This window comes from Flavobacterium sp. IMCC34518, assembly GCF_027111095.2.
In the GTDB taxonomy this organism is placed as follows: domain Bacteria; phylum Bacteroidota; class Bacteroidia; order Flavobacteriales; family Flavobacteriaceae; genus Flavobacterium; species Flavobacterium praedii.
The window spans coordinates 2958447-3016117 of the sequence record NZ_CP114284.2 but is presented as its reverse complement, the minus strand read 5'-3'; the positions used below and the strand labels follow the sequence as shown (position 1 = coordinate 3016117).

The 57671-nt window shown below is 31.8% G+C and carries 47 protein-coding genes (2 of these 47 cut by a window edge); 22 read left to right on the top strand and 25 right to left on the bottom strand.

What is annotated here, in order from left to right; translation table 11 throughout:
- From OZP06_RS12950 to rlmF, 3 genes are all read left to right on the top strand, one after another.
- Positions 1-269, top strand: partial view of a M3 family metallopeptidase gene (locus OZP06_RS12950; RefSeq protein WP_269222225.1) — the final stretch only. It extends 1762 nt beyond the left edge of the window; 269 of the gene's 2031 nt are visible here — the last part of the coding sequence; the start codon falls outside the window, past its left edge; it ends in the stop codon at positions 267-269.
- A gap of 257 nt (positions 270-526) precedes the next feature.
- A complete protein-coding gene (locus OZP06_RS12945; protein WP_269222224.1) occupies positions 527-1189 on the top strand; it encodes a thiamine diphosphokinase in 663 nt (220 codons plus the stop codon).
- Between the two features lie 244 nt (positions 1190-1433).
- Entirely contained in the window at positions 1434-2381 is a 948-nt protein-coding gene (gene rlmF / locus OZP06_RS12940; RefSeq protein WP_269222223.1) for a 23S rRNA (adenine(1618)-N(6))-methyltransferase RlmF, read from the top strand.
- A 341-nt stretch (positions 2382-2722) separates the two neighbouring features.
- Here rlmF and OZP06_RS12935 read toward each other — a convergent pair whose 3' ends face one another.
- Positions 2723-3154, bottom strand: a complete 432-nt coding sequence (locus tag OZP06_RS12935; RefSeq protein WP_269222222.1) for a hypothetical protein — start codon at positions 3152-3154, stop codon at positions 2723-2725.
- 181 nt (positions 3155-3335) lie between these two features.
- On the opposite strand from OZP06_RS12935, the gene uvrB reads away from it, so the two are divergent.
- Positions 3336-5327 (top strand): excinuclease ABC subunit UvrB, encoded by a 1992-nt coding sequence (gene uvrB / locus OZP06_RS12930; RefSeq protein ID WP_269222221.1) that lies wholly within the window; start codon positions 3336-3338, stop codon positions 5325-5327.
- Here the strand turns inward: uvrB and OZP06_RS12925 are convergent.
- The gene (locus tag OZP06_RS12925) at positions 5324-5725 is read right to left on the bottom strand and encodes a TerB family tellurite resistance protein (protein WP_269222220.1); all 402 of its coding nucleotides are present in this window, start codon (positions 5723-5725) and stop codon (positions 5324-5326) included. The genes uvrB and OZP06_RS12925 overlap by 4 nt on opposite strands.
- A gap of 59 nt (positions 5726-5784) precedes the next feature.
- Here OZP06_RS12925 and OZP06_RS12920 point away from each other — a divergent pair, with 59 nt between their 5' ends.
- Positions 5785-6591, top strand: a complete 807-nt coding sequence (locus OZP06_RS12920; RefSeq protein WP_269222219.1) for an alpha/beta hydrolase-fold protein — start codon at positions 5785-5787, stop codon at positions 6589-6591.
- Between the two features lie 496 nt (positions 6592-7087).
- Here the strand turns inward: OZP06_RS12920 and OZP06_RS12915 are convergent, their stop codons facing one another.
- A complete protein-coding gene (locus OZP06_RS12915) occupies positions 7088-8602 on the bottom strand; it encodes a thioredoxin-like domain-containing protein (RefSeq protein ID WP_281323806.1) in 1515 nt (504 codons plus the stop codon).
- Positions 8603-8783: 181 nt separating this feature from the next.
- Here OZP06_RS12915 and OZP06_RS12910 point away from each other — a divergent pair, with 181 nt between their 5' ends.
- The 3 genes from OZP06_RS12910 (at position 8784) to OZP06_RS12900 (ending at position 12786) form a co-directional block, all read left to right on the top strand.
- Positions 8784-9248, top strand: coding sequence for a DUF1456 family protein (locus OZP06_RS12910; RefSeq protein ID WP_269222215.1), 465 nt, complete (start codon positions 8784-8786; stop codon positions 9246-9248).
- A gap of 6 nt (positions 9249-9254) precedes the next feature.
- Positions 9255-9911, top strand: coding sequence for an NAD(P)H-binding protein (locus OZP06_RS12905; RefSeq protein WP_269222214.1), 657 nt, complete (start codon positions 9255-9257; stop codon positions 9909-9911).
- Positions 9912-10296: 385 nt separating this feature from the next.
- A complete protein-coding gene (locus OZP06_RS12900) occupies positions 10297-12786 on the top strand; it encodes a mechanosensitive ion channel domain-containing protein (protein WP_281323805.1) in 2490 nt (829 codons plus the stop codon).
- Between the two features lie 265 nt (positions 12787-13051).
- On the opposite strand, the gene OZP06_RS12895 is transcribed toward OZP06_RS12900, so the two are convergent.
- The 3 genes from OZP06_RS12895 to OZP06_RS12885 form a co-directional block, all read right to left on the bottom strand.
- A complete protein-coding gene (locus OZP06_RS12895; RefSeq protein WP_269222210.1) occupies positions 13052-13624 on the bottom strand; it encodes a hypothetical protein in 573 nt (190 codons plus the stop codon).
- Positions 13625-13975: 351 nt separating this feature from the next.
- Positions 13976-14875: a polysaccharide pyruvyl transferase family protein gene (locus OZP06_RS12890; RefSeq protein ID WP_281240265.1), complete on the bottom strand. Its 900-nt coding sequence runs from the start codon at positions 14873-14875 to the stop codon at positions 13976-13978.
- A gap of 384 nt (positions 14876-15259) precedes the next feature.
- The gene (locus OZP06_RS12885) at positions 15260-15586 is read right to left on the bottom strand and encodes a hypothetical protein (protein WP_269222207.1); all 327 of its coding nucleotides are present in this window, start codon (positions 15584-15586) and stop codon (positions 15260-15262) included.
- 447 nt (positions 15587-16033) lie between these two features.
- Between OZP06_RS12885 and OZP06_RS12880 the strand changes: the two genes are divergently transcribed.
- The 4 genes from OZP06_RS12880 to OZP06_RS12865 all read left to right on the top strand — a co-directional run bounded on the left by OZP06_RS12880 (position 16034) and on the right by OZP06_RS12865 (position 19623).
- Positions 16034-17680, top strand: a complete 1647-nt coding sequence (locus OZP06_RS12880; protein ID WP_281323804.1) for an FAD-dependent oxidoreductase — start codon at positions 16034-16036, stop codon at positions 17678-17680.
- A 154-nt stretch (positions 17681-17834) separates the two neighbouring features.
- The gene (locus OZP06_RS12875; RefSeq protein WP_269222204.1) at positions 17835-18452 is read left to right on the top strand and encodes a hypothetical protein; all 618 of its coding nucleotides are present in this window, start codon (positions 17835-17837) and stop codon (positions 18450-18452) included.
- Positions 18453-18468: 16 nt separating this feature from the next.
- A complete protein-coding gene (locus tag OZP06_RS12870) occupies positions 18469-18969 on the top strand; it encodes a hypothetical protein (RefSeq protein ID WP_269222203.1) in 501 nt (166 codons plus the stop codon).
- Positions 18970-18981: 12 nt separating this feature from the next.
- Entirely contained in the window at positions 18982-19623 is a 642-nt protein-coding gene (locus OZP06_RS12865) for a hypothetical protein (protein WP_281323803.1), read from the top strand.
- 62 nt (positions 19624-19685) lie between these two features.
- Here the strand turns inward: OZP06_RS12865 and OZP06_RS12860 are convergent, their stop codons facing one another.
- Positions 19686-21251 carry a protein adenylyltransferase SelO gene (locus tag OZP06_RS12860; RefSeq protein WP_269222201.1) on the bottom strand — a complete coding sequence of 522 codons (1566 nt, stop codon included), beginning with the start codon at positions 21249-21251 and terminating at the stop codon, positions 19686-19688.
- 179 nt (positions 21252-21430) lie between these two features.
- Positions 21431-22624 (bottom strand): ADP-forming succinate--CoA ligase subunit beta, encoded by a 1194-nt coding sequence (sucC, locus tag OZP06_RS12855; protein WP_269222200.1) that lies wholly within the window; start codon positions 22622-22624, stop codon positions 21431-21433.
- Between the two features lie 406 nt (positions 22625-23030).
- On the opposite strand from sucC, the gene gltB reads away from it, so the two are divergent.
- From gltB to OZP06_RS12835, 4 genes are all read left to right on the top strand, one after another.
- Positions 23031-27548, top strand: a complete 4518-nt coding sequence (gene gltB, locus OZP06_RS12850; RefSeq protein ID WP_281323802.1) for a glutamate synthase large subunit — start codon at positions 23031-23033, stop codon at positions 27546-27548.
- A gap of 2 nt (positions 27549-27550) precedes the next feature.
- Complete coding sequence (locus OZP06_RS12845; protein ID WP_269222199.1) at positions 27551-29005, top strand: glutamate synthase subunit beta; 1455 nt, start codon at positions 27551-27553, stop codon at positions 29003-29005.
- Between the two features lie 324 nt (positions 29006-29329).
- Positions 29330-30553 carry a diaminopimelate decarboxylase gene (lysA, locus tag OZP06_RS12840; protein WP_269224613.1) on the top strand — a complete coding sequence of 408 codons (1224 nt, stop codon included), beginning with the start codon at positions 29330-29332 and terminating at the stop codon, positions 30551-30553.
- A gap of 326 nt (positions 30554-30879) precedes the next feature.
- Positions 30880-31596 carry a hypothetical protein gene (locus tag OZP06_RS12835; protein WP_269222198.1) on the top strand — a complete coding sequence of 239 codons (717 nt, stop codon included), beginning with the start codon at positions 30880-30882 and terminating at the stop codon, positions 31594-31596.
- Between the two features lie 117 nt (positions 31597-31713).
- Here the strand turns inward: OZP06_RS12835 and pafA are convergent, their stop codons facing one another.
- A complete protein-coding gene (pafA, locus tag OZP06_RS12830) occupies positions 31714-33330 on the bottom strand; it encodes an alkaline phosphatase PafA (protein ID WP_281323801.1) in 1617 nt (538 codons plus the stop codon).
- 406 nt (positions 33331-33736) lie between these two features.
- On the opposite strand from pafA, the gene OZP06_RS12825 reads away from it, so the two are divergent.
- Positions 33737-34513 (top strand): class I SAM-dependent methyltransferase, encoded by a 777-nt coding sequence (locus OZP06_RS12825; protein WP_281323800.1) that lies wholly within the window; start codon positions 33737-33739, stop codon positions 34511-34513.
- Positions 34514-34521: 8 nt separating this feature from the next.
- On the opposite strand, the gene OZP06_RS12820 is transcribed toward OZP06_RS12825, so the two are convergent.
- From OZP06_RS12820 to OZP06_RS12800, 5 genes are all read right to left on the bottom strand, one after another.
- On the bottom strand, positions 34522-34935 hold the full coding sequence (locus OZP06_RS12820; protein WP_269222195.1) for a hypothetical protein: 414 nt from the start codon (positions 34933-34935) through the stop codon (positions 34522-34524).
- 36 nt (positions 34936-34971) lie between these two features.
- Positions 34972-35916: a nitronate monooxygenase gene (locus OZP06_RS12815; protein ID WP_269222194.1), complete on the bottom strand. Its 945-nt coding sequence runs from the start codon at positions 35914-35916 to the stop codon at positions 34972-34974.
- A gap of 102 nt (positions 35917-36018) precedes the next feature.
- Positions 36019-37632, bottom strand: a complete 1614-nt coding sequence (locus tag OZP06_RS12810) for a S8 family serine peptidase (RefSeq protein ID WP_281323799.1) — start codon at positions 37630-37632, stop codon at positions 36019-36021.
- A 26-nt stretch (positions 37633-37658) separates the two neighbouring features.
- Entirely contained in the window at positions 37659-38846 is a 1188-nt protein-coding gene (gene mnmA, locus OZP06_RS12805; protein ID WP_269222192.1) for a tRNA 2-thiouridine(34) synthase MnmA, read from the bottom strand.
- 159 nt (positions 38847-39005) lie between these two features.
- On the bottom strand, positions 39006-39722 hold the full coding sequence (locus OZP06_RS12800) for a hypothetical protein (protein WP_269222191.1): 717 nt from the start codon (positions 39720-39722) through the stop codon (positions 39006-39008).
- A 700-nt stretch (positions 39723-40422) separates the two neighbouring features.
- Between OZP06_RS12800 and OZP06_RS12795 the strand changes: the two genes are divergently transcribed.
- A complete protein-coding gene (locus OZP06_RS12795; protein WP_269222190.1) occupies positions 40423-41391 on the top strand; it encodes a fasciclin domain-containing protein in 969 nt (322 codons plus the stop codon).
- A 91-nt stretch (positions 41392-41482) separates the two neighbouring features.
- Here OZP06_RS12795 and yidC read toward each other — a convergent pair whose 3' ends face one another.
- The 11 genes from yidC to OZP06_RS12740 form a co-directional block, all read right to left on the bottom strand.
- The gene (gene yidC / locus OZP06_RS12790; protein ID WP_281323798.1) at positions 41483-43375 is read right to left on the bottom strand and encodes a membrane protein insertase YidC; all 1893 of its coding nucleotides are present in this window, start codon (positions 43373-43375) and stop codon (positions 41483-41485) included.
- 114 nt (positions 43376-43489) lie between these two features.
- A complete protein-coding gene (locus OZP06_RS12785) occupies positions 43490-45109 on the bottom strand; it encodes a CTP synthase (protein WP_281323797.1) in 1620 nt (539 codons plus the stop codon).
- 304 nt (positions 45110-45413) lie between these two features.
- A complete protein-coding gene (locus OZP06_RS12780; RefSeq protein WP_269224611.1) occupies positions 45414-45560 on the bottom strand; it encodes a DUF3820 family protein in 147 nt (48 codons plus the stop codon).
- On the bottom strand, positions 45561-46070 hold the full coding sequence (locus OZP06_RS12775) for a hypothetical protein (RefSeq protein WP_281323796.1): 510 nt from the start codon (positions 46068-46070) through the stop codon (positions 45561-45563).
- A gap of 88 nt (positions 46071-46158) precedes the next feature.
- Complete coding sequence (locus tag OZP06_RS12770; protein WP_269222187.1) at positions 46159-46731, bottom strand: hypothetical protein; 573 nt, start codon at positions 46729-46731, stop codon at positions 46159-46161.
- Positions 46732-47137: 406 nt separating this feature from the next.
- Entirely contained in the window at positions 47138-47368 is a 231-nt protein-coding gene (locus OZP06_RS12765; RefSeq protein ID WP_116795759.1) for a DUF3820 family protein, read from the bottom strand.
- An 83-nt stretch (positions 47369-47451) separates the two neighbouring features.
- The gene (locus OZP06_RS12760; RefSeq protein WP_269222186.1) at positions 47452-47853 is read right to left on the bottom strand and encodes an OsmC family protein; all 402 of its coding nucleotides are present in this window, start codon (positions 47851-47853) and stop codon (positions 47452-47454) included.
- A 63-nt stretch (positions 47854-47916) separates the two neighbouring features.
- Positions 47917-49875, bottom strand: coding sequence for a LysM peptidoglycan-binding domain-containing protein (locus tag OZP06_RS12755; RefSeq protein ID WP_281323795.1), 1959 nt, complete (start codon positions 49873-49875; stop codon positions 47917-47919).
- Positions 49876-50100: 225 nt separating this feature from the next.
- Complete coding sequence (locus OZP06_RS12750) at positions 50101-51999, bottom strand: LysM peptidoglycan-binding domain-containing protein (RefSeq protein ID WP_269222182.1); 1899 nt, start codon at positions 51997-51999, stop codon at positions 50101-50103.
- Between the two features lie 62 nt (positions 52000-52061).
- A complete protein-coding gene (gene guaA, locus OZP06_RS12745; protein ID WP_269222181.1) occupies positions 52062-53591 on the bottom strand; it encodes a glutamine-hydrolyzing GMP synthase in 1530 nt (509 codons plus the stop codon).
- 115 nt (positions 53592-53706) lie between these two features.
- Complete coding sequence (locus OZP06_RS12740; RefSeq protein WP_281323794.1) at positions 53707-54378, bottom strand: hypothetical protein; 672 nt, start codon at positions 54376-54378, stop codon at positions 53707-53709.
- Between the two features lie 245 nt (positions 54379-54623).
- Between OZP06_RS12740 and OZP06_RS12735 the strand changes: the two genes are divergently transcribed.
- The 4 genes from OZP06_RS12735 to OZP06_RS12720 form a co-directional block, all read left to right on the top strand.
- Positions 54624-55199, top strand: coding sequence for a hypothetical protein (locus OZP06_RS12735; protein WP_269222179.1), 576 nt, complete (start codon positions 54624-54626; stop codon positions 55197-55199).
- Between the two features lie 186 nt (positions 55200-55385).
- The gene (locus tag OZP06_RS12730; protein WP_269222178.1) at positions 55386-55772 is read left to right on the top strand and encodes a RidA family protein; all 387 of its coding nucleotides are present in this window, start codon (positions 55386-55388) and stop codon (positions 55770-55772) included.
- A 58-nt stretch (positions 55773-55830) separates the two neighbouring features.
- A complete protein-coding gene (locus OZP06_RS12725; RefSeq protein WP_281323793.1) occupies positions 55831-57087 on the top strand; it encodes a chloride channel protein in 1257 nt (418 codons plus the stop codon).
- Positions 57088-57154: 67 nt separating this feature from the next.
- Positions 57155-57671 carry the 5' portion of a bifunctional oligoribonuclease/PAP phosphatase NrnA gene (locus OZP06_RS12720; RefSeq protein WP_281323792.1) on the top strand. 491 nt of this gene lie beyond the right edge of the window, so only the first 517 of its 1008 coding nucleotides appear in the window; the start codon lies at positions 57155-57157; its stop codon lies beyond the right edge, outside the window.

Here is a 57671-nt window from a genome sequence, read left to right as displayed (position 1 = left end):
GTTACCACACGCCTTATTTTGCACATGTTTGGGGTGGCGGATACTCAGCTGGGTATTATGCTTACACTTGGTCAAAAACTTTGGATTACAACGCATTCGACTGGATGCAAGCCAATGGTGGTATGACGAGAGCAAACTGCGAACGTTTCAAAAAATACATTTTGTCAGTAGGAAACAGTGTTGATTTAAACAAAGCTTTCAAAGATTTTATTGGTCATGACATGCAAACAGAACCGTATTTGAAAAACGCGGGACTATCAGCAAAATAATTTTAAAATATTCATAATATCAAAATGACATTCGAAAGGGTGTCATTTTTTTTGGAGCAATTTCCAGCTATCCGTTGCAATCTTTTTTGGTCTCGTTAGAAAAAAACGAGACCAAAAAAGGATTTCCTCTTCTATCTGGGCTATCGAGATCCGTTAGAAAATTAACACCTTTAGAATTTAGATTTTTTTATACTTTTACAAAAAATAAAACGCATTTGTATTAACTCTTTTTTCTATCTTCTAACCTCTACCCTTAAATGTCTTCACACCATATCGTTCGCGACGACCAAGAACCCGCTTTAATAATTGCAAACGGAGCTGCTTGTCACCCAGAATTACTAGGACAATTACTCGAATGGTCTCCTTTGGTTATTGTATTGGACTCCGCTATGGAACGCGTCATGGAATTAGACATCAAAGTCGATGTGTTATTGGGTGATTTTGATAGAGGATTTGAACCCGAAAAATATCAAACCACACAATATCCAATAGAAATCATTCACACTCCTGATCAAAACAAAACTGATTTGGAAAAAGCCTTAGATTACCTAATTGAAAGACAAATCCCAGCTGTAAATGTCATTTGGGCAACAGGCAGAAGAGCAGATCACACCATTACTAATCTCACCAATATCGTTCGTTATAGAAATTTAATCAAAATTGTCATTCTCGACGATCACTCCAAAATATTTTTACTCCCCAATACCTTCGAAAAATGGTACACCGCAGGAACGCCAATTTCCCTAATTCCTATTGGTGTTGTAAACGGAATTTATTCTAAAAATTTAGTTTATCCTTTAGAAAATGACACCTTGACCATGGGTTATCGAACAGGAAGCAGCAATGAAGTTGAAAAAGACGGAATTGTAACTATTAATCATCGCGATGGTGATTTGTTGTTGATGGAATGTATAGATTAGTAAAAATCTAGAAATCAAAGCACTAAAACGGCAGTGATTTTAAACTTTATATAAAAAAAATCAATCAAATAAGTAAACTTTATTTTTATTTGAAAACATTTTTTTCAAACACATAATTCTTAACACATTTACTATCAAGCACTTTAAAATAATCATTCTAATATATACAAACAAAAACAGCTGTATATAGACGTTATAACGATAACAAAAAAGGATTGACTATCTTTGCAGCGAAATTTAGGAAATGAAATCAACAAAGAATACCGAAAAAACAACTTTACATCCAAGAAATCTACATAGATTCGGATATAACTTTGAACAATTAGCACTAAATTACCCCAAGTTGGGCGAATTTGTTTCTATCAATGAACATAATATTGAAACAATCGATTTTAGTAATCCAGAAGCGGTAAAAGCACTAAATAATGCTTTATTAATTACTAATTATGAGATTCAAAATTGGGATATTCCAAAGGATTTTTTATGTCCTCCCATTCCTGGCAGAGCAGACTATATACATTACCTAGCCGATTTATTAGCTACAACAAATAACGGAGTAATTCCCGAAGGAGAAAATGTGGTGGGACTAGACATTGGTATTGGAGCCAATTGCATTTATCCTATTCTTGGAAATGCAATTTACGGTTGGTCATTCGTTGGTACAGATATTGATGAAAATGCAATTCAAAACTGTAAAAAAATCATCGAACAAAACCCCAAATTAGTAGAAGCGGTAAGCTTACAATTACAAGTAAACTCCCGTTTTATTTTCAAGAATATAATTGAACCCGAAGACAAATTCACATTTACTATCTGCAATCCTCCTTTTCATTCTTCATCCGAAGAAGCAACAAAAAGCAGCATTCGAAAAGTTAATAATTTGACTCCAAATACTCCCAAAACAGCAAAACCAGTACTTAATTTTGGTGGCCAAAATGCAGAATTGTGGTGTGAAGGCGGTGAATTGGGTTTTATTAAACAAATGATTTTTGAAAGTGCCAAATATCCAATGCAATGTCTTTGGTTTACGACATTAGTTTCCAAACAATCCAACTTGAATACAATCTACAAAACGCTGAACAATGTAGCCGCTATTCATAAAACTATTGAAATGGCTCAAGGCCAAAAAACAAGCCGAATCGTTGCTTGGACATTTATGACCGAAGCACAACAAAAAGCTTGGAAATTCTAAAAAAAATCCCTTAACACTAAAAAAACAGAACCCAAAGATTTCGAATTTTTCAATTTTAATTTTTACCCATATTTGTGAAATCTAGGGTATAATTTAAACTGAAAACTTAACAAATTAAATCGTTTTCTTTATAAACATTAATAATAGGCATTAAAAACAAAAACCCTTCGAGTGCAAGACTTCAAAGGGTATAAAATAAATCATTTCGAACTAAAAGTTCCATATAATTGTAAAGCAAATTTAATCTAAATGGTTATACAATTTTAATTGACTACAGATTAAAAATATTACACAAATTAATTGATGATAATCCATTTAATCTGTAGTCAAAGATTTTTTTATTATAATTTAACTGTCAATCCAAGCCCTCCGGTTCCTCCTGAAGCACTTCCTCCACCAAGTTCCAAGTAAACACCCCATTTATCATTCCAAAACCATCTTCCACCAACTTGAAGCCCTACATCAATATCATTGTCTTTATTGTCATTTCCATTGTAAATTGCATAACCTGCAACTGCTCCACCATAAACATCCCAAGAACTATTGGTAATTCCAAATAAATTATCAAAATAATAATTAGCTTTAAGATGTAATGTTAACCAGTCAAGATTAAAATTGGTTGATGCACCAGGAGCAATGGTTATGTCCTTATGAACTGGAATTTCATAATTAGCACCTACAAGTCCAAAATTTAATTCCTTCCTAGCTTGACTAAATACATTAATAGTCAAAAATGCAAAAATTAACGAGCAAAATAAAGTTGTTTTTTTCATGATTACTACTGTTTAATTGTTAATACTTAGTGTTTTAACAAATTTATAAAAAAACTACTTATTAAATATATTAGTACCATTAAAATATACAAACAAAGAATGAGTTTTAGTATGTTTTAATTAGTAACTAAACTCTTTTATCAAAATTTCATTTGTAACTTTGTTTTTCGAAAAACACTAAATGAAATTCCAAGTCGTATCCGAATACCAACCCAAAGGTGATCAGCCACAAGCCATTGAAAAATTAGTTCAAGGCATTGAAGCAGGCGAACAATTTCAAACTTTACTGGGTGTTACCGGTTCTGGAAAAACATTTACAGTGGCCAATGTCATTCAGGAAATACAACGCCCTACATTGGTTTTGGCACACAATAAAACCTTGGCAGCTCAATTATACTCCGAGTTCAAACAGTTTTTCCCCAATAATGCGGTGGAATATTTCGTATCCTATTACGATTATTACCAACCAGAAGCTTTTATGCCTGTAACTGGTGTTTTCATTGAAAAAGATTTATCGATCAATGAAGAGCTAGAAAAAATGCGTTTAAGCACCACTTCCTCCCTACTTTCTGGGAGAAGAGATATTTTGGTAGTTGCATCCGTTTCTTGCATATACGGTATTGGAAATCCCGTAGAATTTCAAAAAAATGTAATTGCAATAGAAAGAAACCAAATGATTTCCCGTACCAAATTATTACACAGTTTGGTCCAAAGTCTGTATTCTAGAACTGAAGCCGATTTTACCCCTGGAAATTTTAGAATAAAAGGAGATACCGTCGAAATATATCCAAGTTATGCAGATGATGCTTTTCGAATTCACTTTTTTGGAGATGAAATTGAAGAAATGGAAAGTTTTGATGTAAAAACATCCAAAGTCATCGAGCGATTCGAAAAACTCACCATATATCCCGCGAATATGTTTGTGACCTCCCCTGATGTGTTACAAAATGCGATTTGGGAAATCCAACAGGATTTGGTCAAACAAGTGGATTATTTTAAAGAAATAGGAAAACATCTAGAAGCCAAACGACTCGAAGAACGCACTAATTTTGATCTGGAAATGATTCGGGAATTGGGTTATTGCTCTGGAATTGAAAATTATTCTCGTTACCTTGATGGAAGAGAATCGGGATCAAGACCTTTTTGTTTATTGGATTATTTTCCAAAAGATTATTTGATGGTTGTGGATGAAAGTCACGTAACCCTTTCGCAAGTACACGCTATGTATGGAGGCGACAGAAGCCGAAAAGAAAATTTAGTGGAATATGGTTTTCGATTACCCGCTGCAATGGACAACCGCCCTTTGAAATTTGATGAATTTGAAGCGATGCAAAATCAAGTTATCTATGTTTCGGCCACTCCAGCTGATTACGAATTACAAAAATGCGATGGTGTGTATGTCGAACAGGTTATTCGTCCAACAGGATTATTGGATCCTATAATTGAAATACGTCCTAGCTTGAACCAGATTGATGATTTGATTGAAGAAATTCAACAACGTTGTGAATTGGATGAACGAGTTTTGGTCACCACTTTAACCAAAAGAATGGCAGAAGAACTCGCCAAATACTTAACGAAAGTTGCTATTCGTTGCCGTTACATCCACTCTGATGTCGATACATTGGAACGAATCGAAATCATGCAGGATTTACGAAAAGGATTGTTTGATGTTTTGATTGGAGTCAACTTATTACGTGAAGGATTGGATTTACCGGAGGTTTCCCTAGTAGCAATACTCGATGCTGACAAAGAAGGTTTCTTGAGAAGCCATAGATCTCTAACACAAACCATAGGTCGTGCCGCGAGAAACCTTAATGGAAAAGCCATAATGTATGCTGATAAAATCACCAACAGTATGCAAAAAACCATTGACGAAACCAATTATCGTAGAACCAAACAAATCAATTACAACACGGAAAACAATGTAGTTCCACAAGCATTAAACAAAAAAATTGAAAGTGCCTTTACCAATAATAAATTGGTAGAATATGAATTAGGACATATTATGAATGCAGCTGCTGAACCTGAAACAGCGTATATGTCTAAACCTGATTTAGAAAAACTCATTCGCGAAAAACGAAAAGCAATGGAAAAAGCGGCAAAGGATCTAGACTTTATGCAAGCAGCAAAATTTAGAGATGAAATTAAAGCTTTACAAGCAAAAATCCATTAATTCAACTGCTCTTGAAAATGATTTAATAATACCTGAGGTGAAATTAATGCACTTGGAGATGTTTTCATTAGTTTAAGAATACGATTGGTGGCACTTGGATTCAATCCCATATTAATTGCAATTTGACGTATGGCCTCTTCTTCTTTTTGATGTAGCACACCATCAACGTGCATCAACAATGCCAAACGATAAAATTGTTGAATCCTTTCAAATTCAGATTTTATAACACCAGTTGGTAATTCTTGATGAAACAACTCGTTGAACTCTTTTTTGCTGATTCCTAATTCTTGAGCAACAATCCATACAAATTGATATTCGCGTTCATGTAATCTACCATCAACAACTGAAAATGCAATCATTTCAGACAATAAATTGATTTTTTGTTCGTGTGTATTCATACTTATCATTAATTTTAGCTAAAATATTCTTTTTTTCTAAATCTAAAAATTAAATCGCCTTGAAATTAATTTACTTCCTACCACTACTTCTTTTTATTTGCAAAACTAAGGCACAGGAAAGCACCGCGTCTAAACAAGTTTCTACTTTTACAATTGAAGCTCCGCAATTGAAAACGAGTAGAAAAATTTGGTTGTACTTGCCTAAAAACTACGAAACTTCTACCAAAAAATATCCTGTGATTTACATGCATGATGCTCAAAATCTTTTTGATGCTAAAACCTCTTTTGCAGGCGAATGGAATGTAGATGAAAAGTTAGACAGTTTGAGCGCACAAGTAATTGTGGTTGGTATTGAAAACGGAGGAGAGAAACGCTTGGAAGAATTAACACCTTATAAAAATGAAAAATACGGTGGAGGAAATGCCGATAAATACCTTGAATTTATTGTCAATACCTTAAAACCTGAAATTGACAAAAAATACCGAACCAAACCCAATGCCAAAAACACCACCATTATGGGCAGTTCTTTGGGTGGATTAACTTCTTTTTATGCCGTTGTCAAATATCCTGAAGTGTTCGGGAAAGCAGGTGTTTTTTCTCCCGCTTTTTGGATCAACCGAAAAGACATAAATGAATATATGACAAACAGTAAAAAACTAAGAGCTAAAATCTATTTCCTTTGTGGCGATTCTGAAGGAGATGATGATGACATGGTAAATGATCTCAATCACATGGAATTACTACTGAACACTAACCGTTGTTATTGCTTAAATTTAAACAAAAAAGTAATTGTAAAAGGCGGTCATCACAACGAAAAATTATGGCGGGATGGTTTTGCAAATGCCATTATTTGGTTGGGCTATTAATGACTTTCATTTATTTCCAAAAAAAAGATCTTGAAATGTGAGTGAGGGCAATGTTATTAAATTAAGGGGTTCTCACTACACTTTTTCAAAATATAACTCTCGCAAAGTCGCGAAGACGCAAAGAAATAGGCTCTAAACTTTACGCCTTTGCGTCTTGACTTGAAAAAACAAAACTTAACTTATACCATTTGTGGATGTAAAATAGTCCAAAGATGCGAAGTTATTTTTTTTTCAAGACAACGATAAAAATCATTGCATAGCCTTCGCTACGGAATTATTTTTTGAGGACGTATTGGAGAAAAAGAACAAGTAGATTGGACTATTTTATATGTGCTAATGGTATTAATGACGTTGTGCGTGAAGGATAGAAGCAAACTACCGAAGTAGTGCGTATAGCCTGACAGCATAAAAAGAAAGGGCCAACTCATCAGCACGAAGAGTAGGCCCTTTCTTTTTATGGTGGCACGCCCAAAAAGACATTCAATGAGTAAATAGTTTACTTTTTGGTTGAATATTCTTTTTCCATTTGGGTAATGATACTTTTTATGGCTTCGGAACCAATTCCTTTGGCTTTGATTACTTTGTTTTTATCCAAAATATAAATCACAGGAGTGGTTACCACATCATATTTATCTTTGAGATTATTGATATGAACGCCATCGTAGACATTGATCCAATCGATTTTATTGTCAATTATGTATTTCTTATATTTCTCAAAATCGTTTTGAGTGTAGACTCCAAAAATCTTGACGTCTTTTTTTTCTTTTAGAAAATCGTGGTACATTTCTAGAATTTTCGGCACTTCTTTTTGACAATGTCCACAGTCCACATCCCAAAAAAGTAAAATCAAATAATCGGCTTTTATGCTGGATAAAGTCACATAGGATTGTTCAATTTCCGGTTTATTATCATAGTAGATTTTGGTTATTTCTTCGCTAGTTTTGGCAGTATCAAAACCCATTTTGGCAATTTTATCATGAGTAGGAACATCTATCATGTAGAGTTCCGGAGCTATTTTTCCGAGTTGTAATGGTGCCAAAACGTTGCCTCTATCAATAATAATTTTGATCACACTATCATCATAAACCCCTTTGGCTTTGCCTGTTTTAAAATAATTATCAACCATGTACACAAAAACTTTATCCATTCCCATGATTTTTGGAATTTCATAAGTTTGGGTAAAATAGGCCAATAAAAGCATATTCATTTTGGTATCTTGTTTGGTTTTGAGCATCATTCGATCAATTTCAACACAAATAGAATCAGGATGTTGCACCACAACCGTATTAAAATATTGCTTTAATTTATTGGTAAAAAAGGGATTACGCAACATGGCATCATCTTGAAAATTGACACCGTCCCAAAAATGTTTTTTGTAATAATGATAAGCATAAATACTGTCAGGTCTGCCATTGGAAGCTTTTGGAATGTCTTTGGTTGTTTTATCCGTTTTTAAATTGATGATTTCAGAAAGATAAGTTCCTTTATTTTGACCTATAAAATTCAAATCATTTTCTAGAATTGCGTCATTTAATACTTTGAATTCTTTGGTCAAAAGTGCCGTAGAATCAGGTTTCTTTTGCTCTTTTATATTTTTTTTAAAAGCATCAAATTCCTTGTTTTTGGTAGTTACAAAACGAATATAGTTAAAGAAACTTTCGTTTTGTTTGGAATTAACCGCTTTTAAATTCTCTAGTAAATTGTTTTTATCCGAAATTATTTGTTGCTTTTGGGTCTGCTCATCAACAATAAAATCAAAATAATTTCCTTTTTCCTGACTTAGCAGAAAGTAAACTCCTTTGTCTAAATTTTTTTTTCCTTTGAAAACAATATTTCCGTTGACCACTTTTTTGCACGTATCGGAAACGTACAATTTGTCAAACTGATAAAAGGCAAGATAAGCAACTGTATCTTTACAATTGCGCAAATTAATTTTAATTTCATGACCTGATTGTGCTTGCAAAGAGGTTAGCATCAATACAAGGATAATACTCCATACCATTTTCTTCATAATTCTGAATCTTCGTAATACTATTAAGGTTGATAAATCAAATTTTATATTTTGAAATCAAAAATAAACCATTTTGAATTTATTTTCAAATTATTGGCTTTGTGTTTTTTTATTGGGAAGCAAACAATAAGAAGTAATTCACTTTGTAAATGCTTATCTTTGAAAATTAAATACAAATAAAATGACAAATAACGATATATTCAAAAAACTTCGAGTAGCCTTGATGTTACGCGACGATCAAATAGTAGAAATTTTAGAATTGGTAGATTTTAGAATTACAAAATCAGAATTGGGAGCTTTTTTCCGTGATGAAAAACATGAAAACTATATGGAATGTGGCGATCAAGTATTGCGTAATTTCCTCAATGGTTTGGTAATTCATTTGAGAGGAACCAAAGAAAACCCGAAAAACCCAAATGAAGTTTTGGCCAAACACAAAGCTCAAATTCCAGCAAAAGATAGCGATTCTAAAAGAGCAGAATTCAAGCCAAAAGCGAAAGATGAAGAAAGAGCAAGAGGTGATCAAGCCCCTGGAAAATCTAGCGCAGCCAAAAAACCAAGTAAAAAACAATTTCCAAAAGGAAATGACAAAATACAAGTGGTAGAAAAAGTGAAATACAATTTTGGTAAAGGAAAAAAACAGTAAGGTATTTTGAAAACCGCTTTAATTATAGGTAGTACCGGTCTTATTGGTTCACAATTACTGCAACTTCTTTTAGAAAGTGACCAATATTCTAAAGTTATCACTTTCGTAAAAAGAGATGTGGGCATACAACACCCAAAATTAAAACAACATATTATTGATTTTGACAAACCCGAAAGCTATCAGGATTTAGTTGAAGGTGATGATTTCTTTTGTACCATTGGAACAACCATAAACAAAGCTGGAAGCAAAGAAGCGTTTAGAAAAGTAGATTTTGAATATCCTCAGCAATTTGCAGAAATTGCCATCGAAAATAAAATCAAACAATTCCTGATTATTTCTTCCCTTGGCGCAGATGCAACTTCCTCCAATTTCTATTTGAAAACAAAAGGCGAAATTGAAAATTTTCTTAAAGCTTCAACACTTGAAAAAGTGAGTATTTTGAGACCTTCCCTACTTTTAGGCAATCGAACCGAATTTAGATTTGGAGAGAAAGTTGGTGCTTTTTTTATGAAAACATTTTCCTTTTTATTTATTGGAAAATTAAAAAAGTACAAACCTATAGAAAGTGCAATAGTTGCAAAAGCTCTTTTTGCAATAGCGCAAAAAAATAATAAAGGATTTACAATTTACGAATCGGATTGGATTCAAGAAATTGGAAAATAACAAACAATAAAGCCTGAACATTCGGGCTTTATTATTTATTATTAAAAAATTTAATAATAAATAATAAAAATATTCTTCAGCTACTTTTCAAAAACAAACGCTATTAGATACGAAATAAAAAATCTTATTTATGATTTCTCGTAGATTCCTAAAAATAGCAATTATTGGATTTAATAGAATAACAATTCAGTTAAAGGTTCAATTTAAAAGAATGTTATTTCTTTATTAATTTGAAAATCAATTTATTTCATTCCATTTTACATTAAAATAAACCTAAAATTCCTATCGTGGATATATGTTTTTTTTTTATTTTTAATCAAAAATGGTTTTGCTATGCTACTTTTTTTTTATCTGAGAATTTAGTCATTCACTTTAAAAAGAAATCATGAACAATTTAAATAAATTTTTGCTATTTACTTTTTTATTTGTGGTATTAAACACTTGGGCACAAGGTAACCCTTCTTCAGTTTTACAAACGAAATTCCAGAAAGAGAAAAAACTAGATTCCTTAATGCAAATACTTCATGCTGAAAATTTAAAAGAAAATAGGGAAAACTATGATTTAAATGTATTACTGAGTGAGCAAAATTCGAGCTTTAACGGGATTAATCAACAAATTCAAAAAGCAAAAGTAACCCTCAAAGAAGGCATTGATTATAAAGGTTTTACATCTGAATTAGCATTACTTATTGAATGGAAAGAGAAGTGCGTTAAGGGAATAATAAATGATAAAAGCAAAATACAAACGGTACGTGAGCTTACCACTACATCAATATTATTGAATGAATTGCTTAAAAGAACTAATTTTCAATTGCAACAAATATCAGTAAACAATCAAGCACTTAGTGGAATTCAAAGACGAATTGATTCAATGGCGATAAGCAAAGTATTTTATCAAATTCCAATTCAAGAAGTTCCTAAAAAGAACTATTATCAGCAAATGGCATTAATGACTAAAGATTTAAGTTTTGCGAACCAAAACTTAAAAAATGCTATTGACAGCATACAAAAGTTAGAAGTAAAAGGGAATAAATTTAAATTTGATTTAGAGTCTGATATTGCATTAGTCAATTTTGCTAGAAAGGAATTGAATCTGAAAATGAAAAGTGGAATTTCTGATGTAGTGGAATCTAAAGAAGCATATTTGAGTTTAGTAGAGAATTTTAAACACTCATTTGTAAAAGGCTATTTGTTGTTTGTTTTTTATGTGGCCAACCAAAGTGGAATTCTTGGTCTTTTAGTATTTTTTATAATTGGTTTAACTTTTTATCTAAGAGTTATACGTTCAAAATATAAAGAAGTAAATCTTTTTGGAAATTTAAAATATCCAGTCCATGCTTTAAATTATCCTTTACTTTCAGCAATATTGATTATGATTTCAATCTTTCAATTCTTTTTGCCATCACCTCCATTTGTTTTCATGGCTTTCTTGTGGATAATTTGTGGAATTGCATTAACAATTATTTTAAAAAAAGCAGAAAATAAATATTGGTATTGGATCTGGATAGCATTCTTCATACTAAACAATATAGTATTTCAAGACAATCTTTTACTGCTTTATTCACAAAACGAAGCTCGTTTTATCGCTTTTTTAAGTCTAATTGGTATAATACTTGGATTATTTATTTTTTCAAACAGAAAAAAAACAGGGAAAGAAATTACAGAAAAAAGCCTTCGTGTAAGTCTAATCATTTTTATAGTCTTTGAGTTTATTGCTCTTATTCTTATTCTATTTAATAATTACAATTTGGGTAAAATTTTGATGGCTAATGGCTATTTTACGATTTTTATTGTTTATCAATTAAGATGGGCATATCGTATTAGTAACGATATTTTGAATTTGTCTTTATACTTTTCGAAAAGTGAGGAAGATTTAGAAAAAGATCCTAACAACGAACTTAATGCCGAAAAAAACTTAAAAGTATCAGGTTTTACATATGCATTATTTGCGGTGGGTTGGTATGTTTTGATAAGTAGAAATTCGTATTCCTTCCAAAATTTCACCGAACCTATCATTGAAAGTATTTATCAAAAAAGACAGTTTGGAGAATTTACATTTTCATTTGACAATCTCTTTCTATTCTTTTTTATACTGTTCATGTCGGGACTAAGTACAAGAATCGTTTCATTTTTAACAACCGAAAGTAATTCAAATGGTAGTAGTGCAAAAAAATCAGGTTTAGGAAGCTGGTTATTATTAATTCGAATTGCCATTATCACTTTAGGCGTTTTAATTGCATTTATTTCCATAGGAATCCCAATGGACAAAATTGCTTTAATGATAAGTGCCTTAAGTGTTGGTATCGGATTTGGTTTGCAAAATGTAATCAATAATTTAGTAAGTGGTTTAATTATTGCCTTCGAAAAACCAATCAATCTCGATGATATTGTTGAAGTTGGTGGAAATATGGGTAAAATGAAGTCTATTGGTATTCGAAGTAGTGTCATTACAACTTGGGATGGAGCAGATGTTATAATACCAAATGGCGATTTATTAAGCCAGCATTTGGTAAATTGGACAATGGGTAGTAATAGACGTCGCTTTGAAATTGATTTAGGGGTGGCATACGGTTCCGATTTAAACCATGTTAAAACGATAATAACAAACGTATTAATGGAACATGAATTAATCTTAAAAAATCCTACACCAATGGTTTGGGTAACTAAATTTGGAGAAAGTTCTATTGATTTTGTGATAAAGTATTGGGTGCCCCACTTTAATTTCGGTAACGATGTTCGAAATGATATTATTATTGCAATTGATATTGCGTTTAAAATTAATGGAATTGAAATACCATTCCCACAACAAGATGTACACATTCAATCAAATATAGGAATTGATACTGAAGGAGATACGAAAGAAACAGAGAATTAAATTAAAACTAATAAGTACACTAAATAGCTTTTTATAAATATCATAGGAACATAATATTAAACTCTTTAAAAGCATTATATCTCATCATACACAAGACAAACTAAGGATTTATTTTTAAAATTTATCGTAATTTTAAATATAGAGATGGGTAAACTAAAAAAAAAAAATAGACTGTAAAAATTTATACAGCCTATTTTTTTTGTAAAAACCAGATAGATTGAAAAGACTTTTATAAAAAGCTCTTTTTTAACTATTCAACTTATTTTTATTGATTACAGTTCGAAGAAGGCTCTATTTTGGCAATTAATTTGTTTCGACTGGTTGTTTTTAAACATTGATTGGAATTATCATTAAACCAAATTTTATAAGTATTGCCACCTTGTTGATGTGTCTTTTGAAGCTGAAAACCATTATTTGACAATTCTCCATAAGCCCAAACTGCCTCTTTTTGAGATAAATAACCGTAATTAAAATTACCTTTATTATTGTTGTATTTGTTACTATTATTATGATTATTATAGTTGTTATTATAGTTATTACCATTACTGTATCGCCCTTTCCCACAATCTTCTAAAGTGGAATTCACAATGGATTCTATACGACCGTCATAAACTTTTACAGTAACACATTTATTCTTACTACTATTGTACCAATTTTGGTAAGCACTATCACCAGATTTATCTGTTTTAATAAATTGATAACCTCTGTCTCTCATTTCTTGATCGAGATATGAAGCTTTCATATCAATTAAGCCCTTGAAGTCTCTTTGTGCGAAAGAATTCATAGTAATAAAAAACATTACGCACACACATGTCAAATTTTTTGTGATAGTTTTCATAATTGATTTTTTTTAATTTATTAAATAAAGTTACTATTTTTTTTCAACACAAAACAATAGTAATCAGTGATTTAAAAATATATCTTTAGTGTTTTTGAACTCAATAAATTATTAAATAACTAAATTGAATACAATTTAAAAAATCGAAGTTGTAAAACTTTTAATTATTTAATGAATAAATTTTGTGGTATTGCCTCTTCATTAATACATAAAAAAGTCGAAAGAGAAAACTTTCGACATAAATAAACTTTTAAACGTATTAAAAAAGTAAAATAGAGATCCTACATAGTTTTTATTTATTTTTACAACAAAACAGTTAAAATAAAAATGTTACTTTATTTCAATATCTAATTAATACCCTAAATAGTCAAATACTTTTTCTGAAAAGTCTCTATTTATTTGACGGCATTCTTCAAGTACTCCAGAATATCTTTCTGCCTTTTTAAAATCTTTTTCAAAATTTTGAAAACTGGAAAAAATAGGATTGTATTTAAAACTATAAAACTTTGAGGATATAGGAACTACAACTACTTTTTTTTCCATTAGTATCCCCCAATACATTGCATGATAACTATCCGTTACGATAGTATCGGTTTTTGAAATGAATTCAATTATGGATTCCAAACTAGAACTATTGGATATAGAAGGAAAATCTTTAAACTGTTTTTGAATCGTTTGATTTGTCATTGATTTTCGATGAAAAATTAAGCCAATTTCATTTACAACGGATGACTTTGTATCTAAAATGGGATGCATACAACTCACACATGGCACCCATTGTGCTTTCATATTATAATCACGAACTCCCACTAATCCAAATTTTGATATATCTATATTGTAGTTAGTAACTTTTCCGAATGTCTTTTTATTTTTTTCATTATGTCCAACCCCCCATAAAACTGATTTCTTCCCTTTTTGACCAAGTGCTTCAAATAATTTTATTTGGTTTTCAAAACTTGACCTATTCAATAGTCCTCCTCCTCCTATGATTAAAGAATTGTCACAAACTTTATTGATAAAATTATCCTTTGAAGAAAGATCCAATGTTTTATAATCAAAAATATCTAAGGAGTGATTTATTCTTTCAAAATAATGATGTGGACCACAATAAAAATCACCAACATTGTTTTCATCTAGACGATGAATATTAACCACCCCTGTATTACATTGACTGCTTGTTGCAATTTTTTTCAGTACAGATCTTTTAGAAAAAGATTTTAAAACAGAATTTTTAATTTTTTGTAATAACATCGCAGGAAATTTAAAGAGTAGTAATGGCTATTAAAAAAAATTGTTTTTTAATATACCACCAATGAACTCATACTGATTATTTGAAAAAATTTTAACTATCTCAATGATAAATTTATAAAATTTTATCTATAAATAAACATTTTTATTTTATTTTTTTACATTCCATTACTTATAAAACACAAATAGTAAGTTAACTGAGATCTGAAGTGTTTTTAAATATTATCAATCTCTTTGAGTTATCCAAAATAAATAAACTCTATTGAGTTTTCATATAAAAATTATCCTTTCCAGCATTTTTCTCTTAATTCCATTTTAGATGAATTTAAAAAAATATAACCTAAAGCATCTACATAATTTATTTTTGCTTTTACTCTTAATTATATTTTACCCATTACGATCTACTTTTATAAACATTGGTTTCCCCTCCTTAAGTTTATATTCCCCACCAAAAATATTCATCAGATCTGAAGTTTCTAATTTCACATCGTTTATACTTAGTATAATGTCATTAGTTTGCAGCCCCATCGCATTAATAAATTCATTTTCATTATCTGAAACCTGTGCAAGTCCTTGATTATTTTCTTTATCGATTTTCACATAAGGTTTCTTGCCTACTACAAATGCAAACATAACAGGAGTTTTCACAATTCCTTCACTAACACCTACTAATTTCAAGTATAGATTGTAATCAATTTCTTCTCCTTTTACCACATATTTTTGTAAAAACTAACCCACTTCCGGATAAGAAATTTTAGTCACAACCGAAATTAATTCATCGTCATTAAAAGACCTCTTTTACCATTTTTTTTCTTTAATTTTAATATTTACAGCCATTGCCAAAAAATTCCTTTTTGATACACATTGGGATAAATAACTTTCATTTTGGGATTTAATATATTTTTACTCATTTCAGTAAACGATACTTATTTTGGAAATTGAGATTTAGAAATACTATTTTTTTAGTCATTTAGATAAAATTTTTTGATTCGAAACAAAACCTTCATTAACTTGGAATAATTGTGCAAAATATTCTGTTTTAGATAAAACTCATAATATTTCCCAAAGCAGAGTAATGTCACTATTTTTTTTTACACTTTAATCTACTGAATTTCATAATTTTACATCTATTTATAAAAAATATTGTAATTCAATATAAACATGAAAAAGTGTTTTATCTTTTTTATAATTTGCTATAGCCTTAAAGCTCAAATACCAAATACTAAGAATGTATATAATACCGATATTGTAATTTATGGCGGAACATCATCAGCTATTATAGCTGCTGTAAAAGCTAAACAATTAGGACATTCCGTTCTGGTAATCTCGCCTGAGACTCATTTAGGAGGAATGACTTCTTCTGGGCTGGGCTACACCGACTCGGGTAACACACGTTTAATTGGAGGCTTAGCAAAAGATTTTTATAAAAGAGTATATTCAAAATACCAATCAAATACAGCATGGAAGTGGCAAAAAAAATCAAGTTTTAAAAGCAAAGCCCAATCAAATTCTGCCGTGAACAAAGAAGATAATGCAATGTGGCTTTTTGAACCCCATGTAGCCGAAGCCATTTTCGAAGATCTTGTTAAAGAAAATAATATACAAATACTTAGAAACGAATGGCTAAACAGAAAACAAAAATTAGAAAAAACAGATAACACAATAACATCGTTTTATACACTAAGCGGAAAAAAGATAACCGGAAAAATTTTTATTGACGCAACCTACGAAGGTGATTTAATGGCATTAGCAGGTGTTACATATCATGTGGGTCGAGAATCCAATACGGTTTACAACGAAACTTTTAATGGAGTTCAAAAAAACATTTTTCAACATCGTCATAACTTTCACAAATTTCATATTGATCCTTTTCGAATTAAAGGAGATAAAAATTCAGGTTTATTGCCAAAAATTGGACCAACAACTTCAGAAAAAAATGGAGAAGGTGACAATCGGATTCAAGCCTATTGTTATCGATTGTGTTTAACAAAAAACCCAAAAAACAGAATCCCTTTTACAAAACCAGTAAAATACAAACCAATGAATTATGAACTATTAATTCGTTTGTATAAAGCAGGATGGAATGAAACTTTTAAAAAATTTGATGCAATACCAAATCTAAAAACGGATTCTAATAATCATGGTCCTTTTAGTTTTGATAATATTGGTATGAACTATAGTTATCCCGAGGCTACTTATGAAGAGCGTAAAAAAATTGCCGAAGAACATGAATTATATCAAAAAGGCTGGCTTTATTTTATTACTACTGACCCAAGAATACCTAAAAAAATACAAAATAAAATGCGACAATGGGGGTATGCAAAAGATGAATTTGTTGATAATGGAGGATTCCCTTTTCAATTATATATACGCGAATCAAGAAGAATGATTGGAGAATATATAATGACTGAACAAGATGTTTTAGGCAAAAAAAGCAACTCAAGATCGATCGGTATGGGATCCTATAGTTTAGATTCACATAACACACAACGTTATGTAACCAAAAAAGGATTTATTGAAAATGAAGGAGATATTGGCGTACGTACCCCAGAAGCATATTCAATTGACATGGGAGCAATATTGCCCAAAAAACAGGAATGCTCTAATTTAATTGTCCCCGTTTGTCTGTCTAGTTCCCATATAGCTTACGGAAGTATCCGAATGGAGCCTGTATTCATGATTTTAGCAGAATCAGCCTCTCAGATCGCCAGCATAGCTATTAAAAACAAAAGTTTTGTTCAAGACGTTTCCTATGATGAACTACAAGTGCATCTGCTTGAATCAGGACAGATATTAAATAAAAATTAATTGATTTTTTAACCTAATAAACAAACCTGCTTTAAAGTTTAATTATTAGATTTTTTATAAAATTACGCCTCTTAAAAAATCTTAAATAACTTACTATAAATAGATTACACTTATTTTTTATTATATTTACTATGAAATAAAAAAATTAAAAAAGATGAAAAAAGTAATTTTAACTATACTTTGCGGATGTTTATTTTACAATTGCAATAAAAAACCAGAAGTAACGCCAAAGATTAATAATTCAGATACTATTGTTTCTACAGAAATAAAGACAGATACTGTTCCTGCTTTTACAAAAGAACTGAGCTTAAACAAAATTTCATTTAAAATAGCAGTCACTGGAAATCAAATGACTATCACTCCTATCGGATTGTCAATAGATAACAGCCCTATAGTGCAAAAAATTGATGGTAAAATTACAAACGCAGAAATAGGCGATTTGAATAGTGATACTTTTCCAGAACTTTTTGTTTATACCATTTCCGATGATAGCAACAAATATGCAAAAGCATACGGCTTTTCTGTAAATAACGGAAAATCAGTAAGCGATATCAGCATTCCTAATGTTACTGATGACCCCAAATTAAGTAAAGGTTATAGTGGACACGACGATTTTGCAATCGTAGAAGGAATTCTAGCACAACGCTTTCCTATTTATACTGAAGAAGGGGCTACTAGCAAACCTACAGGCAAAACACGACAAATACAGTATAAACTTCGCAACGGAGAAGCCTCAAGAATTTTAATAATAGACCAAACAATTGAATTTTAATTTAATATTTTACAACATGAAAAAAGTCTTTTATTTAGCCGTTTTATTCATAGGAATAAATACATTAGCAACTGCTCAAGACGATGCACTTAGTTCAATTAAAAAATTCTTAAAAACTACTTATCCGACAACACCTGAAGACAGCAGAAATTTTATTTACAATGAGATAGACCTCAACGATGATGGTAAAAACGAATATATTGGTGGTCTTATTGGTGGCGAATGGTGTGGTTCTGCAGGTTGCACAATGTTAGTCCTTACCAATGCATTTAAACTAAATACTAAAATGACCGTGGTAGAATTCCCCATCTATATTGGAGCTCCTGCATCAGCCGAAGTAACCAAAAAATATTCTAACCTTTATATCGTAAATAGAGATGGAAGTGTTGCTAAAATGGCATGGAACGGTACAAAATACCCAACTAATCCCTCTACAGCACCAAAAGTAAATAAAAAAATTATTGAAGGTAAATACAAGTTTTTAAATGAAACAGAGTTAGCCAAAAATAAATTTTAATTTTTTTTAACTATGAGAAAACTATTTTCATTTATTTCGCTAATTGGTATTTTGGGAATGACCTCCTGTAAAAAAGACGTTAAGGCTAATGAATCCATTTCAGACTCAACAGCAGTTATGATAGACACTTTACAATACAAAAAAATGATTGATCCGGATCCAACTGATTCAATTTCTGCAGATCAGTATGGTATAAATTCATCAAATCCAAAAACTGCAGAACTAGTTCGATTAACTTTAAATAATCGCTATAAAGAAGATTTAAAGAAAAATCTTATCAATGATTTTAGCAAAAAATTTATCTTTTTTGAATATGATTTAAACGAAGATGGTAAAAATGAAATTCTTGTAGGCTTAAGAGGCCCATACTTTTGTGGATCTGGCGGATGTACCCACCTTTTGCTCGATTACCAAGGAAATGTTATGACAACTTTTTCAGTATCAGGAAACCCGATTATAATTGACACAAAAAAAACCAATGGATGGAAAGATTTATTCATTTGGAGTGGAGGAAAAAATAGAATTGTAAAATTCGATGGAAAAACATATCCATCTAACCCATCTACCCTACCAGAATTAAAGTTGATTCCGGGTGATGGCTTACCAAGAGCACTTGATTTTGAAAATGAACCCTATGCTTGGTTTTTATTTTAGCAAAAACAAAACCTGATTGAATCAGGTTTTATTTATGTTATAATTCGCAAAACAAAAACAAATTAAGAACTACAGCTTAACATAGAACAGCCCACTTTATCTCTGGCCCAATCGGGTCTTTTGGCAAACCATTTTTGGCTTTCAGGTTGTTCATCATATGGTTTTTTGAGCAATTCGAAAAGTTCATTTACCAAAGAATAATCACCTTTATCTGCAGCATCAATACTCAATTGAGCCATATAATTTCGCAATACATATTTGGGATTTACCAAATTCATTTGCGCTTTTCTTTCAACATCCGTAAATGATTCTTGTTTGATTCGATCAGTATAATGATTCAACCAAGCATACCATTTGTCCAAAACAGATTTGTTACCCTCTTTTTCATTATAAAAAGCATCTTTAATGCAATCCAAAGCAACTTCTGCGTTATCGTCTTTTTGAACATTGCCCAGATTTCTAAAGAAAATAGTCATATCGGTTTCAATCAATTGAAGCAGTTCTGTCAGACTTTCGATTAAAATAGCATCTTCCTCAGTTTCTGTTTTTAATCCGAGTTTATTACGCATCATATTCAAATACTCCTTTTGATAATCACTGCCAAAAACATTCAAAATAGTTTCAAGAGGTTTAGCATCATTAATCAAAGGGTACAAAGCATTGGCTAATTGATACAAATTCCACAAAGCAACATCAGGTTGATTACCAAATCGGTATCTTTTATGTTGTATATCGGTTGTATTGGGAGTCCAATCGAGGTTGTAATCTTCCAACCATCCATAAGGCCCATAATCAATAGTGACACCATGAATCGACATATTATCGGTATTCATAACACCATGAACAAAACCGACACGTTGCCAATGCACAATCATATTTAGAGTAGTTTGAGTTACTGCTTGAAAAAAGTCTAGATATTTTTTTACACCTTCACTTTTAATATCTGGAAAATGATGTTTAATAGTATAATCGGTTAATAATTGTAGTGTACCATGATCTTTCCTGGAAGCAAACAATTCAAAATTTCCAAAACGGATAAACGAAGGTGCCACTCTACAAACAATAGCTCCTTTTTCATAAGCGGGATTTCCATTGTACATTACATCTCTTAATACTTGATCGCCAGAAAGCATTAGTGAAAGCGAACGGGTTGTTGGAACTCCCAAATAATGCATAGCTTCTGCGCACAAATGCTCGCGTATGGAGGAACGCAATACAGCAAAACCATCTGCTGTACGGGAATATGGCGTAGGACCAGCTCCTTTTAATTGCAAAGTATATAACTTATTATTATGAGTAACTTCGGTTAGATTAATGGCGCGACCGTCTCCTAATTGACCCGCCCAATTCCCAAATTGATGCCCCGCATATGGCATAGCATACGGTTTGGTGTTTGGATAAACCGTATTCCCAGAAAAAGTATTCAAAAAATCATCCGAAAGAATATCATCATTAGACAATCCTAAAAAATCAGCAACCTCAACAGACGCGTGAATCAAAGAAGGATTCGAAGGCTTTTTGGGTTCTACATAAGAAAAACAAGCTTGCTCAACCTGTCTCGGTATATTGTTTTCAATAGGATCAGCAGGTAATTCGGCGGTAAAATTATTTTGTATGTGAAGTTTCATTGAAAAAACGCTTTTATATAAACTAGTAATAGTCTTCGTAAAGATATTCGATACACTAGACATAAAAGGGTTCTTATGATAATTTTAATTTATAACCTAAATCATTTTATTTATAAAAATATAAAACAAAAAAACCTGAGCTTTCACTCAGGTTCAAATAAATATATAAATTGTACTAATTAAGAAAGCGCCGCTGTAACTTGATCTGCAGCCTCTTGAAATTCAACAGCAGATAAAATTGGCATTCCTGAATTATCAATTAATTCTTTTGCAATTGCAGCATTTGTACCTTGTAAACGAACAATAATTGGAACATTTATTGCATCACCCATATTTTTGTAAGCATCAACAACTCCTTGTGCTACACGGTCACAACGAACAATTCCACCAAAAATATTAATCAAAATTGCTTTTACGTTTGGATCTTTCAAGATGATACGGAAAGCTGTTTCTACACGTTTTGCATCAGCAGTTCCACCTACGTCAAGGAAGTTTGCAGGTTCAAAACCAGCATACTTAATTAAGTCCATAGTTGCCATAGCAAGACCTGCACCATTTACCATACATCCTACAGTACCGTCAAGATCTACGTAGTTCAATCCTACTTCTTTTGCTTCAACCTCGATTGGATTCTCCTCACGAATGTCACGCATATCAGCATATTTCTTTTGTCTGTATAAAGCATTATCATCGATATTTACTTTAGCATCTACAGCCATTATTTTATTATCAGATGTTTTCAAAACTGGGTTGATTTCAAACATAGAAGCATCAGAACCAATGTAAGCATTGTATAAAGAAGTGATAAATTGAGTCATTTCTTTAAAAGCATTTCCAGAAAGTCCTAAATTGAAAGCAATTCTTCTAGCTTGAAAACCTTGTAATCCAACAGCTGGGTCTATTTCTTCTGTAAATATTAAATGTGGAGTATGTTCTGCCACTTCTTCAATATCCATTCCACCTTCAGTAGAATACATAATCATATTACGACCTGTAGCTCTATTCAAAAGAACAGACACATAAAATTCTGAAGTTTCACTTTCGCCAGGATAGTAAACATCCTCAGCAATTAATACTTTGTGTACTTTTTTACCTTCAGCAGAAGTTTGAGGGGTAATCAATTGCATACCAATGATTTGCTCTGAAATCTCCAATACTTGATCTAAGTTTTTGGCCAATTTCACACCACCACCTTTACCACGTCCACCTGCGTGTACTTGTGCTTTTACAACGTACCAACTTGTACCCGTTTCTACAGTTAATTGTTTTGCAGCAGCAACAGCTTCTACAGGGCTATTAGCCACAATTCCGCGTTGAATGCGAACTCCGTAACTTGCTAAAATTTCTTTTCCTTGATATTCGTGTATGTTCATAATATAGAATTTGTCTGGATTCTGAATTTATTTCAGAATAAAAGTGGGACAAAAATAGCAAAATTTAATTTAATTGAAATTATTTTTAATTATAATAAAATTAATTGAGTAAAATTTAATTATTTCAACCACTCAATCGATGTAGGGAGTAAATTTTAAAAATAAAATGAAATTTTGTTATAATAATCACCTCAAAAAAGTATAGCACTATATTTATTACAAAATATGAAGGTTTTAAAATTTTGAGTTTTGTTTTTTTGACGATATATCAATTCCGAAGTGTAAAATCAATATTATTATCATTTATACATGATTTTTTTACTTTTATAGCAAAAATATAACCTAAACGACGTATTCATTCCATATATGTTATGAAATATTTAATTTTGTAAAAAAAATATCAAGCATGAGAGTTAAAGAACAAGGCCTTTATTTACCCGAATTTGAACACGACAACTGTGGCGCCGGATTTATCTGTAATTTGAACGGAATTAAGTCTAATGACATTATCCATAAAGCTCTAGACATCCTTATAAAGTTGGAACATCGTGGAGCAGTTAGCTCTGATGGACGAACTGGAGATGGTGCCGGAATCTTATTTGATATCCCACATGCTTTTTTTAAGAAGGTTTGTGATTTTGAAATTCCGGAAGTAAGGGAATATGCAGTAGGAATGGTTTTTATGCCTAAAAGCCAAAATCAAGTAGATTTTTGTAAAACTAGTTTTGAAAATGCAATAAAAGATCAAAACCTATCTATTTTAGGATGGAGAGACGTTCCTGTGGATGTTTCTAATTTAGGTCAAATTGCAGCAGAAAAAGAGCCAACCGTTAAACAAGTATTTGTTGGTAAAAACGGCTTGGATATTACCGAACAACAATTCAATGCCAAATTATATTTGGCTAGGAAAATAGCAGAACATACCATTCGTAATTCTAGAACTTCGGAAAGTCATATGTTTTACTTTTCAAGTTGTTCTACTACGACTATTATATATAAAGGACTATTGATGCCAGAAGACATCAGCAGATACTATACTGATTTATTAGATAGCGATTTGGTAACCCGTTTGGCTTTGGTACACCAACGTTTCTCTACAAACACTTTCCCTTCTTGGGATTTGGCACAACCATTTAGATATATGTGTCACAATGGAGAAATTAATACTTTGAGAGGAAACGTAAGCAGGATGCGTGCTCGTGAAGAATTGATGAAAAGTGATGTTTTCGGAGAAGATTTGAAAAAATTATTCCCAATTATATTAGAAGGAAAATCGGATTCCGCTTCTATGGATATGGTGGTTGAGTTATTATTAATGACCGGACGTTCTTTACCAGAAGTGATGATGATGGTCGTTCCTGAAGCATGGGAAAAACACAAAACCATGTCGGACGAAAAGAAAGCATTCTATGAATACAATGCTTGCATCATGGAACCATGGGATGGTCCTGCATCTATTCCATTTACAGATGGAAATGTAATTGGAGCATTATTAGATAGAAATGGATTGCGTCCATCTCGTTATACTTTAACTAAAAGCGGATTTGTTATCATGTCATCAGAAATTGGTGTTCTTGATATCAAACCAGAAGATGTTGTACAACACGGAAGACTGGAACCAGGAAAAATGTTCCTTGTTGATATGAACGAAGGCCGTATTATTGAAGACGAAGAAATCAAACATTCAGTGGTGACTAAACGCCCTTATAGAGAATGGCTTGATAAAAATCTATTGCAGTTGGCTCAAATCCCATATACCAATAATCCAATTCCAACAGAGAAAATTGATTTTGAGACCAGACAACGTTTATTCGGTTACACAATCGAGGACTTAAAAACCATTATCAACCCAATGGCTGCCCAAGGCAATGAGGCATTGAGTTCAATGGGTAACGACACTCCTCTTGCAATATTATCAGATCAACCTCAATTATTGTACAACTACTTCAAACAATTATTTGCACAAGTTACCAATCCTCCATTGGATGGTATTCGTGAAGAAATAATTACAGATACCAGTTTGGCAATTGGAGGAGATTACAACATCTTTGACATCACTGATATTCACTGTAAAAAAATTAAAATTCAAAATCCCGTTATATCAAATGAGGACTTAGATAAAATAAGAAGCATCGACCATGCTGACTTCAAATCGGTTACTATTTCTACTTTATATAAAATAGAAAAAGGTGTTAATGGATTAGAACGTGCTTTAGAAAAATGCGTGCAAGCCACTTTCAAAGCAGTATCAGAAGGATGTAACATAGTAATACTTTCAGACAGAGGAGTTACTAAAGAATTAGCACCAATACCTATGTTATTGGCTACTTCTTATATTCACCACACCTTAAACATCTTAAAAGTCCGTTCTAAATTTGGAATCATAATCGAATCCGCTGAACCACGTGAACCACATCATTTTGCTTTATTATTTGGTTACGGAGCAAGTGCCATTAATCCATATATGGTTAATGAAATCATCCACAATCAAGTTAAAGAAGGATTTATAACAGGTGTAAAAGCTGATTATGCAATTACAAACTATAATAAAGCGATTGCAAAAGGAATTCTAAAAATCATGAACAAAATTGGTATCTCTACTTTACATTCGTACAGAGCGGCACAAATTTTTGAGATTTTAGGTTTAAACAAAGCATTTACTTCAAAATATTTCCCATATACTCCGTCTAGAATTGAAGGTATTGGTCTAATGGAAATTGAAAGAGAAGTTAAGAAAAGATACCAAAATGCTTTTCCAAAATCAGAAATTGCAAACCTATTACCATTAGAAATTGGAGGTATTTACAGATGGAGAAGAAATGGTGAAAAACACATGTTCAATCCAACTACCATTTCAAAATTACAACAAGCTGTTCGTTTAAATAGCCCGGAAAGCTACAAAGAATACTCAAAAATGGTTAATGATCAAAGTGAAAACTTAATGACCATTAGAGGTTTATTTGAATTTAACAATTTGGATCCAATTTCAATTGACGAAGTAGAACCTTGGACCGAAATTGTAAAAAAATTCAAAACTGGCGCCATGTCTTATGGATCTATTAGCCAAGAAGCGCATGAGAATCTTGCGATTGCCATGAACCGAATTGGCGGAAAAAGCAATTCTGGTGAAGGAGGAGAAAACCCAAAACGTTTCCAAAAAGAATTAAATGGTGATTCTAAAAATAGTGCCATCAAGCAAGTTGCTTCTGGAAGATTTGGTGTTTCTATCAACTATTTGACAAATGCCCAGGAGATTCAAATAAAAATGGCTCAGGGTGCAAAACCTGGTGAAGGCGGGCAATTACCTGGAGAAAAAGTAGTGCCTTGGATTGCTGAAACAAGAAATTCTACTCCTTATGTAGGTCTTATTTCACCTCCTCCTCATCACGATATTTATTCTATTGAAGATTTATCACAATTGATATTTGACTTAAAAAATGCCAATCGTGAAGCAAGAGTTAACGTTAAATTGGTTGCCGAAGTTGGTGTTGGAACAATTGCTGCGGGTGTTGCTAAAGCAAAAGCGGATGTTATCTTGATTTCAGGATATGACGGAGGAACTGGTGCAGCACCATTGACATCCTTACAACATACTGGTATTCCATGGGAATTAGGACTTGCGGAAGCACAACAAACTTTAATCTTAAATGACTTAAGAAGTCGTGTAGTTTTAGAATGTGACGGTCAATTGAAAACAGGTCGTGACGTAGCTATTGCTGCCTTGCTTGGAGCTGAAGAATTTGGTTTTGCGACTGCACCTCTTGTTGCTTCAGGTTGTATCATGATGAGAGCATGCCACTTGAATACTTGTCCTGTAGGTATTGCGACACAAGATCCTGAATTGAGAAAAAATTTCAAAGGAACACCAGAACACGTCATCAACTTCATGTATTTTATTGCTGAAGAGTTAAGAGAAATCATGGCTCAACTTGGCTTTAGAACATTAAAAGAAATGGTTGGACAATCACAAAAATTGAATGTTAACAAAGCGATTAAACATTATAAAGCAAATGGATTGGATTTATCTACCATCCTTTATAAACCAGAAAAAGCAAAAACAGTACCAAATCACAATACTTCAAGTCAAGATCATGCACTAGAAAACGTATTGGATTTTGATATAATTAAAGCTGCTATTCCTTCTATATACAGAAAAGAAAGAACCAGAGTTACATTCGATATCAAAAACACAGACCGTTCTGTTGGGGCCATTTTAAGTAATGAGATTTCAAAAATATATGGTGCGCAAGGATTACCAGATGATACCATACTTGTTGATTTTACAGGTTCAGCTGGACAAAGTTTTGGTGCATTTGCAACAAATGGATTATCGTTTAAAATACACGGAAACTGTAATGACTATTTAGGAAAAGGACTTTCTGGAGGTAAACTAATTATAAAAGTCCCACCTACAGCTACTTTCGTTCCTGAAGACAATATTATCATTGGTAATGTGGCTCTATATGGCGCAATTACTGGTGAGGCTTATATCAATGGAATGGCAGGAGAACGTTTTGCTGTTAGAAATTCTGGTGCAACCGCTGTTGTTGAAGGAATTGGAGATCATGGTTGTGAGTACATGACTGGTGGAACTGTAGTTGTTCTTGGAAAAACGGGTAGAAATTTCGCAGCAGGTATGAGCGGAGGTGTTGCTTACGTTTACGATGCCAAAAAGAAATTTGAAAATGGATTGTGCAATATGGAAATGGTTGCCCTAGAAACATTGGAAGAAGAAGATTTAGACAAATTAAGACGTTTGATCAGAAATCATTCAATGTATACCAATAGCCCTTTAGCAAAACGTCTTTTAGGAGATTGGGAAAACGAAAGCAAACATTTCATTAAAGTAATGCCAACTGATTACAAAAAAGCATTGCAAAGATTGGCAGCAGAAAAGCAAATTGAAGAATTAATAGCACAATAGTCATGGGTAAAATAGGTGGATTTAAAGAATATAATAGAGCCGACGAGAGTAACGTTGCTGTTCTAGAAAGAGTATCAAATTATAATGAATTTACGATTCCATTATCAAAAGAAAAAATCAAAGAACAAGGTTCTAGATGTATGGATTGCGGAATTCCTTTTTGCCATAGCTCCTGTCCATTAGGAAATTTAATTCCTGATTTTAATGACATGGTACATCAAGAAGAATGGGAAAGCGCTTTGCGTATTTTACAATCAACAAACAATTTCCCTGAATTTACAGGTCGTCTATGTCCTGCTCCCTGTGAAAAATCATGTGTATTAGGCATCATTAAAGAGCCCGTTGCTATTGAGAATATTGAAAAAAACATCATCGAAAGAGGTTTTGCTGAAGGTTGGATTAAACCACAAACTCCAGAAAAAAGAACTGGTAAAACAGTAGCAGTAATTGGTTCTGGCCCTGCAGGATTGGCGGCAGCTCAACAGTTAAATCGTGCCGGTCATACCGTAACAGTTTTTGAAAGAGACAACGCAATTGGTGGCTTATTACGATATGGAATTCCAAATTTTAAATTAGAAAAAGGAATTATTGATAGACGAGTAAAGATTTTAGAAGCTGAAGGGATTACATTCAAAACAAATGTTAACGTAGGAGTTAATTTTAGTGTTTCAGCATTAAAAGCTTTTGATTCGATCGTATTATGTGGTGGAGCAACCGAAAGAAGAGGATTGCCTACAAAAGGTGCCGATAGCAAAGGGGTTGTTCAAGCAATGGATTTCTTGACCCAACAAACCAAAGTGTTGTACGGAGAAAAAATTGAAAACCAAGTAATGGCAACTGGAAAAGATGTAATCGTTATTGGTGGTGGAGATACAGGATCGGATTGTGTAGGAACTTCAAACAGACATGGTGCAAAATCGGTTACAAACTTCGAAATCATGCCTAAACCTCCTGTAGGAAGAAGCGAATCTACTCCATGGCCTTTTTGGCCGTTACAATTGAAAACATCTTCTTCACACGAAGAAGGTTGCAATAGAAACTGGTTGATTAATACCAAAGAATTTCTTGCCAATGAAAAAGGAGAGCTTGTAGGATTGAAAACCGTAGAAGTAGAATGGAAAATCGTACCAGGCCAACGTCCTGAATTAATTGAAAAAGAAGGTTCAGAAAAAATTTGGCCTTGTGATTTGGCTTTACTAGCACTAGGATTTACAGGTCCAGAAAAAACCCTTGCAGAACAATTAGGATTAGAAATTGATGCCAGAAGCAATTATAAAGCAACTAAATTTCAAACTAATGTACCCCATATTTTCACTGCTGGTGATATGAGAAGAGGCCAATCTCTAATTGTATGGGCCATCTCTGAAGGTCGTGAAGCGGCAAGAGAAGTTGATTTATATTTAATGGGCTTTACTAATTTACCAACAAAAGGTAATGGTGACTTACCTAGTTTATAACAATTGAAATAATTTTATAAAATCCCTTGATATCATTTTTATCAAGGGATTTGTTTTTTAAAACCTATCGAAATTCTAAATTTGTTAAAACTTTAATTATTTAATAAAATAAATTTTAACGAATCAGAATTCACACAACTAATAGGCATGCATACTAAATTAATAACACAAAACCTGATTTTTAATAAAAGTTAAAAAAAAACACAAACAAGAACTATTTGTTGTATTTTAAACAATTTGTTATAATTTGTTAAATAACAACAAATTGTTTGGTCGTAATACGAAAGAATAATAAATTTGTCAAAAATAATAAGCAACAACAAGATGCAAGCAAACGATTTACTACACTTAGCAGAACAATTTGGAAGTCCACTTTATGTGTATAATGCCGAAAAAATACAATCTCAGTATAATCGATTAACGAAGGCTTTTTCTAAAGTACCTAATTTACGCATCAACTATGCCATGAAAGCTTTGTCTAATGTCGCTATACTCCAATTATTGAGAGATATGGGATCTGGACTAGATACTGTTTCTATTCAAGAAGTTTTATTAGGAATACATGCAGGTTATGCTCCCGAAAAAATATTTTACACTCCAAATGGTGTTTCTTTAGAGGAAATTGAGGAAGTACATGCCTTGGGAGTACAGATCAATATTGACAACTTATCGATATTAGAACAATTTGGTGCAAAACATCCTCACGTACCAGTTTGTATACGTATCAATCCACACGTAATGGCGGGCGGAAATGCCAATATCTCAGTAGGACACATTGATAGTAAATTTGGTATTTCAGTACATCAATTACCACATTTAGTTCGTATCGTAGAGAATACAAACATGAACATTGTAGGGATACACATGCATACGGGTTCAGACATTTTGGATATTGAGGTATTTTTATATGCCGCAGAAATTTTGTTTGACGCTGCTAAAAACTTCAAAAATTTAGAATTTTTAGATTTTGGAAGTGGTTTTAAAGTACCTTACAAAAAAGATGATATTGCTACCGACATTGATGAATTAGGTAAAAAATTATCCAAAAGATTCAATGCTTTCTGTGCAGAATATGGTAAAGATTTAACTTTAATATTTGAACCAGGCAAATTTTTAGTTAGTGAGGCAGGATTCTTTTTGGCTAAAGTAAATGTGGTAAAACAAACAACTTCAACGGTTTTTGCAGGTATTGACAGCGGTTTCAATCACTTGATTCGACCAATGCTTTATGGTTCACAACATTTTATCGAAAATATCTCAAACCCAAAAGGTAAAGAGCGTTTTTACTCAGTTGTAGGATACATTTGTGAAACTGATACTTTTGCAACAAACAGAAGAATTTCAGAAATAAAGGAAGGGGATATTTTGTCTTTCCGCAATGCAGGAGCTTATTGTTTTTCAATGTCTTCTAATTACAATTCCAGATACAAACCTGCAGAGGTTTTGTGGATGAATGGAAAAGGTTATTTAATAAGAGCACATGAAAAATTTGAAGACTTGCTTCAAAATCAAATTCCATTGCCTGTAGAAGTTAACGCTACAGTTTAAAAAATATATAAGATTCCCATTCAAATTTGAGTGGGATTTTTTTTAATCAGTGATACAAAAACTAATTAAAACATACTACAATAGTTAACTATTTTAAAATCAAACAAATAGCTTTATACTACTACTTTCTCTCATCCTTCCTAAAATGGCATAAACCCTAGCTACTTGAAATACAATATGTTTATTTTATAACGTAAATACAATTCGCATTGTTTAAAATTCAGATTTTACAAACTTCTTCTTATTTATTTAAAAAAATTGAGTTATATCATATTTATTACACTTTAAATTAATTAGTTTTACATAGAAACCTAAATAATTTAAAAATGAAAAAATTTATAATTTGGAGCGTTACAGGTATCGTAACACTTATGACTTTCATACAATGCAAACCTAATAATGAAAATCCAGAACCAATAAAGAAAATTGAAACTTCAAATTCGCACAAAATTGTAGTAAAAGAAATTTTAAATGCAACAGCATATACTTATGCTTTAGTAACCGAAGAAAACAAAGAATATTGGATAGCAATTCCAAAAGCAGAGGTGAAAATCGGAAAAACTTATGAGTATGAAGGCGGAATGGAAATGAAAAAATTTGAGAGCAAAGATTTAAAAAGAACTTTTGAATCTGTATTTTTTGTAGAAGGATTAATAGATCCGTCTATAATCCAAGCAAGTACAATTCCACAGGAAGATAAAACGAAGAAAGTAACTAAAACAGAATTATCTAAAGGAATTACTTTAGCCAAAGGGGCAATATCATTATATGATTTGTTTTCTAAAAAAGACAAATTGGCTGGCACAACGGTAATTTTAACTGGTAAAGTGGTGAAATTTATGCCAGAGATTATGTCAAAAAACTGGATACACATGCAAGACGGATCAAGCTTCAATGGAATAAATGATATTACCATAACCACTTTATCCAAAGTAAAAGTGGATGAAATTGTTACTTTTAAAGGTACTGTTGTTTTAAATAAAGACCTAGGAGCAGGTTATAAATATGATGTTCTTATAGAAGACGCTACCATTTTAAAATAGAAACAAATTATATACGAGAATTTTAATATAGACCAACTAAGAGTTTCTATTATTGTCTCCAATAAAAAAACCCATTCTACAATTAGAATGGGTTTTTGGCTTTTCAAAATTACTGGATTATTTTTTCACTAGAAGTTCTTCCAGAACTTCAGCTTCTGTACCATTAGGAAAAGTAATTTTTAACATTTTAGAAAGCGTAGGAGCGATTTTTGTAATGTATTCTTTTTTATAGGATTCACCAATAGGAACATTCCAACCGTAAAAAAGTAATGGTACATTCGTATCATAACTATTAGGAGTTCCATGTGTAGTTCCTGTAGCAATACTTTCTAAATATCCAGTACCTTCAAGAATAACAAGATCTCCATTTTGCTTTGGATCATAACCTTTAAAAATAAAATTAAGATAATAATCTTGTCCTGTAGCGGCCAAAATCTCTTCTTGAGTATAGACTCTTTTTATTTGTACTTGGGTCATCAAAAAGTCTTTAAAACTTTGCTTAACTTTTGTTAATTCCAACCCTTTGTCCTTTATAACATCCCTGTCTAAATAAACATTAAAGTTAGAGTAATTCAAAACTAAATTAACTCCATATGTATCTGTTGAAAACTTACTCAAAGAACTAAAAATATCTTTCGCTGGAACATTAGTAACATTGTATTTATGATCATTCAAATAAATTGGGTTTTCGGCAACTGCATGATCAGCAGTTAAGAAAAGTAAGTAATTGTCTTTTCCAACAGTGGCGTCCAAATAATCCAAAAACGTAGCAATTGTAAGATCCAAACGCAAATAAGTATCTTGAATTTCCATAGATCTAGGTCCAAAAGTATGTCCTACATAATCTGTTGAAGAAAAACTTACTGTCAAGAAATCTGTAATATTATCTTTTCCTAATTCTTCTTTTTCAATAGCTCTCATGGCAAAATCAGCTAATATATCATTCCCAAATGGAGTAGATTTTATAACTTCTAATCCATTTTCTTTATATATTTTATTCAAATCATAAGGAAAAACAGGTTTTGTAGTTTTATCTAATCTTCCTTCATAAGGATTATCATCAGGAAGACTTTCATTGTAGGTATCTAGAGGACGCAACAAATTCCAACCTTTCTCAACATATTTCATATATGTTTTTTCATTATTATAATCAGTTACCCAATTTGGCATTTTATCTCCATAAAAAGAACTAGAAATAAACGAACCTGTTTTTGTATACCAAAATGCCCAATTAGCAAAATGACCCGCAGGCAAAATAGCACCACGGTCTTTGATACTCAAACCAATGACTTTCCCTTTGAAATTTGTCGCCATACGCAATTCATCAGTAATAGTAGTACTCAAAAGATTTTTTGGAGACATTGCACCCTCTTTTTCTGTACCTTCAACTAGCGTCTTCACACCAGCATCATCTGTACAATACATACTTTTCCCAATTGAACGAATGTACCAATCGTTACCAATAATCCCGTGTGTTGCAGGAGTAGTCCCAGTATAAATAGATGCATGCCCAGGAGCAGTAAATGTGGGAACGTAATTATAATTCATGTTATAAAAAGTAAAGCCTTTATCCATTAACCTTTTAAAACCTTTAGTTGAAAAGTCATCCGAAAAGCGATACAAATACTCCATTTTCATTTGATCGACAACAATACCAACAACCAATTTAGGACGCTGTTGTGCTTGACCTTGAATTGAAAAAACAAATACTAAAAACAAAACAATTTTTCTCATATTACATTTTATATAGTACACAAAAATACACTTTATCCTTTAAAAAAAGAAAAAACGCAACAAGCAATGCAATTATTTAATCTATTCTTAATCAAAAAATAGTAAATCATCAAAATCATAAGGGCGTGACCCCATTTGAAAAAGAGGCCAATTTTACTATGCGCTCATTCGGCCTCTTTCTCAAATACGGTCGGGCTAACCATGCTACTTCGGTAGCTTATTTTTATCCCTCACGCTCACTGCGACCTAGAACTTTTGTTTAAAACTAGAACTTTTGTCTTCTTAATTTTAAAATAAAAAAAAGAGAGACAACATTAAAATACTCACTTTAATTAATACCATTACATTATTCTATATTCTATTTATAAAAATAAATATGTTAAATTTGATAATTAAAACACTGATTATGAATATGTACGACAACGAAAATACGGTTCAAAAATCATTTAACGACAAGTATCTGTCCGATGATTTATTACAAGCACAATGGGCTGAATTTACAGCACTCAAAAAAGCCATCGCAGAAATATATCAAAAAAAAGGAAGTCCACTCACCCTATTAGACATCGGAATAGGAAATGCTAGAATTGCACGTCACTTGAGCGCAATTCCCGAAATGTGGCAGATGATTGAACATTATGATGGGACAGATAATGCTGAAACTTGCATAAAATTAGCTAAAGACACTGCTAAAGAACTACAAATTGAAGACAAATTAAAAATATATCTACTTGAAGCTACCCATTTAGACCAATTAAGCAAAAGATACGATGTGATTATTTGCACATGGTTTACACCTGGCAATTTTTATCCTGATAGTTTTGCATTCGATAAATACAATGACAACTGTACTAGATTAGACTTATCCCACAATGAAAAATTTACGGATATTTTTTCAAAAGCTTATTCATTGCTTCATAAAAACGGAGAAATAATTCTTGGCGCCTGTTATATTGACAATGATAACACCCGAAAAAAACAAGAGCAATCGTATATTAGAATGGGAATGAAGATAATTACAAACGAAAATGATAGTTTTACAGCTACCAAAGAAAATTTTTGGTCACAACGTTTTACTGAAAAAAAAATTAAAACCTATTTACCTTTTGTAAGTCCAAAAAAAATAGATTTTTATCTGCTTGATCCCTATAATTATGCTATGCAAATTAGAATTAAAAAATAAAATACAACCTATTCAAAATTAACAATATTATAAACCAGTACTCTATCTTCATATTTGATATACAACTGTTTTCTATTTTCTTGATTTTTCCTAGTAATAATTGAAAGACTACAATCTTCACCATTGGTATCTTTACAGACAAAAGAATAAATTAAATCCGTATTTGTATTTTCTTCAGGTAAGTAATCTATGATTTCAAAAAGCTGAATTACTTCAGAATAAATAACAAATCTATTTTTATTGGTGTCTAAATTGATCAAAATATTCACCAACTTTAATTCGCTCCAATCTCCAAATTTACCATTAGCTTCTTTCAATGCTACACTCAATCCCGTTGTTTTAAATTTGTAAGTTTGACCAAAACTTTGATTCAAACCGATAAAAAGAAACAACACTATAAATCCAATTTTTAACTTATTCATTATCTGAAAATTTGTATAAAAACAAAGGTAACTATTTTAAAAATCAAATAAAACTACTTCACTCTTTGCTTGCTCAAATTCGGCTATCATTTTGTCAATTATTTCTTTTGCAGGCAAAACATCTTTAATTAACCCTGCAATTTGGCCAATCTCCAATTCTCCTTCTTTCAGATCTCCTTCAAACATGCCGCGTTTGGCTCTAGCTCTCCCTAATAATGCAATCAGATCTTCTTTAGTTGGACATTTTTCATATAGTTGTTGCACATCTTGATAAAATTTATTTTTGATTAAACGAACAGGAGCCAGTTCTTTTAATGTCAATTGTGTTCCTCCTTCTTGAACCTCTATAATAGTTTTTTTGAAATTTTCATGCGCCGAAGATTCAACAGAAGCAGCAAATCGACTCCCTACCTGCACACCATCAGCCCCGAGAACCATAGCAGCTAGCATACCACGACCCGTTGCAATTCCACCAGCAGCAATAAGAGGAATTGAAATCTTTTCTTTTACCATCGGAATTAAAGTCAGCGTAGTCGCTTCTTCTCTACCATTATGACCACCGGCTTCAAAACCTTCGGCTACAACAGCATCTACACCAGCGTCTTGAGCTTTTAATGCAAATACCGAACTACTCACTACATGAACTACGGTTATTCCATTTTCTTTCAAAAAAGGAGTCCACGTTTTAGGATTACCGGCTGACGTAAACACAATTTTCACTCCTTCGTCAATAATAATTTTCATTATTTCTTCAACATTTGGATACAACATCGGAACGTTTACTCCAAAGGGGTTATTTGTTGCTTTATGACACTTTTGAATATGCTCTCTTAATACTTCAGGATACATAGACCCAGCACCTATGAGACCTAACCCTCCAGCATTACTAACGGCGCTTGCTAATTTATAACCACTATTCCAAATCATTCCGCCTTGAATAATTGGATATTTGATGTTAAAAAGATTTGTAATTTTATTCATAAGAAGCTATTTATTGATTTTTATGGATCATATGCAATTCACATATCTTCACGGGTGTATGCCACCAATTTACTGACACACTCCTTTCGTAAAAAATCAAACTTATTGTTTTATTAGTTTTCCGGTAGTTATGGTTCCATTACATTCCAATTCATAAATATAGATTCCGTTTTGAAATGTTTTCAAAGAAATTGACGATGCAGTTTTGCTGATATGTTGTTCCATAATTTTTTGTCCCAACAAAGTAAAAACACGAATAATTCCTGAGTCAAAATTTCCAGAAAAAGAAATTGTACCTAAATCTGAAATTGGGTTTGGATAAACAAAAAAATCTTTATTTGTAAACTCAGTTACTTTTAAACCATTGGACAAAGCCAAACTAAAATCAGGAATTCCATACCCATATTGATTATTTGCACTAGCATATCGATCTGCTGATTTTATAATTAAATCTTTAATTTCAGCATTGGTTTTGTTGGGAAAAGCTTGCCACAAACTGGCTACCAATCCCGCTGTAATTGGACTGGAAAAAGAAGTCCCATTTGCAGTTATAATATTGCCGGAAGGATCAGATAAAACAGCCAATTGACCTTGCGCCATTACATCTGGTTTTATTCGCCCATCATACGAAGGGCCAATGGAACTAAAACCAGTAACTGTTTTGGTAGCATTCACTGCACCAACGGTGAGCACTGAAACACCATCTGCGGGAGCAGCAATATGCGGATTTGTGGTTGCTCCTTCATTTCCTGCAGACACCACTACAATCATTCCTCGAGAAAAAGCAATATCGGCTCCTCTAGTTATAAAAGCAGTTTTACCATCCATTTCATTATAGGTATGACTGTACGATGAATTATCATAATCAAAATAACCCAAAGAAGTATTAATGACATCTACCCCCAAACTATCTGCTTTCTCTGCCGCTTCTACCCAATAGGATTCTTCTACTGGGTTTTCGGATACAGCATCTTCTGTTCGAAACAAATAATACGAAGCATCTGGAGCTGTCCCAACCAAAGAATTTTCTTTATAGCCTCCCATTGAAGACAAAACCATTGTGCCATGAGAATTACCCGAATAAAAATTAGGACTTCGATTCACAAAATCATACCCTCCTAATATTTGATTATTATCTCTTAATCGTTGAAAGGGTTGAGTTGTATTTACTCCAGGAAAACCAGCATCTATAACAGCAATAACTACACCTAAGCCAGTATAATTTTGTTGATGCAACACATCACCATGAAGCATTTGAATTTGATTGGCAGAATTACCATAAACGAAATCAACTTTAGTTTCCAATGCTTTATTTACGGCCTTTGTTTTAAAAACAACTGTATTCTTCCTTGTAGAATTAAGTACTTTATTCGCAAAATCGATTTTATTAACAAAGGATAACGATTTCAAAGAGTTAATATCGGATATGCTCCCTCTAATATGCAAAGCATTAAGCCATTTGGATTGTGCCATAACGACAATTCCTGTAGCCCATTTTATTTGATTAATAAGATTTATATCAATAGGAATATCTTTGGAATCTAAAGGAATATTTTGTCTAACTCTTCGATCAATTGCCTTTTGCGAAAGCATTAATAAAGGATTGTCTAAATAAGCTTGAGAATTATTTTTGGTATTAAAATACACCCAAGCATCTTCTTGGGAATACCCAACAAAACAAGAAAAGAATAAAATAAAAAAAAGTATTTTTTTCATGCCATGTTCAATACTAAGGTAATAATTTAAGAGATAACTCCAGAACCTATTAATTCATCATTTAAATACCAAGCTGCAAATTGACCTTCTGTAATTGCAGATTGTGGTTCTTCGAAAGAAATATACATTCCGCTTTCAAATTGATATAAAATAGCTTTTTGCAATGGTTGTCTGTATCTAATGCGAGCCATTACATTCATCGTTTCTCCATTGGCCAAAACCAAATCTTCGCGAATCCAATGCACTTCAGATTTCTCTATAAACAAAGCACTTTTAAACAATCCCGGATGTGAACTCGACAAACCGGTATAAATGGTATTAGTCTCGACATCAGTAGCAATTACAAACAACGGATCTGTGGTTCCTCCTACATTCAATCCTTTCCTTTGCCCTACCGTAAAATAATGAGCCCCTTGATGTTTTGCCATTATTTTCCCCATCTTTGGAGTATAAGGCAGTCTTCTGGACGCAAAAAGCAACTGTTCTTCAACCGTTAATTCATCTTGCATTTCATACGCATAAACAGGATCATTTTTATCAATTTGAATAATCAAACCTTCTTTTGGCTGTAATTTTTGCTGCAAAAACTCGGGTAAACGAACTTTTCCAATAAAACAAAGGCCTTGAGAATCTTTCTTTTCGGCAGTAACCAATTCAATTTGAGCAGCAATTTCTCGAACTTCTGGTTTGGTCAATTCTCCAATGGGAAATAAAGATTTTGATAATTGCTCTTGTGACAATTGACATAAAAAATACGATTGATCTTTATTATCATCAACACCAGCAAGAAGTTGGTACACTTTATTACCTTCAACTTCAATTTCTCCTTTTCGACAATAATGACCTGTAGCCACAAAATCGGCGCCAAGACTTAATGCAATTTTCATAAAAACATCAAATTTTATCTCGCGATTACAAAGTACATCGGGATTTGGAGTTCTTCCTTTCTCGTATTCGCTGAACATATAATCAACAATTTTTTCTTGATATTGCTCACTTAAATCAACGGTTTGAAAAGGAATCCCTAATTTCTCAGCTACTAACAAAGCATCATTACTATCTTCCAACCAAGGACATTCATTCGAAATGGTAACCGAATCATCGTGCCAATTTTTCATAAAAAGACCAATTACCTCATATCCTTGTTGTTGCAACAAATAAGCAGCAACACTTGAATCTACACCACCAGAAAGACCTACAACTACACGTTTCATTATCAAAAAAATTGAATGTTTACATTTTATTCTTTTGCAAAAGTACAAATAATAAACCTAGTTCAGGCTAATTGAGATTGATGAAAACAATACTACAATAACATGAACTAATACAACATGAAATCGAGCTAAAAATTCCAATTTTCTCAATCCATTTTCTCAATCCATTTTAACTTTATCTTTTTTGAATTGTGGTTTTTTAGGTTTATCCATATTCTCTTGACTCGTTAATTTTCCATTGACAAAAAACTGCCACATACCAACTTTTTTACCATTTTTGAAAATTCCTTTAGCAATAACAAGATCATTTGGATCTTTGTAAATTGCTTCACCTTCATATTCTCCGTTTTTAAAAAAACTACTTTCTAGAACGATGCCTTTTTCAGAATATTTCTTATAAACGCCTTCTTTTAATCCATTTTTATAAATAGTCTCATCTACAATTTTACCACTTGGGTAATATACCGTTCGGATTCCCTCAAGTTTACCTTTTTTATAATTCTCTAAAGTCATAATAGATTTTGAGGACTTATGATAATATTTCCATGGACCTTCTCTCCATTTATTCACCTCCTTACCTTCGCTTACAACATTTTTATTTTGATCGTAAAAAATTGTATAACATGAATTTTCCTTCGCATTAAAGGTACGGGTTGCAATTACTGATTTCGCTTTAGTATCATCAAAAAAGTTAAAAACACCAATTTCTCGGCCATGTTCAAAAGTTCCTTCGTATCTAGGTCTTCCAGATTCTTGATAGAACCCTTTCCAAACTCCATGTTTATTACCCTTATCGTCAAGTGGATTTGTTTCTTCTTGAGAAAAAGCAGTTTGAAAGCATAATGAGACAAGTAAAACTCTAAAAATAAAAAACATACTATTTTAATTTATTATAATAAAAACACAATACCCACAATAGAAAACTAAATTTTACTATGATATATTATCATATAAAAGTACACAAATAATTTTATTTCGAATTCAATAAAAAAACATAAACTTTGATACAGTAATTTGTGAAAAAAATAAAAATTACAACAATTAAAGTATTTTTTTCATGAGAAGTTATCGCAATAAATAAATTCTAAAAAAAATATCAGGAAAAGAAAAACCCTAGATGAAATTTTTCATCAACAATATCCTATTTTTTAAAGACCTTACGTTTTTTATTTAACACTTAAAAAAAGTCATTCTATTACAATCTAGATTCTAAAACATAATCCTTTCATACTAATATAAAAAATCTATTTGTAAATCATATAAATATAAAGCAAACTAGTGAAAACTAACCCTAATTATAGCGTTATCTTTTTAATCTAAAACTATAAACACAATTTTTAAATACTGTTTAATATACTTACTATTAAAAAGAATAAAAAAACTCCAATATTACCTTTTTTACTTATATTCAATTAGTTATGTGTCATTTTATTCTATTTAAACAAAATTAAAAAAAATCATAAACTTTTATTTTTGTTTATCTTTTATCGCTTTTAAATAAACAATATTAAAATTTAATTCAATAGTTTTGTTCTAGTATTTAAAAACAATTAACAAACAAAAAACAAACAACAAAATGAAAAATCTATTAAAAATCAGAAAGTTAGCCCTTATTGTATGTATTATCGCATTCGGAATATCATGCGACAATGACGACGACAAACCTGTAACACCAGTTGCAGATACAACCATAACAGGAATTGCTGCAGGAAATAAAGATTTCTCACTTTTGGTTGAAGCTTTAACAAAAGTAGATTTAGCAAAAACACTACAAGGAGTTGGTCCATACACCGTTTTTGCACCCACAAATGCCGCTTTTACTGCATTTTTAAAAACCACACCTTACACTTCAATAAAAGACGTACCAGCAGCAGCTTTGACTCAAATACTATTAAACCATGTAGTAAGTGGAAAAGTAAAATCAACAGATTTAAGCACAGGATATATAAAAACCCTTGCCAAAGGAAGCGCATCTAGCACCAATACTTTAAGCATGTATGTTAACACCGCATCTGGAGTAAAACTGAATGGCATCTCAAAAGTAGTAACTGCAGATATTATGGCTTCAAATGGAGTCATTCATATTGTAGATGCAGTAATCGGACTTCCTACGATTGTGGATCACGCTGTAGCAAACCCAAACTTCACTACTTTAGTTGCTGCATTAACTTACAACCCTGCATCGGGCTTTGCAGGAATATTATCTGGAACAGCAAGTTCTCCTTTTACCGTTTTCGCACCAACAAATGACGCCTTTGGAGCATTCTTGACAGAAACTGGATATTCTGGATTAGCTGCTATTCCAGCAAATGTATTGGAAAAAACATTAAAATATCACGTAGTTGCCGGTGCCAATGTACAATCAAGTCAATTGACAAATGATCAAATTGTAACTACTTTTTCTGGACAAAATGTTACTGTCAAATTTACTCCAACTCGTTTGTTAGATGTAAGTGGCAGAAATTGTAATATCATTGCAACAGATGTCCAATGTTCCAATGGAATCATTCATGTACTAGATAAAGTTTTATTACCTACATTCTAAAAAAATATTAATTGGTTGTTAATTTAATTTGTTAAAAACGAAAAAGCTCCTATTTTACTAGGAGCTTTTCTATTTATATTCGATTTATTTTTTATTTCTTCTTTGCTTTTTGAGCTTCTGCCTGTTCCATTGCTTCTTGCAATTTTTGTTGGAATTTACCCGGCTTTTTAGGCTCTTTCAATTTATTTTCTTGAATTTGGGCATGAATTTTATCAGGATCAACAATGTGATTTTTGATTACAAACATAATTCCTATTGTAATTAAATTCGACATAAAGTTATACAAACTCAATCCTGCACCATATCCATTAAAGAAGATTAACATCATAAGAGGCGAAATATAAATCATATACTTCATCATCTTTGCCATATCTGGCATTCCTTCTTGCTGTGGAGCTGCCATTTGTTGGTCACCAGAAGTCATTTTCATATAAAAGAATATCGCAACAGCTGCCATTAAAGGAAATAAACCGATATGATCCCCATACATTGGAATATGAAATGGTAATTTATAAATAGAGTCAAAGGAAGACAAATCATCCGCCCAAAGGAAACCTTTTTGTCTCAACTCAAAAGCAGATGGAAAAAACTGAAATGATGCATACATAAATGGTATCTGAATCAAGGCTGGTATACATCCCGCCATAGGATTCACTCCCGCTTTATTGTATAATTTCATAGTTTCTTGTTGCTTCTTCATTGGGTCTTTTTTAAACTTCTCTCCCAATTCTGTAATCTCTGGTCTCAATACTTTCATTTTGGCCTGAGACAAAAATGATTTATAAGTAACTGGAGACATTGCTATTTTGATGATTATTGTAAAAATAATAATCGCTATACCATAGGAAATATAACTACTTAAAAAACCAAATAGTGGAATAAAAATAAATCTATTAATCCATCCAAAGATACCCCAACCTAGTGGAACTATATGCTCAATATCTCTATCATAGGCTTTTAAAGTATCATAATCAGTAGGCCCAAAATACCAATTCATTTTATAATCCAACTCACCATTTTGAAAAGCCAATGGCACCGTAGCATTAAATTGTTTAGTAAAGACTGTATCTTTAGTTTCATCTAAAACCAAATTATTTGATTTCAAACTTGCTTTATCAAACGCTTTATTAGTCAACAAAATAGTAGAAAAGAAGTGCTGTTTAAAAGCAATATAATCCACTTTTTCAGGAGTTTCTTCTTTGTTTTTCCCAGCCCCTACATAATCATATTTTCCTTCATTATACTTAAAACGTAATTCTGCAAATCTATTTTCATAAGAAACACTTTTCTCATTTCTATATGTTTTCATATCCCAAACCAAATCCAATGGTTTTGCAGTGTTTAAAACTTTATTCAATCCTTGAGAACGAACATCAAAACCAATCATATAATCGTTTGGTTTCAAACTGTATTTATATTCTAAATATTCATTGGCTCCGGCTTTCAATTTCATCGAAAGAACCTGATCAGCTCCCACTTTAGTTAATGTAGGCTCAAAATACAAGTCTTTTGTATTCAAAACTCTATTATCACTAGTTTGCAATTGAATATTCAAATCGGCATTATTGTCTTTTATCAAAGAAACCAATTGACCAGAATTCTTTTTGAATTTCTCAAAATTCTTCAATGTCGCTTCTACAATATAACCTCCTTTATTGGCAATTTTTAATATTACATAATCATTTTCGATTGTTGTAATATTATTTTTTGCAGATGGTAAAGTAGCAGAATAAGCAAAACCACCTAATGTTTTTTGCAACTGAACCAATTGAGTAGAATCACCCGCTACGATTGCAGTAGGCAATACAACTGGCTTTACCGCAGAAGCTTTTGCCAACGCTTCTTTTGCAACCAATTCCTTTTTAGCCTTTTCTGCGGCAAGAGTTGCCTCGGAAGGTTTGTTTTGGTACATCATCCAAAGAAAAATACCTATAATCAATAAAATACCTATAACCGAGTTAAGGTCTAATTTTTTTTCTTCCATTTTTATTTATAATTATTTTTCTTCTTTCTAAATATTGATGAATTAGAAATTGAATCCATTAGTCATTACAACAACTATATTGTTACATCTTGACTACATTCAATATTAATAAATCTAATTTTTATTTTTTTTTCCTTTAACAGCCGCAGCTACAAAACTCACAAAAATTGGATGTGGATTAGCAACCGTACTTTTATATTCTGGATGGTATTGCACGCCGATAAAGAAAGGATGGTCCGCTAATTCTACAATCTCAACCAAACCAGTATCAGGATTTACACCCGAAGAAATCAATCCTGCTTTTTGTAATTGATCTACATATTCGCTATTGTATTCGTAACGGTGACGGTGACGCTCTGAAATTTGTGTCTTTCCGTAAATCTTAAATGCTAATGAATCTGGGGTAATATCACATTTCCAAGCACCAAGACGCATTGTTCCACCTTTATCAGTTACATTTTTCTGATCTTCCATTAAATTCACTACAGGATGAGTAGTTTTTTCATTCATTTCGGTAGAATTGGCATCCGCATAACCGAGTATATTTCTGGAATATTCGATAATAGCCATTTGCATTCCCAAACAAATTCCGAAAAACGGAACTTTATTTTCACGGGCATAACGAATTGCTTCGATTTTACCTTCAATTCCTCTTTCTCCAAAACCTGGAGCAACAAGAATGGCATCCAATCCAGATAATTTTTCTTTAATATTCTCAGGATCTATAAATTCTGAATGTATCGAAATCACATTTACTTTGGTTTCATTGGCAGCACCTGCATGAATAAAAGCTTCTAGAATTGATTTGTAACAATCTTGCATTTCAACATATTTTCCAATCAAACCGATGTTTACAGTATGTTTTGGAAATTTCAATCTACGTAAAAAGGTATTCCAGTTTTTTAAATCTGGAGCGGCTTTTTTAGGCAAGTCTAATTTTTTCAAAGCCACAACATCTAATCCTTCTTCCAACATTAAATTAGGAACTTCATAGATTGTTGAAGCATCTATAGATTGAATAACCGCTTCTCTTTTTACATTACAAAACAAGGCTAATTTATTGCGAATTTCATCTGAAATTTCGTGTTCTGTTCTACAAACCAAGATATCAGCTTTGATACCGCTTTCCATCAAAGTTTTTACAGAGTGTTGTGTTGGTTTTGTTTTTAATTCACCAGCAGCAGCCAAATAAGGAACCAATGTTAAGTGAATAACAATTGCATTATGCTCCCCTAGATCCCAAACTAACTGACGAACCGACTCTATATATGGTAAAGATTCAATATCTCCAACGGTACCACCAATTTCAGTAATAATAATATCATAATCACCCGAATTACCAAGCAATTGCATTCTTTCTTTAATCTCGTTGGTGATATGAGGAACAACTTGAACCGTTTTTCCTAGAAATTCTCCTCTACGTTCTTTTTCAATAACAGAAAGATAAATTCTTCCAGTAGTAACATTGTTAGCCTGAGAAGTAGGAACATTCAAAAAACGTTCGTAATGTCCTAAATCCAAATCTGTTTCTGCTCCATCATCAGTTACATAACATTCCCCGTGCTCATAAGGATTCAGTGTGCCTGGATCTACATTTAAATAAGGATCAAATTTTTGAATAGTCGTTCTGTACCCTCTCGCTTGTAACAATTTTGCCAAAGATGCTGCTATAATTCCTTTTCCTAAAGAAGAAGTCACACCGCCTGTAACAAAAATATATTTCGTTTGATTCATTCTGTTGTTGTTTGTTGTAGTTGTATAAAAAACGTGGCAAAAGTACAAATTTAATTGGAATACTAAACTTCTTAGCGCACTAGATTTTAAGACTTCTTAGAATATTGGACTCCTTATTTTTTTATAATAATTAGAATTTTAAACATTTTATTTTTTTGGGCTTTATAAAATATTAGATAAGTATTGATAAAATCTTAAAAATAGATTTGAAACAATTCAAAATTCGCAAACTATTATACAATATTCTAAGAAAGAAACCAAAATTAAAAAAATCTAAGAAAACTGAAATTCTTAATTATCTACACTACGGTTTTGGATATTTCTTTTTTATGTTTCGGATCAATTCTTCGAGTCCATTGAGTTTTAGCTCGTAAATTAATTTCAGTTGATCTCCCAGTTCTCCTTTTGGAAAACCTTTGTTACTGTACCAAACAATATAATATTCGGGAATTTATTTTATTCGTCTCAATAATCTATAATAAACGACTTTCCCAGTTTGAGTCCCATCATCCAAAGTCATAATCAAATCTCCTTTCTTAGCAATGCCTTCTATATCTTTAGCAAATATATTAGTCCCCCATAATTCTTTATAGTTTTTTATTTCGGGATTATCAATAATTACAAATTGTCCTTGAATTCTGTAATTTGGAGTTTTATCTTTTGGAAGTACTTTAAAAACGTTAGATAATTCAGCTGAAGAGTATTCGCCGTTTTCGGATTTCATCATAGAATATACTTTCCCATTTTCAGTAAACCAAAACCATTGATAGTCTTGAGGCCATGGATTTATTTTATTGGCAGATTTATTAGGTAGTGGCATCATTTTCCAAAACCCAACTAATTCTTTTGCTGTCGCTGGTCCACCAGCTTCTGATTTGGTATTTTCTTCTTGACTTATAGCACTATTTGCAATAAGTAAAAAAAAGACAATTGAATAAAATGTTTTTTTGATTTGCATCATGTTTTTTATTATATGATTAAATTGTTCAAAAACGATATTTTTCAAAAATGAAAAAATTGAAAAAATATCAAGTTAAGAGTAATCTAGATTATTTTTTTAAAAGTTCAAATACTTCGCCGTCATGTGTCTCATATCTTATTAACCCTTCTTTTTTATCCCAACAAAATGATTTAGGGCTATTAATACCATATCCATTTGCATTTATACCTTCTTCAAAACAATATACCTCAGAATATGTTATATTTGTTATATTAAGTTTAATTTTCTCTAGTTTTGGAACTAGATATTCAAGGTCATTCTTTTGCAATAATCCAAAAAAACTAAAACCAGGATAACATTTTTCGTTTTCTTTATCTTTACTAATAAATATTTCTCCCTCACAATAAGGGTCATTTTGGCAAATTTTTGATTTAAGTGTAATAAACATCACATGTGGTTGTGTAGAACCAATTCCAAAATAATTACAATCTTTATTATTATGAGTTTCAATTTTTTCAACAACAAGAATAGTATCTATGTTCCCTCTATCACTTTTGAAAACAATAGTTTGCCCTTTTTTATAAGCCAAAAAATATTCTCTTTCCTCTTTTGTTAAATGTGTTTCAACACAATTGCACGAACACAAAAGGGTTAGTAATAGTATTGATAAATATATTTTCATAAAACTTATTTTTTTAATAATTTAAAAAACCTCACCATTAATGAAATCGTACCTTATCAACCCCTCTTTTTTATCCCAGTAAAAAGATTTTAATTAATCTTAAAAACCTTTGATTTTCCTATGAAAACGATTTCTATATTAGTATTCAATTTATTACCATTTAAAGATAATCTGGTGTTAATTTTAGACAGAATTAATTGAAAATATTGGTCTAAGAATATCATTACACTAATATTAGGGTTAGTTAAAAAACCGCGACCTTTACCTTAATATTAAAAAATATTTGACAAACGAGAGAAATCAGACACGGAAGAACGTGTTATTTTATTCAAGAAACATATATTAAGTGGTTTGAAAATCAAAGCAACAATTTTAACCAAAATTATAAAACTCTGAATTGTCCAAACTACGGTTTTGGATATTTCTTTTTTATGTTTCGTATCAATTCTTCGAGTCCATTGAGTTTTAGCTCATAGATTAGTTTAAGTTGATCTCCCAGTTCTCCTTTTGGAAAACCTTTGTTACTGTACCAAACAATATAATATTCGGGGATATCGATAAGAAACCAGCCTTCGTATTTCCCAAAGGGCATTTTGGTATGCGCTAGTTTTATAAGTTGTTTTTGGTTTTGATCCATTTTTTAAGAGAAAAGAAAATAGAGAATAGACGTAATGAAGAAATCTTTATTCTATACTCTGTTTTCTATATTCTTAATTTTATTTAATTCCAATTAAAAGTAATTCGTTTTTCGATATCTGTATTCAAACTCAAGAAAACTGGACAAGTCATTGCGGCTCTTTCTAGAATTGTTTTGTCTTTTGGATCGGAAATTCCAACCATTTCAAAAACAATTTCGATAGCTCCAATTCGTCTTGGTTCAGCATTCATGCTTTTGGTAACCGCTGCTGTTGAACCTTTAAAATCAATATTCATGTCTCTTGCTTTTATTCCCATAATTGTCATCATACAGGTTGCTAAAGCGTTGGCAACAGAATCCGTTGGAGAAAAAGCTTCTCCTTTTCCGTTATTGTCTACGGGAGCATCTGACAAAATTTCACTACCCGATTGTATGTGTATAGAGGAAGTTCTTAAATCCCCTAAATAAGTTACTTTTGAAGTCATTCTATTGAATTGTGAGTTATGATTTTTTTTGAATCTCAATAATTTGCTAACTGAATACTATTTTCACTTCGCTTCTTTGACGGTCAAATCAGTGTCATAATACAGAATATAAACTCCTTTATTAGCATATCCACCCTCTTCTTTTTTATAATACTCAAACTTGTTTTCTATCTGTTCGGTTATCATAGTTTCAGCAGTTTCTTGGTAGGTCTTGTCTTGTACCAAACGCATCATCGTATCAAAAGTGATATCAAAACCACGAATAGCAAATGTGCTTGGGTTTACTTTATTTTTCTTTCTATAACTCTGCATAAAAATCTGTGCTTCTGGCGAATTATTTTCACGCGTAGCTGAAGGATACATTAAATTTAATTTGGTTAAATTTTCAAAACTTATTTCATCAGTATCCAACGTTTCATTGGGCTCTAAAATGACCAATTGTACTTGAAAAGTATTTCTAACACTCAGCATTGCATTCATAGTATATTTAATCATACCTGTATTTGCTGTTTCTAGAATTACATAATTCATCTTTCCTTTGACCATTAATCGTTTAAAACTTTCTACATCCAAACCACCTGATGCCGTCAATGGCGCTATTTTAACTTCCTTTTGATTTTCAAGAATATACTTTCTGATCGTTTCTTTTTTCTTATCAATCACAGCAATCATATTCCCTTCTTTTGATTTCATATATTCAAACATTGCCGTTTTTAGAACCGCCGATTGAACTATAGATTGATACAAATTTGGCATCGGATTACCGATATCTTTTGATAATGGAGAAATTACAGGCACATTATTGGGAGTAAACAAACTAGCAGTTTTTTCGACATTACTTTGATAAAAAGGCCCTACTACAGCATCAACATCGGCAAGATTATTGTTGTTATAAATTGACACCACATTTGATGTGCTTTTTATTTCATTGGAATCAAATATTTTAACATCCAAATTAACGCCTATTTGTTTAGCAGAGTCAATAGCCATCATGGCACCCGAATAAAAATCCAAAGTCATATTTAGAAACTTATCACTGTTCAATCGATTTACCATTGAACTAATAGTATCACTACTGCTTCTACCAATATTAAATGGCAATAATAACACTAAAGTTTTTCTACTATTATTGTTTATTTTACTTAAATCCACTTTTTGTTTTACTGAATTTAGTGTAATCTGATTTGGTTTTGAAGGCACTTTCAATACCATTCCTTCTTGAACTCCACTAGATAGAATAGGATTTAGCTCAATTAATTGTTGTTGTGTTAATCCAAAAAATTTAGACAAACTATAAAAAGTTTCTTTTGCCTTTACAACATATTCGACATAACTTATTTCTTTGGGTTCTAAAGCTTCCATTGGCTTTTTAACCGACACTTTTGTTTCACTAGAAGCAACTTTGGCAACTGGTTTTGCGCCATTACCTTTAATTAGCAACTGAAAACCAACCGGTAAATTTTCTGCTATTTCTGGATTTTTTTTCTCCAACTCTTCAACAGTCATATTATATTCTTTGGCTATAGAATACTTTGTTTCTTTTGACAAAACAGTATGATAAACCACTACATTCTTAGCAGCTACAGCCGTTTTTACATTATTATTGGAAGGAATATTCAAAATTTGACCTACCTGCAAACCATTTTTTTCTAGATCTGGATTTATTTTTTTTAAAGCATCTTCACTAACATTGTATTTTTTTTCTATTCCAAATAAAGTTTCTTTAGCAAGCACTTCATGCGTTTTCGGATTCGGTTTTGTTGCATTTGAAGATGCAATCATACTCTTACTACCTTTTTTAGGAATTAACAAAATACTATTAGGTTTCAAACCCTTTTGAGCATCTGGATTGAGTTTGTAAATATCATAAGGAGTAACATTAAATTTTTGTGCAATTTGATTTACTGTTTCTCCTTTAATAACAACATATTTTTCAATTTTTTCTTGACCGAAAATTGACGAAACAGAAAACAAGATTGTACAAAAGATTATTGAAAAATAATTCATATTCGAAGTATTCATTTGTGTTTTTTAATTTCAGTAAAAATACTGTGTTTATTATAAATATCCCTTGATAGACTTGTTAATTTATTCTTCTGTAATTTTAACATCCAGAAGCAATAAAAAAACATATAAGTAATCTTAGTGTATTTTAGAAAAGCACAAATTACTTCTCTTGAACATTTCTAATTTACTTATATGCTTTAATTATAATTGCTTTGATTCTAATAAAACGAAAGGATTAATTTATTCCTTATCTAACACTTCAGGAATTACATGTGCTATATACATTTTCTCAAAAAGAGGCTTTCCTTGATTTTTAATACATTCATATTGTGCTTCTACCTTGGTTGGCAACATTTTGGAATATACTTTATAGGAAAGTACATTTATATCGTAAAAAAAGTTAGCATCCAATGAGCCTGAATCTGTTAATTTTCTAAAAAATTCATCTCTTTCACTTGCTTCTTGAAAAACTCCAACAATTAGATAAAAACCTTCTTTAACATCTTTTAAATTGTCTAAGGTTATTATTTTAATAGCTTTTACTTTAGCAGGTTGCTTAGCTAGTTCTTTTTTCATTTGATCCAAAGTAAGGGATTTTGAAACAACACCTCCTTTGGCAAAAGTTTGAGACTCATATGCTTTATTCTGATAGCTTTGATTTTTTACTTTCGCTAAATTATCGTCAAACATACGAGCTTGTTTACTATAAAAAGTAGCTTTACTGATATGCAATCTCAATTCTGCTTTGCTTTCATTGTTTAAGGAGTCCAACTTTGAAATTAATCGAATATTCTTTAAATCACGAACACGTTGTTCTACTTCCATGTTAGTCAATTCTTTTGTAGACAATTTTACTTCTTTTGCATCAGTTGGTTTCGATTTACTATTTTCACGAATACTTTTTTTGTACTCTTGATTTTCTTCAACAACAATGCGCTCTGCTTTGTCCATTAAACCAGTATACACTTTTCTGTTATCCGCTAATTGTTTTTTGAGTTGGTAAGAAAGCATATTTGTTTTTTGAATATTCTCATTTGATATTTTTTGTAAACGTACCGATTCATCTAGGTCGACTAACTCTGTTTTTTTCAAATCAATTAAATCTTTATTCATGGTACTGACTAAAGAATCTAATTTGACCAAAAGAATTTCTTGAATGTTTTTATTGGCTTCCAAAACCAATTTTAGTTTTTCGGCAGAACCTTCTTTCGTATTTTCAATCTCTTTTAGATTTATCAAAAGTCCGTTTACATTAATCACCTTTTGATTAATTTCTTCTTGCAACACTAATTTTTCTTTTAAAGTATTGATCTCTTTTGTATTGGCTTTCGATTTTTCGACAACTACTTGTTTTTCTGCTAAAGCAAGCATTAACTCTTCGTTTTCGTTGGTTGGTTTTACTTCTCTTACATTAATTGCCAATTTGTTTCCTTCGGTCAAACCACTGACAATCTCAGGATTTTGAGATTCTAATTGTTCGACTGTAATTCCAAATTGTTTGGCAATTGAATATTTAGTCTCTTTTGCTTTTACCACATAAAAAACAGTTTCGGCATTGATGACTCTCACTCTACCGTCTAAGGTTTTCTTTTTATTAGGGATTTTAATTTCCTGCCCAACCTGTAATCCATCTTTAATTAGAACCGAATTTTCTTTATCTAAATCTTCAACAGACACATTATAAAGTCTAGCAATACTAAATAATGATTCTTTAGCCTGAACTAAATGGGTGTTTTTGGAAGTTGTATTTTCTGTTTTTAGATTCTGAGGAATAACTAATTCCTGCCCTACTTTTAGACCGTCAATAAGTACAGCAGCATTAGCATTTTGAATATCTTCAACTTTTAGATTGTATTGGGTTGCTAAACCAAAAAGAGTTTCTTTTGGAGCGACGATATGTGTGATGGTATTTTTGGTTTGAGGAAGTAATTCTGGAATGGTTAGAATTTGGTTTTCTATGATTCCGTTTTGAGCTTCTGGATTTAGTCTATAAATTTCAGAAGGTGTAGTTTTGTAAATTTGGGCGATTTGGGTAATCGTTTCTCCTTTTAAAACGGTGTGATTTGCTAAAGATTGCTGTGCAAAAGACACATTAGAGACAAAACTAATAAATAATAAAACTCTTAAAAATCCTTTCATAAATATAATTTTAAAAAATTAAGTCGCTACAAATGTAACGACTTAATGTTAAAAAACTAATATTATTCCCACTCAATTGTTGCTGGTGGTTTAGAACTTATGTCATAGACAACTCTATTGACACCTTTTACTTTATTGATAATATCATTAGAAACTTTCATTAAGAACTCATAAGGAAGGTGTACCCAGTCAGCGGTCATTCCATCAGTAGATTCTACAGCACGTAGCGCAACTACTTTCTCGTAAGTACGCTCATCCCCCATAACCCCTACACTGTTTACAGGCAACAAAATAGCTCCTGCTTGCCACACTTTGTCGTATAAACCCCAAGATTTTAATCCGTCAATAAAGACTTTATCAACATCTTGCAAAATTTGAACTTTCTCTAAAGTTATATCTCCCAAAATACGAATAGACAATCCAGGTCCTGGGAAAGGATGTCTTCCTAATAACTCTGAATCAATACCTAATGTTGCTCCTACTCTACGTACTTCATCTTTAAAGAGCATTCGCAAAGGTTCAACAATTTTCAATTTCATATAATCTGGCAAACCACCTACATTATGATGTGATTTGATAGTTGCTGATGGCCCTTTTACCGAAACGGATTCAATTACATCTGGATAAATAGTTCCTTGAGCTAACCAAGTAACATCTTCAATCTTATGTGATTCATCATCAAAAACTTCGATAAATGCGTTACCAATTGCTTTTCTTTTTAATTCTGGATCAGTAACTCCAGCTAAGGCATCATAAAATCGTTGAGAAGCATCTACTCCTTTCACGTTCAATCCCATTCCTTCGTATTGATCTAAAACGCTTTGGAATTCATTTTTTCTAAGCAATCCGTTATTAACAAAAATACAATATAGATTTTTACCTATAGCTTTGTGCAATAAAACAGCAGCTACTGTAGAATCTACACCACCCGAAAGTCCTAAAACAACTTTATCATTTCCAATTTTTTCTTTCATTTCGGCTACTATTTCCTCAACGAAAGCATTTGGAGTGAAATTTTGAGGAACTTCAGCAATTTTTACCAAGAAATTCTCTAGCATTTTTGATCCATCGGTAGAGTGAAAAACTTCAGGATGGTATTGAATTGCATAAGTAGTTTCGCCTTCAATTTTATAAGCAGCAAATTCTACATCATTAGTACTAGCTAGCTTTACCCCATTAGTTGGTAATGCTTTGATACTATCACTATGGCTCATCCAAACTTGGCTGTTTTCTGAAACTCCTTCAAAGAAAACCTCACCTTCTTTGATATAAGACAAATTAGCTCTACCATATTCTCTAGTATTCGAAGCTGCTACTTCACCACCACTAAAATGAGATAAGTATTGCGCTCCGTAACAAACTGCTAAAACTGGAAGTTTACCTCTAATTTGTGATAAATCTGGATGTGGAGCATCTTCTCCTCTAACTGAGAAAGGGCTACCACCAAGAATTACGGCTTTATAACTTGATAAATCACTCGGAAAATGATTGTAAGGAAAAATTTCGCAGAATATATTTAATTCGCGAACTCTACGCGCAATAAGCTGTGTATATTGCGATCCGAAATCTAAAATAAGTACGTTGTGTTGCATGCGCAAAAATACTTTATATATTTTGATTTCAAAAATTGTATTTTGAAAAATTTTAGATTAATACTAATCAACTGGTATTTTACACAAAATAAAGCGAATTTGAAAGTGAATTTACTTACTCTTGCACAAGAATAATAGTCGCTTTAAAACCTGTACCCAGATTCCACTCACTAGCCGAAACTAGTTTTTTCTCATCATCATAAACTCTGAATTCAGCTGTATTAGGACCAGAATCGCCTTGATTTAGCGCTTCAAAATCAATTTTATTAAAACCTTTTTGCAAAGTAATTTCAAAACCTTTAAAATTACTATCCAAATATACTTGAGATTGAATAACAACCCCATTCAAATAAACCCGAATCAAATCACCATCAACATATTGAGCATCTCTATACATTACTTGCGCTGATATGGATTTAGTTTTATAGGTACCCAAACTCTGATTACGGCGATAAGCAATTCCTTCTTGACGATCTGTTTTCTTATTCAACCTTTCTTTTACTTCATCTCCAGGATTGATAAACTCATTTTTGGGAATCATAGAAATTTCACTACTAGTCCCAATTTTATAATCCGAAACAGGATTAGGAGGTGACTTTATAACATTTGGATTTTTATAAACATTGGGCGGTATTATAACCGGAAAATCGGTTGTAGGTGGCGGAACTTTCTTTTTTTCTGATTTGGGATTAGGAGGTATAGCCTTAAACTTCGTATTAAACTCACTTTGAGCATACGTAGAAGAGACAAAAGCTATTAGAAAAATAAAAAAATAAAATTTCTTCATAGTATTAAAAAAGTAGGTTTCTATTTTTAAAACGTTTTCAAAAATAAAAAAATGGCTTCTATAATATCACAAAACTAACATAATTTATTTTTTGGCGTGTTAAGAGATTCTAAAAAGCATAAAAATTTAAAAAATAATGGCATTCCAAAAACAACTCTTAACAATTTGTTACCCTTTTAATTACAATCTCTTTGAGAAACTATTCATTTTAAAATATAGATTTGAAAAAAAATTAAAAAACAAAAATGAGAACTTTTACATTTAGCATTTATACATTGCTCTTCTTCTGCAGTTCCTTTGGACAAACAAAAAATGGAATAAATTTTCAAGCGAAAATAGAAAACAGAAATTGGGATTATCTCTATATCAAAGACGCCAATTATAATACCGTACAAATTATTGACATTGATACAGATGGTTTATTCAAAGCAACATTAAACATACAAGATGGTATTTATCTGCTTTTTGATGGAGTTGAATATTTTAAAATTTACCTGAAAAAAGGATATAATCTTCAACTTACGATGAATACCAATAATTTCCGAGAATCGATTGTGTTTACTGGAATAGGGGCTGAAGAAAATAATTATTTAGCCAAAGAATCTATTTTTGAAGTGAATTATAATTATGGAATATTATCGAATGCCAAAACGCCTAAGAAAACACAGAAATTAATTGAAGAAAAGGAAAAAACCTGTATTCAAATGTTAAAAAATAATACTTCGTTTGATAAGACATTTGTTGATCTTGAGATCGGTTTCTATAAAAATCATTCAGAAGAATTAAAAAAATATTATGGTGAACTTCGCGAAATGAATTAACCGCAGAAATTAAAAGAAATCTATTATTTTGTTATAAAAAACACAATACAACCTCAGGAAGGCCTCTATTAAAAAAGAGGTCTTTTTTTTAAATCTAAATTTTATAAATTGCGGTCTCTAATAACAAAACCAAAACAATAAAAGGAATCAAATCTGACCTTTTTTTTAAAACTAAAAATTAAATTAATGAAAAGAGAAAACATATTAACAGGTTCTCCGTGGGAAGACAAAATGGGATATTGTCGTGCAGTTCGAATTGGGAACATTATCGAAGTCTCAGGAACTGTAGCTATAATTGATGGAGAAAAAGTAAAAGCTGATGATGCTTATGCTCAAACTTTCAACATTTTAGAAAGAGTAGAAAAAGTTCTTCAAGATCTTAATGTAGGAATGAAAGATGTAATTCGCACACGAATTTTCACTACCGATGTAACTACTTTTGAAGAGGTTGCAAAAGCACATGCTACCTTTTTTAAAGATATCAAACCTACGACTGGATTTTATGGTATCAATCAATTAGTAGCACCCGAGTATTTAGTTGAAATTGAATTTACAGCCATTGCTTCTGAATAATTCTGACAATTGTAATACTTTAGCATAAATATTAGTTTTTAAAAAGGTATTATAGTTCATGGATTTTCAAAAAATAAAAAAAACAATGCTTATCCTACTCAAATGGTTATCTATTTGTGGTTTGATAGGCATTTTTTCTGGATCGGCTTCTGCTTTTTTCTTGGTTGCATTAGAATATGTTACCCAAGTTAGAAATCACAATAGTTGGATTATTTGGTTTTTACCATTTGGAGGTTTACTAATCGGTTACTTGTATTATTATTTGGATGCAAGAATTACAAAAGGGAACAATCTATTATTAGAAGAATACAATAAACCCGAAAAAAAAATTCCCTTTTTGATGGCTCCAGTTGTTCTATTGGGTACATTAATCACGCATCTTTTTGGAGGATCTGCTGGTAGAGAAGGAACTGCAGTTCAAATGGGAGGAGCAATTGCCGATTTATGTACTCCTCTTTTCAAATTGAACGATCCCGAAAGACGAATCCTAATTATACTTGGGATAAGTGCTGGTTTTGCATCTGTTTTCGGAACGCCATTAGCAGGAGCGTTATTTGCCTTAGAAGTTGTGTTTTTCAGTAAAATCAATTTCAAAAGTATTATCCTATCTTTTACAGTTGCTTATGTTGCTTATTTTACAGTTGAATTTTGGAATATAAAACACACCCATTATTCTATTCCTTTACAACCCGAATTCAATTTTACTTCTTTGTTTTGGATACTAAATGCGAGTATATTATTTGGATTTGCCGCTTTGCTTTTTTCCAGAACTACTCATTTTTGGGGAAAATTGTTTTCTAAAACAATAAAATATCCTCCATTAAGACCTTTCATTGGCGGAATAATAATAGTTTTGGCGGTCTATTTCTTAGGAACTACAAAATATATTGGATTGGGAGTTCCCATGATTGTTGAAGCCTTTTCTATACACAATGCTCCTTACGATTTTCTCTTAAAAATTTTATTTACTGGCTTTACACTTGGAGCTGGATTCAAAGGTGGTGAAGTAACCCCTCTTTTCTTTGTAGGAGCAACATTAGGTAGTGCTTTATCTCTAGTAATCCCTTTACCAATTGCTTTTTTGGCAGGATTAGGATTTGTAGCAGTGTTTTCTGGCGCTACACATACTCCAATCGCTTGTACCGCAATGGGAATAGAGCTCTTTGGGTTACACAATGGATTTTACATCGGATTTGCTTGTATCATCGCCTATTTTTTCTCAGGATCAATCGGTATTTACAAATCGCAAATTGTAAAAGGTCCCAAATCTATTTTATATCAAAGCATTCGAAAAAAAGGATTGAAATATTTATAAAACTATAAAACTTATAATTTCATAAATGATTTCAACTTTTAGTTTAAAAAATGTAATTTCGCAAACTATGAATACACTAGACATACAAGCGATACAGTTGTTATTATCAACTCCAAAAAAAATTGCCATAATTCCGCATCGAGGTCCAGACGGAGACGCCATGGGTTCAACATTAGCATTATATCATTTTTTATTAAAAAACAATCATAATCCTATTGTGGTTTCTCCTAATGATTTTCCAGATTTTTTAGCCTGGATGCCAGGATCTGAAACAGTAAAAATTTACGAAAAAGACAAAGAAAATTGCACAAAAATTCTACAAGAAGCTGAACTTATTTTCACTTTGGATTTTAATGCACTTCATCGAGTTGGTGAAATGGAACAAGTTTTAGAAAAACTCACTGCACCATTTATCATGATTGATCACCACCAGAAACCAGATGATTATGCAACTTACACCTATTCTGATATTGCATTTGGTTCTACTTGTGAGATGGTTTATAATTTTATTTCTTTTTTGGATAAAAAACAAGATTTAGACAAAACTATTGCAACCTGCATTTACACAGGAATATTAACAGATT

Coding starts and splice junctions, on each gene's coding strand:
- gltB (WP_281323802.1), top strand. CDS start 23,031: ATGAGAGTTAAAGAACAAGGCCTTTATTTACCCGAATTTGAACACGAC.
- OZP06_RS12820 (WP_269222195.1), bottom strand. CDS start 34,935: ATGAATAAGTTAAAAATTGGATTTATAGTGTTGTTTCTTTTTATCGGT.
- OZP06_RS12755 (WP_281323795.1), bottom strand. CDS start 49,875: ATGAATACTTCGAATATGAATTATTTTTCAATAATCTTTTGTACAATC.
- OZP06_RS12760 (WP_269222186.1), bottom strand. CDS start 47,853: ATGACTTCAAAAGTAACTTATTTAGGGGATTTAAGAACTTCCTCTATA.
- OZP06_RS12815 (WP_269222194.1), bottom strand. CDS start 35,916: ATGAATAAAATTACAAATCTTTTTAACATCAAATATCCAATTATTCAA.
- OZP06_RS12900 (WP_281323805.1), top strand. CDS start 10,297: ATGAACAATTTAAATAAATTTTTGCTATTTACTTTTTTATTTGTGGTA.
- pafA (WP_281323801.1), bottom strand. CDS start 33,330: ATGAGAAAAATTGTTTTGTTTTTAGTATTTGTTTTTTCAATTCAAGGT.
- OZP06_RS12910 (WP_269222215.1), top strand. CDS start 8,784: ATGACAAATAACGATATATTCAAAAAACTTCGAGTAGCCTTGATGTTA.
- OZP06_RS12915 (WP_281323806.1), bottom strand. CDS start 8,602: ATGAAGAAAATGGTATGGAGTATTATCCTTGTATTGATGCTAACCTCT.
- rlmF (WP_269222223.1), top strand. CDS start 1,434: ATGAAATCAACAAAGAATACCGAAAAAACAACTTTACATCCAAGAAAT.
- yidC (WP_281323798.1), bottom strand. CDS start 43,375: ATGGAAGAAAAAAAATTAGACCTTAACTCGGTTATAGGTATTTTATTG.
- OZP06_RS12810 (WP_281323799.1), bottom strand. CDS start 37,632: ATGAAAAAAATACTTTTTTTTATTTTATTCTTTTCTTGTTTTGTTGGG.
- lysA (WP_269224613.1), top strand. CDS start 29,330: ATGCAAGCAAACGATTTACTACACTTAGCAGAACAATTTGGAAGTCCA.
- OZP06_RS12765 (WP_116795759.1), bottom strand. CDS start 47,368: ATGGATCAAAACCAAAAACAACTTATAAAACTAGCGCATACCAAAATG.
- OZP06_RS12725 (WP_281323793.1), top strand. CDS start 55,831: ATGGATTTTCAAAAAATAAAAAAAACAATGCTTATCCTACTCAAATGG.
- OZP06_RS12785 (WP_281323797.1), bottom strand. CDS start 45,109: ATGAATCAAACGAAATATATTTTTGTTACAGGCGGTGTGACTTCTTCT.
- OZP06_RS12740 (WP_281323794.1), bottom strand. CDS start 54,378: ATGAAGAAATTTTATTTTTTTATTTTTCTAATAGCTTTTGTCTCTTCT.
- OZP06_RS12770 (WP_269222187.1), bottom strand. CDS start 46,731: ATGAAAATATATTTATCAATACTATTACTAACCCTTTTGTGTTCGTGC.
- OZP06_RS12795 (WP_269222190.1), top strand. CDS start 40,423: ATGAAAAATCTATTAAAAATCAGAAAGTTAGCCCTTATTGTATGTATT.
- OZP06_RS12860 (WP_269222201.1), bottom strand. CDS start 21,251: ATGAAACTTCACATACAAAATAATTTTACCGCCGAATTACCTGCTGAT.
- OZP06_RS12775 (WP_281323796.1), bottom strand. CDS start 46,070: ATGATGCAAATCAAAAAAACATTTTATTCAATTGTCTTTTTTTTACTT.
- OZP06_RS12935 (WP_269222222.1), bottom strand. CDS start 3,154: ATGAAAAAAACAACTTTATTTTGCTCGTTAATTTTTGCATTTTTGACT.
- mnmA (WP_269222192.1), bottom strand. CDS start 38,846: ATGAAACGTGTAGTTGTAGGTCTTTCTGGTGGTGTAGATTCAAGTGTT.
- OZP06_RS12945 (WP_269222224.1), top strand. CDS start 527: ATGTCTTCACACCATATCGTTCGCGACGACCAAGAACCCGCTTTAATA.
- OZP06_RS12845 (WP_269222199.1), top strand. CDS start 27,551: ATGGGTAAAATAGGTGGATTTAAAGAATATAATAGAGCCGACGAGAGT.
- uvrB (WP_269222221.1), top strand. CDS start 3,336: ATGAAATTCCAAGTCGTATCCGAATACCAACCCAAAGGTGATCAGCCA.
- OZP06_RS12750 (WP_269222182.1), bottom strand. CDS start 51,999: ATGAAAGGATTTTTAAGAGTTTTATTATTTATTAGTTTTGTCTCTAAT.
- OZP06_RS12890 (WP_281240265.1), bottom strand. CDS start 14,875: ATGTTATTACAAAAAATTAAAAATTCTGTTTTAAAATCTTTTTCTAAA.
- OZP06_RS12925 (WP_269222220.1), bottom strand. CDS start 5,725: ATGAATACACACGAACAAAAAATCAATTTATTGTCTGAAATGATTGCA.
- sucC (WP_269222200.1), bottom strand. CDS start 22,624: ATGAACATACACGAATATCAAGGAAAAGAAATTTTAGCAAGTTACGGA.
- OZP06_RS12800 (WP_269222191.1), bottom strand. CDS start 39,722: ATGTTTTTTATTTTTAGAGTTTTACTTGTCTCATTATGCTTTCAAACT.
- OZP06_RS12835 (WP_269222198.1), top strand. CDS start 30,880: ATGAAAAAATTTATAATTTGGAGCGTTACAGGTATCGTAACACTTATG.
- OZP06_RS12870 (WP_269222203.1), top strand. CDS start 18,469: ATGAAAAAAGTCTTTTATTTAGCCGTTTTATTCATAGGAATAAATACA.
- OZP06_RS12825 (WP_281323800.1), top strand. CDS start 33,737: ATGAATATGTACGACAACGAAAATACGGTTCAAAAATCATTTAACGAC.
- OZP06_RS12730 (WP_269222178.1), top strand. CDS start 55,386: ATGAAAAGAGAAAACATATTAACAGGTTCTCCGTGGGAAGACAAAATG.
- OZP06_RS12875 (WP_269222204.1), top strand. CDS start 17,835: ATGAAAAAAGTAATTTTAACTATACTTTGCGGATGTTTATTTTACAAT.
- OZP06_RS12735 (WP_269222179.1), top strand. CDS start 54,624: ATGAGAACTTTTACATTTAGCATTTATACATTGCTCTTCTTCTGCAGT.
- OZP06_RS12880 (WP_281323804.1), top strand. CDS start 16,034: ATGAAAAAGTGTTTTATCTTTTTTATAATTTGCTATAGCCTTAAAGCT.
- guaA (WP_269222181.1), bottom strand. CDS start 53,591: ATGCAACACAACGTACTTATTTTAGATTTCGGATCGCAATATACACAG.
- OZP06_RS12865 (WP_281323803.1), top strand. CDS start 18,982: ATGAGAAAACTATTTTCATTTATTTCGCTAATTGGTATTTTGGGAATG.
- OZP06_RS12895 (WP_269222210.1), bottom strand. CDS start 13,624: ATGAAAACTATCACAAAAAATTTGACATGTGTGTGCGTAATGTTTTTT.